The organism is Kineosporia mesophila (assembly GCF_021129235.1).
Lineage (GTDB): Bacteria > Actinomycetota > Actinomycetes > Actinomycetales > Kineosporiaceae > Kineosporia > Kineosporia mesophila.
Window position 1 is genome coordinate 1 of the sequence record NZ_JAJOMA010000015.1, and the last position, 55,773, is coordinate 55,773.

Consider the following 55,773-nt stretch of genomic DNA (forward strand, 5'->3'; position numbering starts at 1 on the left):
CGCGGGTGGTGATCGAGCCGGAGGCAGCCTCGCAGGCGTGGGAGGCGAGGGTCGTGCCCGCGTCGTCGACCGCGTCCACTTGTATGGCTTTTTCGCCCTCGCCGGTCCGGCTCACCAGGGCGCCCTCACCGAGCGGCGCGATCAGGCCGGCGTGGGGATCCACCGTCAGGCGCAGGGTCTCGGTGAGCTCTCCCTGTGAAAGGGCCTTGTTGTCGAGCAGAACCGCCTCACCGGAGGTGGGGAAGAAGACGCCGGTGCTGCCGGCGGTGGACAGCATGCCCGTCGAGATCGTGGCAACCCCGTCACCGTCGAGCCGGGGCAGGGCCCGCGGCTGGGAGCGGTAGTAGTGGAAGTGGTCGACGTGGTCCCAGGTCCACACGCCGCTGTCGATGATGCTGACCCCGGCGTCATCGGCCGCGAAGACGTAGCGGCCGTCGGTCGTGACCGTTTCCGGGGGAGTGATGGCGTCGAGGCCGGTTTCGGTGCCGTCGAGCAGATCGAGCATCGAGGATTGTCCTTTCGCATCGATCGCGACGAGATGCAGCTGCGGTTCGGCGACTTCGGCGGCACCTTCAATGGCGCCGTGGCCAGAGACCGGTTCGCCGGTGACCGAGGGGCCGCCCGCGCAGCCGGCCAGGGCGAGGAGGCCGATGGTGGCCAGGAGTTTTCGTGGGTACATCAAGGCTTGACCGATCAGGAATAGATGACGAGGGCGGGCGTGCGGCGCTGGGCGGCGGCCATACGGTGGTTCAGTTGGGCGACGAGGCCGGAGAGCGCGGCGAATGCGATGGCCGAGGCGGCGATGGACGCGCCGGCGGCGGTGCCCGCGTACCAGGAGCACAGCAGTCCGGTGGCCACGGCCAGAACCCCGAAAAGAGTGGCCAGGAGCATGCGGACGGGGATCGTCGTGGTCCACGGCCCGGCCGCGACCGCCGGGGCGAGCAGGAGCCCGACCACCAGCAGGCTGCCGACGGCCTGGAACGAGGAGACCACGGCGAGGGTGACCAGGGCGACCAGCGCCAGGTGCGCGAGATGCGGTCGCAGTCCCAGAGTCTGGGCGATTCGGGGGTCGAAGGCGGAGGCGACGAAGCTGTGGTGGAAGGCGGCCGCGACCGTGACGGCGAGGATCGTGACGACCATCAGGATCAGGAGGTCGCTGTTGTCGATGGCCAGGATGTCGCCGAACAGCATGGCCGTGGCGTCGGTGGCGAAGGTGCGTGAGTGCGACACGATGATGACGCCCAGCGAGAGCATGCCGACGAACAGCAGGCCGATACTGGTGTCGTACGACAGGCGACCCCGGCGTTGCAGCACACCGATCAGCGCGCTCATCGTCACCGCGCTGACCGCGCCGCCGAGCATCACCGGCGCCCCGATCACGGTCGCCAGAGCGACGCCGGGCAGCATGCCGTGGCCGATGGCCTCACCGAGGAAGGCCATTCCGCGGATCACCACCCAGGTGCCGACCACGCCGCAGATCGCTGCGACCAGGCCGCCACCGAGAAGGGCCCGCAGGACAAAGCCCACGCCGAAAGGTTCCGTCAACCACTGCACGGCCAGAACCTTACACACAAACGATAATCGTTCTCAATATCGAATAGGGTGACGCCATGCTCACCACGACCGCCGTCCGGGCCCGCGGCCTCCACTTCTCCTTCGACGACGTGCCCGTGCTGCACGGCGTCGACATGGACCTGGCCTGGGGAACCGTGACCGCGGTGGCCGGCCCCAACGGCGCGGGTAAGTCGACCCTGGTCGAGATCCTCGCCGGTGTCCGGACTCCGGGGTCGGGAACGGTCGAACGGGCCGAGGGGGTGGCCCTGGTGGTTCAGCGCCCGGCGGCGCCCGACACCCTGCCCCTGACCGTGCGCGACGTGGTGACCATGGGCACCTGGAACACGAAGACGCCCCGCGGGCAACGGCGCCGGGACGTCGAGGAGGCACTGGAACGGGTGCACCTCGCCGATCTGGCGACCCGGCCCTTCTCCGCCCTCTCCGGCGGCCAGAGGCAACGTGCCCTCCTGGCCCAGGGCATCGCCCGGCAGGCAAGGATTTTCCTGCTCGACGAACCGGCGGCCGGACTCGACGCCGACAGCCGGGCCCGCACCCGGGCCATGCTCGCCGCGGAGGCCGCCCGCGGCGCGGCGGTCGCCTGCGTCACGCACGACGACGAATCCATCGACGCCGCCGACGTCGTGGTCCGGCTCGAGGCCGGGCGGCGCGTCCGGTGAACGCCGCTCATCGCCGGTGTCCTGGGGCCGGCTGCTCTTTCGACCTGTTCAGCAAGAATACGGTGTCACCCGAGGCGTTCGGATCGGTCGAGGTGGGGGACAGCCAGGTCGAGGTCCGCGATGCGCGGCCCGACGCGGCGGAGTTCACCGAGGCGGACATCTACGGCGCCGACGGGGCCAGGAAGCTCCCGATTCCCGAGGGAGCCAGCTACGAGCACTACATGTCGAGCGACGTGACGAACGCCTCCGGCAGCCTTTACCACCGCTTCTGCTTCCGCGACGGGAAGCTGGTGGAGAAGGAGTCTGTCGTCGGGGCCTGACCTCTTCGTCAGCCCTGCAGGTACGCCAGGACGGCGAGCACCCGCCGATTGTCCTCCTCGGACTGCTCCAGCCCGAGCTTGATGAAAATGTTGTTGCTGTGCTTGCTCACGGCCCGCTCGGTGACGAACATCCGCGCGGCGATGGCCGAGTTGGAGCGACCTTCGGCCATCAGGGACAGCACCTCGCGTTCGCGCGGGGTGAGGGACTCCAGGGGGCCGTGCCCGGCGCGGTGGTTCAGGAGGGCGGCGACGACCTCGGGGTCCATGACGGTCCCTCCCGACGCGACCTGGCGGACGACGTCCACGAAGCGGTCGACGTCCGAGACCCGGTCTTTCAGGAGATAGCCGACTGCGCCGGCCCGGTCGGACATCAGCTCGCGGGCGTAGAGCTGCTCGACGTACTGCGAGAGGATGAGGACGGGCAGGCCGGGGATCTGGGCGCGGGCCTCGATCGCCGAGCGCAGGCCCTCGTCGGACTGGCCCGGCGGCAGCCGCACGTCGACGACGGCCACGTCCGGCCGGTGTTCGAGCAGGGCGCGGGTCAGGGACGGGCCGTCCTCGACCGCGGCCACGACCTCGAAACCGTACGTCTCGAGGATCCGCATGATGCCGATCCGCAGCAGGGCCAGATCCTCGGCGATCACGACGCGCACGGCAGCACCATCCTGATCTCCGTGGGGCCGCCGGCCGGGCTGTCCACGGTCAGGGTTCCGTCGAAAGCAGCCAGGCGCCGGGCAATTCCCCGCAGACCCGAGCCGCCAGAATCGGAAGCGCCGCCGCGTCCGTCATCTTTCACCGACAGGTTCAGGCGGCCACCGTCGGCATCCGTGTGGGTGATGCCGATCGCGATGTGGTGGGCCTGGGCGTGCTTGGTGGCGTTCGTCAGGCACTCGGCGACCGCGAAGTACGCGGCCGACTCGATCGGCGCCGGTAGCCGGCCGGGCAGGTGGAGGTCGAGCGTCGTGGGGGTCGGATTGACCAGGGCGAGAGCCTGCACGGCTCCTTCGAGCCCCCGGTCGGCCAGCACCGGGGGGTGGATGCCGCGCACCAGGTCGCGCAGCTCGGTCAGGGCACTGCTGGTGGAGGCCCGGGCCTCACTGAGCAGTTGCCGGGCGGCCTGCGGGTCGGCGTCGATCAGGTGCTCGGCCAGGCCCAGACTCATGCCGAGGGCGGCCAGGCGGGCCTGCGCGCCGTCGTGCAGGTCGCGCTCGATCCGGCGCAGTTCACCGGCCTGCGCGTCGACGGTGTCGGCGCGGCTGGCGGCCAGGGCGTCCACCCGCGCCTGCAACCGGGCCGGGCGGGTCGGGCCGAGAAGGGACCGGACGACCCGGGCGTTGAGCACGGCCAGTGGTGTCGCCAGAAGGTAACTGGCGCACAGGGTCAGCCCACCGACGGGAACCAGGGCGAAGGCCTCGGTGAGGCTGTTGATCGTCCAGGCCGAGCCGAAAGGGGTGCGGAAGGTGGACTCCGGGGTCAGCGCGACGACCAGCGGGTAGACCAGATACACCACACCGATCGCGAACAGCAGGAACGTCAGCCCGGCGGTGAACCACCCGGCGACCGCGTCGACGACGAGCCAGGAGCCGTCGCGCCAGGTCGCCGGCTCCTTCAGGAGCGACCGGCAACGGACGAGGTGGTTGCCGCTCGTGGGCGGCCGGTAGGGGCGCTCGACGGGCTCGGGCAGGTGCTGACCGGCCCAGGTCCGGTGCTGGTCGGTGAACCAGCGGACGATGCCGGTGAGCAGCAGCGTGAGCGGAATGCCCAGGCCCAGAGGCGTGAGGACGACGGCCACGCCCCAGAGCGTGGCCAGTACCAGCGCCCCGAGCGAGCCCAGCAGCAGCACCGCGGAGGCCCCGACCAGCTCGAGCCAGCGGAGAAGTCGGGGCACGGGGCGCTCAATTGTGAGGACGTCGGTCAGAGGCACGTGGTGATCCTGGGCCACCGGGGTGGCTGGGCACAGTGGAGTTTCCTACACCCTGAAAAGGGATTCCAGCACCCGTGTGGTGCAGGCCGTCGCCGGGAAGAGTTGTCGGCGTCAGCCCATCCGGAATTCACCGCAGGAGAAATACCGTGAACAAGAGTCGTCGTACCGTCACCGGCCTGGGCGTCACCCTCACCCTGGCCGGCCTGCTCACCGCCTGCGGGCAGCCCGGCTCCGCCGCGGCCCAGACCAGGCCGAGCAGCTCCACCCCGGCCGGCAGCTCGACCCCGGCGACCGGCATCCACATGATCACGAACAACGGCCATCGTCTCGCCTTCCACGTCACCGCCGGACGGAAGGCGACGATCGTCCTGGACGCCGGGGGAGGGGAGGACTCCTCGTACTGGGCGAAGATCGTGCCCCCGCTGTCCCGGGCCACCGGCGCGCAGATCATCACCTACGACCGCGCCGGGACGGGCGACAGCGACGAGGTGCCCGGCCCGTGGAAGGTACAGAACGCCGTCTCGGACCTGAAGGCCGGCCTCGACCAGCTCGGCGTCACCGGGAAGGTGCTGCTGGTGGCGCACTCCCAGGCCGGGGAGGTTGCCACCTACTTCGCCCGGCAGAACCCCCACCGGGTCGGTGGTGCGGTGCTGGTGGACGCGAGCCTGCCGGACTTCTACACCGACCCGCAGATCGCCCGGATCGTCGCGGTCACCACCCCGCAGATCGAGGCGCTCAAGGCCCAGGCCACCCTGACGAAACCCGAACGTCAGCTGATCGCGACCGCGGCCCTCTACACCCCGATGCACCACCGTTATCACCAGGTGACCTGGCCGAAGAGCATCCCGGCGGCCGTGATCGTCTCGACCGGGACACCGTTCGAGGGCTCGGCGCCGGACATGCAGCACTGGCGTGACGCCCAGGCCGACTTCGCCGCCCGCGCCGCCGACCGGGACCTCGTCGTGGCCGACAGCTCGCACGACATCCCGCTGGAGAAGCCCGATCTGGTGATCCAGCAGATCCGCACCAGGCTTCAGGCCCACTGAACCCCGGGCCCGGGAGCAGCGTCGCGGCCGGGCTGAGATGATGCCGGGATGGACGGCTTCTTCACCTGGCTTCGACGTGCTCCCGTGGGCGAACAGCTACGGGCCGCCCAGGGGCGGGAAGACCTGGCCGATGCCGCCGACCAGGCCGCCTTCGGGCGTCCCGTCGACGGTGAGCTGGCCGTCCTGGCCGCACTGCTGGAACCGGACGAGGTCGTCCAGCAACTCCTCGAAGGGTGCCGGGGCAAGGTGGCCGGTCTCATGGCCCTGACCACGCGCCGCATCCTCTTCACCGCCGAGGGCGCCGGCCCCCGCAGCGCGCTGATCATCGACCGGGCCGGCGTCGTGGCCGCCCGTGGCCAGACGCACCGGGGACTGAGCAGCCTCACCCTCACCACCGGGTCCGGGGATCTGGTCGTCGATCAGATCCTGGGCACCCAGGCCGAGACCTTCGCCGAGAACACGATGCGTACCCCCACCGAGGCCCCGGCCGTCGACCCGCTGGCGGCGCTGGCCGACCTACGGGCCCGGCACCGGGCCGGAGACATTGGCGACGCCGAGTTCGAGACCCGCAAACGTCAACTGTTCGAACAGATCTGACGTTGCCAGGACCGATGGGCCCGCGACCGTGACAGGGCGGGCCCATCGGTTCGGGCCCGGCTCAGGACTCGTTGGGGAACCGCACGCCCACCGTGTAGGTGCCGTAGCCGCTGGTCGCGACCACCCGGAGCCGGTACTGGGTGGAGTTCGCCGGCGAGTTCCAGGTCACGCGCTCGGTCGAGTCGGCGTTCCGGGACGCGGCGATCAGCTGGTAGCCGCCCGCGGCGGTGTTCCACTGCAGAACCTCGAGGTCGAAGTTGGCGTCCGCCGGACCGTCGAGGCAGGCGGTGTAGGTGCCTTCCTGCGGGACGAGGTAGTTGTAGGGCGTGGATTCCCGGGCCCAGCCCTCTCGGAACTCGCCCGCCAGCGCGTATGGGTAGTCGGTGCAGGAGTCGGCCGCCGCCGGGCCGGTCGCCGCCGAGGCCGGGGCGATCGCGCCGGCGAGGGCTGCCGGGGTGAGCAGTGCGGTCGAGGCCAGGATGGTGAGCTTGCGCTTGAACGGCATGAAGACATGAGCCTTTCGATGGAGTACGGAACGGCCCCATCCTCTTCGCGTAACGGACATAACGCCTTAATCCATTCATAATTGGAAGTAATCATGCAGGAGCCGCCGGGTCCGGATGCGTTTTCGCCGCGGCGCGGCAAGCTGAGCACGCTCATGGACGTGGGTTCTTCGGCCGCCGGTCGCGGGACGCCCGTCCAACCCTCGATCGGAAGGCCGGCCATGGCTGTGGTGTCCCGTACGTTCTCGGTCGAGCCGGCTCCCGATGTGGTGGTGGCGTACCTGGCCGACTTCGGCCATGCCGAAGAGTGGGACCCCGGTACCGTGCGCTGCGTCCGGGTGGACGCCGGCCCGGTGCAGGTGGGTTCGCAGTGGCACAACACCTCGAAGATCGCCGGTATCTCCACGGAACTGCGCTACACCCTGGAACAGCTCTCGCCCACCCGCGTGGTTCACGTCGGTCGCAACGACACCGCGACGTCCACCGAGACCGTCGATGTCGCACCCGACGGGACCGGATCGTCCGTCACCTACACGAACGAGGTCGTCTTCAACGGGATGGCCAAGGCCGCCTCGCCCCTGGCCAAGCTGATCTTCGAGAAACTGGCCGGTGACACCGTCGAGCAGCTGACCGGCGCGCTAAACAAGCTCTGAGCACCCGCTGGTTCAGGACCGCGTGCGCAGGCTCCGCCCGAGGCCGAGCGCCCGCTCGACAGCCAGAACGGCCAGCAGCGAGAACAGGATGAGTAGCACCGAAAGGGCCGCGACCTCCGGTCCGGCCTGGGTCTCGAGGTGATCGAGCAGGGTCACCGGTAGTGGCGTGATGTTGTAGCCGGCCAGGAACAGGGACACCACGGCCTCGTCGAAGGAGACCAGGAACGACAGCACCGCCCCGGCGATCACGCCCGGGCGGATCAGGGGCAGCGTGACCCGGCGGAAAGTGACCCAGGGGGAGGCACCCAGCACCCGGGCGGCGTCCTCCCCGGACACGTCGACGGTGGACAGGCTCACCGAGATGGTTCGGATGGCGTACGGCAGGCACAGCACCACGTGGGCGAGCACGAGCCCGGTGTAGGTGTCGTTCAGGGCCAGGGGTGAGAACAGCAGCAGCAGGGCCAGGCCCAGAACGATGTTGGGCACCAGCAGCGGTGAGGTGAGGAAGGCCTGCGCCGCACCGGATCCGCGGAAGCTCTGCCGGGTGAAGGCGAGCGAGGCGCAGATCGCCACGGCCAGCGTGATCACGGTGGTGAATGCCGCGATGATCAGCGAACTGACCAGGCCGGTCATGAATTCGGGAGTGCTGAAGACCGTGCGGTAGGGGTCGAGCGAGAAGCCCTGCGGCGGGAAGCGCAGGAAGGTCGAGGTGTCGATCGAGACCACGGCCACGACCAGGATCGGCAGCCACAGGAACACGTAGATCAGGGTGACCAGGGTGCGCTGCGACCAGCGGGCCGCGCGGTCGGCGAGGGTGTTCATCGGCCGCTCACCCACCGCTCCACGCGGCGTTGCAGGAGACCGAACACGGTGACCGCCACTCCGAAGACGACGACGAGGACGAGCGAGAGAGCCGCTGCCAGCGGCCAGTTCAGCTGGTTGGTGGCCTGGTCGTAGATCTCCGAGGCCAGCACGAAAACCCGTCCACCACCGATCAGGCGGGGCGTGACGTAGGCGCTGATGCTCAGCACGAAGACCAGCAGCAGGCCGGTGAGCACTCCGGGCAGGGTCAGTGGCAGGGTGACGCGCAGGAAGCGGGTGATCCGGCCCGCGCCGAGCGAGGCGGCGGCCTGTTCGAGGGTGTCGTCCAGGCGCCCGAAGCCGCTCGTCATCGCGAGAACGGCGTAGGGCAGGAAGATCTGGACCAGGGCGATGACGACGCCGGAGAACTGGTTGGCCAGCTGCACCGGGGTGTCGGTCAGTCCCAGGCCCTTCAGCACCGAGTTCAGCAGGCCCTGGTTGCCGAGCACCACCATCCAGCCGTAGGTGCGCGCGACCGAGGAGACCAGCATGGGGGCGATCGCGAGGATCGTCAGCAGGCCGCGGAACCGGGAGGTGGTGCGCACCAGGAACAACGACAGCGGATAGGCCACGATCACGGTGACCACCGAGACCAGCAGGCCGAGCTTCACCGTGGTCCAGGCCACCCGCAGGTAGTACGGGTCGGTGAAGACGTCGGCGAAAGAGTCGACGGTGAAGGTGATCTCGATGCCGCCTCCGCCGATGAAGCGGTTGAACGCCATCCGCAGCACCCAGAGCATGGGAGCGGCGTAGGCGAACAGCAGCACGGCCAGCCCGGGCACCAGCAGCCCCCAGGCCACCGGCGGGCGCCACGTGCGGGTCACGTCGCGTTCCTCGGCGGGAGAACCTTCACCGCAGCGGGTTCCCAGGCGATCCGGACCGCTGCGCCGCGGTCCAGCGGCGCGCCCGTCGCCACGGTGTCCACCTCGAACGTGTGCCCGGCCGCGTCGATGCGGTAGGTGATCTGGTCGCCGGTGTAGGACGCGGAGCGCACATTCCCCGCGAAACCCTGGCTTGAGGGCGAGTCGAGCAGCTGAACGGCCTGCGGACGCAGCAGGGCGGTCACCGGACCGGGCGGTCGGGACGTGGTCACCGGAAGGGTTCCCAGGCCGGGCACGTCCACCCCGGAGGTGCCGAGCACCCCGTCCAGCAGGTTCGCACGGCCGATGAAGGTCGCCACGAACACGTCGGCCGGGTTCTCGTAGATCTCCTGCGGGGTGCCGATCTGGGCCACCCGCCCGGCGTCCATGACGGCGACCCGGTCGGCCATCGACAGCGCCTCGTCCTGGTCGTGGGTCACGAACACCGCGGTGGTGCCGGAACTGAGCTGCATCTCGCGGATCTCGGTACGCAGTGACTCGCGCAGCTTGGCGTCCAGCGCCGACAGCGGCTCGTCGAGCAGCAGGACGCTGGGGTCGACCACGAGGGCGCGGGCCAGGGCCACGCGCTGCTGCTGGCCGCCCGACAGCTGCCCGATGCGCCGCTGCGCGAGATGACCCAGCTGCACCCGGTCGAGGATCTCGGCCACGCGGCGCTTCTTCTCGGCCGCCGGCAGCTTGCGCATGTCCAGGCCGAACGCCACGTTTCCGGCGACGCTCAGGTGCGGCAGCAGGGCGAAGGACTGGAACACCATGCCCATGCCGCGCCGGTGCACGGGCACCTGCGTGACGTCCCGCCCGGCCACGGTGATCGTGCCGGCGGTCGGCTCGACCAGCCCGGCGACCATGCGCAGCGTCGTGGTCTTGCCGCAGCCCGAAGGGCCCAGCAGGGCGAGCATCTCGCCCTGCCGGACCCTCAGGTCGACGCCGTCCACGGCGGGGGCCTGCGCGCCGGGGTACTCCTTGCGCATGCCCGCCACCTCGAGGTGGGGAGCGTCAGCCACCGATGACCTCACGCTGGATCCGCTGCACCCAGTCGGCGTAGTTCGGGGCGATCCAGGCCCAGTCGATCGGGGCGTCGTCGGCCAGGAGTCCGGTGGTGGACGCGGTGCGCGCGTCGATCGTGTCGCTCACCTTCACGGTGGAGTTGACCGAGCCGTAGAAGGCCTTCTCGGCCATCCGCTGCTGGGAGTCGGCGCTGATCGCGAACTCGACGAACTTCTGCGCGAGGTCCTTCTTGGTGGAGGTCTCGACCAGGTTGATCGTGCTGATCTGGGCCACGCCGAGACCCTGGGGCACCTGGACGATGAGTTCCTTCGGGCTCTCGTCGTGCAGGGCCTGGGCGCGGGCGTTCCAGCCCACGCCCGCCCCGACGCTGCCCGAGCGGATCGCGTCGTACAGGTTGGGCTGCGGGGCGAAGGTCTGGGCGTTGGCCGCGAGCTTCTTCATCTGCGCCAGCTGCTCGTCGATCGACTTCTTGTAGTCCAGGCCCAGTTCCTTGGACAGGCCCGCGATCAGCGCGATGCCGCGGGTGTCGGCGATCTGCAGGGCCAGCTGACCCTTGTAGGTGGAGCCGGCCAGGGCGCTCCAGGTGTCCGGCAGGGTGTCGAACACCGAGGGGTTGGCGATGAGCGCCAGGCTGTCGATGGTGATGGCCGGGCCGTAACCCTCGTCGATGACCGCGGCGTCGACCAGATCGCCGAGGCTGGTGACGATCGAGGAGTCGAGCTTCGAGAACAGGCCCTCGGAGTTGGCCGTCGTGGACACCGAGGAGTCCATGATGACCAGGTCGTAGGTGGCCTTGGAGGTGTTGGTCCGCAGCCCGGCCAGCAGCTCGGCGGAGTTCGTGGCGGGCGTGTAGGTGACCTTCGTGCCGGAGTTGGCCTCCTGGAACGGGCCGATCACCTCGGCCTGGAACTGGTCGGCGAAAGCACCCGAGAACCCGGTGATGGTCAGGGCGTTCGCATCGCCCGAGCCGCTGTCGGCGGTCTTGGACGACGAACCGGTCGCCGAGGAGCTGCAGGCGGCCAGACCGAACAGGGCGGCACCGCCGAGACCGCCGAGCAGGGCGGAGCGGCGGGTGAGAGCGTGGGACACAGTGTTCCTTTCGAAAAGACCGGAGGTCAGACGAGGCCGCGGAGCTGGCTGAGCCGAACTCCCAGCGGCAACGGTCGGCCGGGGGTGACGACGCCGTCACGGAGCACCCAGCGGGGTCGGCGCAGAACTTCGAAGCCTTCGGTGAGCAGGTCGCCCTCGGCGACCAGGAGGTCGGCGCGCAGGCCGGGCACGATCGTGCCGGTGAGGTCGGAGTGCCGGGCGACCTGGGCCGCGGTGCGGGTGGCGGAGGCCAGCACGTCGAGCCGGTCCGCGCCGGTGGCCTCGGCGATCAGCTCGAGTTCCTCGACGACCTCGCCGCTGGTGTCGGTACCGGTCACCACCGGGACACCGGCCTTCCAGGCCAGGGCGACGCTCTCCATGTGCCGGCCGACGATCTCGTTCTGGATCCGGCCGAACAGGTACTCGTTGCCGTAGAGGCGGTGCTGCCAGCCGATCCCGGCCACACTCGACAGGGTGGGCACGAAAGCGGTTCCGTGCTCGACCATCTCCGCGACCACGGCCGCGTCCATGAACGCGCCGTGCTCGATCGTGGAGGAACCGGCCCGCACGGCGTTACGGATCGCCTCGGTGGAGTAGGCGTGCGTGGCGGTGGGCCTGTGGAACTTGTGCGCCTCGGTGATCCCGGCGCGCAGCTCGGCCTCGGTGAACTCGGGGATCCCCGGCTCTTCCTCGGGGTAGGTGCCCAGGCCGCCGGACCCCATGAACTTGACCACGGCCGCGCCCCGGCCGATCTGGGTGCGCACCGCCCGCACCACGGCGTCCTCGCCGTCGGCCTCCATCGCGCCCCAGTTGCTGCTGTGGCCGCCGGTGATGCAGATCGGATCGCCGCCGGAGTACAGCCGCGGGCCGGGGATCACGCCCTCGCGCACGGCCCGCATCGCCTGGATGCCGCCGGCGCCGGGCAGGCCGAAGTCGCGGATCGTGGTGACGCCGGAGGCCAGCTGGGCGGCCAGGTTCGCCGCCGTGTGCAGGGCCAGGAACTCCGCGGGCTGCTGCATGAGCACGTCGCTCTGTGAGCGATAGCTGGTGGTGCGCTGAGAGATGCGCAGGCTCTTTCGGGCCACGTGGTCGTGCAGGTTGTGCAGTCCTGGGACGACGGTGCACCCGGTGGCGTCCAGCTCGGTGGCGCCGTCGGGGACCGGGCCGCGGTCGGGGCCGATCTCGGTGATCTCGCCGTCGACACTGACGATGCGCGCGTCGGGGACGACGGGCTCGGCGGTGGTGCCGGTCAGCACGGTGGCGTGGCGGATGACGATGGTGGACAAGGGATCTCCTCAGCCGCTCAGCGAACGACGGGTTCAGCGGCGGTCACGATCTGGTCGGCGATCGAGCAGGCCTGCACCAGGGTGCGGTCGGCCCGGTCGGGCTGGGGCAGGTTCGCGATGTTCCATTCCTGCGGCTGGACCGGCAGCCCGATCACGAACCGGCGCCCGCTCGCGTCACCGTCACGGTCGACGAGGCGGCAGGCCGTGGCACCGGGACCGGTCAGGGTGCCGGGCCGGGAGCGTACGGACACCAGGCCCCCGTCCCGGACGTGGGCGTAGCCCCCACGTACCAGCTCGCGGACGAACGGGTCGGTGGTGCTCCCGGCGTCGTCGGCGGGCAGGCGGGCGTGCACGAGTGCCTGCACGGTCACGGGTCCGGCCAGGTCCCGGCCCCGCACGACGAAGCCTTCCGGCCCGCTCGCCGTCACCCGGACCCCCGCGCCCAGCGCGCGCAGCAGCCCGGCCTCCAGCAGGGCGAGCGCCTGTTCCACACGCAGGGCCGGTGGCCCGGCGGCGACGAAGGCGCCGACGCTGCGGAACCAGCCCTGCAGGTCGCCCCGGACGGACTCGCGGGAAAAGCCACCCGCGGCCACCACCGTGCGCACCCGGTCCTTCAGCACGGCCAGGGCCTCACCGACCGCGGTCATTGGTCCCCGCGGAACGGCGAGCGCGGAGTCGAGGTCGGCGCGCAGCAGGTCTCGCAGCCGGGCGGTGAGATCGGCGCTCCCGGCCGGTCCGGACCCCGCGAACGGGTCCAGAAGGGCGTCCAGGTCCAAGGCCGTGTCCGCCCCGGCGGCGCGCCAGACCCGGGCCAGTTCGGCGCTCACCAGGGGCCAGACGTCGTCGGCGAACGAGAGGGTGCCGTCGGCGGCGCACCATTGCGCGACGCGATCGTCGGTGACGATCTCCAGGGTCACCGGTGCGGGGGTCACGGCCCGGGCCAGGTAGGGGACGCCGCGCCCGGAACCGATGTGGAGCACGGGTTCCTGGCCCGAGGGGCAGTAGGTGAGGCGGCCCTGGTGGCGTTCGAACTGCCCGCCGCGGCCCTGGGTGACCAGGGCCAGGAGGTCGTAGAAGTTCAGGCCGGTGCCCAGGACCGCCACGTCCGCGCCGGCGGGCAGGGCCCGCAGCGACGCGGCCGTCGCGGGGCCGGCGGGCACGTGGACGAGGTGGTGCTCGTGGGCGGAGCGGGCCAGGGCCTGCTCGGGCGCGGTGGGGGCGGCCGGCAGGTGCCCCAGGGCCAGCACGACCCGGTCGGCCGTCAGCTTCTCACCGGTGTTAAGGGTGAGTTCCTGGGTTCCGTCCGCGATCTCGCGCAGGGCGGTGACCCGGTGCGGGTGGACGTGGACGCCCTGCTGCGTGAGGCGCTCGAGTACCCAGCGCAGGTAGCGGCCGAAGAGGGAGCGGCTCGCGAAGTCATCGGGCCCCCGGCCCGCGGCCTCGGCGGCCGGACCCGGCGGGAGCGAGGAGCCGTACCGGGCGCACCACTGGGCGAAGGAAGGCCCGCGTGTGGCCGGGGCGGCGTCCACGGTGTCGTCGGCGAAGACCGTGGCCTGGCGGGTGCGCGAGTTCATCAGGAGCTCGGGGTCCTGTGCCGGGTCCCAGACGACCCCGCCGGGCCGGGGGTCGATCAGGTGCGTCTCGATGCCGGTGCAGGCGGTGAGCTGGACGGCGACGGCCAGGCCGCGGGGTCCGGCACCGACCACGGCGACGCGGCATCGAGGCGTGGACATGGGTTCCTTCTCGTGGTGTGAGTGAGGATCGGTCAGGAGCGGGGCTCGCTGAACCCCATAAGTTCAGACGATACCCCCGGTGGCCCGGGAAAACGCAAGTGCATCGATCTGGTGCGGAATCAGGAGCCCGTGTTCCCCGTCACGCCGGCCGCCCCGTCGATGGCCTCCCGCAGCGAAGCCGCCGCCCGGATCAGGGCCGCCGTGGTCACCGCCACGCCGGGGGAGCCGGCCAGGACCTGGGTCGTGACCGAGCTGACGACCCGGGCGGTCTCGGGGACCAGACGGCGCACGGCCAGCCCCGGGTCGGGCCGCGCCGCCGCCAGCATCAGATCCGGCACCAGGGCCACCCCGAGCCCGGCGGCGACCAGCGCCTGCAGGGCCACGTAGTCGTCGGTCTCGAAGGCGATGTCCGGCTCGAACCCGGCCGCGCGGCACAGCGCCAGCAGGTTGCCCCGGCACTGGGGGCAGCCCGCGATCCAGCGCTGGAGGCCGAGCTCGCTCACCTCGACCGCCTCCCGCGCCGCGGCCGGGTGACCGGCCGGCATCGCCACGTGCAGGTGCTCGGTGACCAGGGTCTGGGCCACCTCGTCGGCCTGCAGCACCGGCACCGGCACGCCCGTGCCCATCTCTTGATCGCTGTCGGGCACGTAGACGTACACGATCGCGAGGTCGACCTCCCCCCGGCGCAGCAGGTCCAGCGCCCGCGGCGGCTCGGCCTCGGTCAGCGTGAAGCGCAGCTGCGGGTGTTCGCGCGTGACCGAGCCCAGCGCCCGCGGCAGGATCGTCGCCGCCGCGCTCGGGAAACTGGCCACCCGCACCGTGCCGGCCCGCAGGTTCGCGACCGCCGCCACCTCGGCCTCGGCCTGCGCCATCGCCGCGAGGATCTGCTGCCCGTGCCGCACGAACACCGCGCCCGCCTCGGTCAGGCGGATCCCGGTGTGGGTGCGGACCAGCAGCGCGGTGCCGAGCTGGTCCTCCAGCAGCTTCACCGCCTGGGTCACCGCCGACTGCGACGTGCCGAGCCGCTTGGCGGCCTTCGACATGGAACCCTCGGTGGCCAGGGCCTGCAGCAGCCGTAGATGGCGAACCTCGATCACGGACCCATCCAACCAGTTGGGGTATCAGCTCGGCTAATGTCAGAGGTCCGAAGTTCCTGAGGACGGAGAGCGAGCTGTGCCCGAGACCATGCACACCCAGATCGACGAGCGCGCCTGGGTGCACCGGGCCGTGCGGGTGGTGGGGGCCGACGCGGTCCGCGGTGGCGACACGCCGCTGCGCGTCTTCCCGCTCCCGGTCACATGGGGCGTGCACCTCTACCTCAAGGACGAGTCGGTCCACCCGACCGGCTCGCTGAAGCACCGCACGGCGCGCTCGCTGATCCTCTTCCACCTGGCCAACGGCGACATCGGCCCGCGCACCACCCTGGTCGACGCCGGCGCCGGGGCCACCGTCGTCTCCCAGGCCTACTTCGCCCAGTTGCTGGGCCTGGACTTCGTCGCCGTCGTGGCCCGGGACACCCCGGCCACCGACCTGGACCTGATCCGCCGGCACGGCGGGCGCCTGCACCCGGTCGACGACGCCTCCGCCGCGCCCGGCACCGCGCAGGCCCTGGGCCACCGCGCGAACTGGACCTTCCTCGACCACCGCACCACGTCGTCCACCATGACCGACTGGCAGGCCGACGACGACCTGCCCGGCTCGATCTTCCGGCAGATGGCCCTGGAACCCCACCCCGAACCGGCGTGGATCGTCGTGGGCGCCCGCACCGGCAGCACCGTCGCCTCGGTCGGACGGCACTTCCGCCTGCGCCGCCACAGCACCCGCCTGGCCGTCGCCGCCCCGCAGGGCCCGGCCCTGGCCCGCGCCGACGAGCCGGTGAGTGGCACCCTGGTCGACGAGATCATCTCCGTGCCCGACGCCCAGTCCCTTGCTGCCACCCGGATCCTGTTCGAGCGCACCGGAATCCGCGCCGGATCGGCCACCGGCACCAACCTCACCGCCGCCCTGCGCCTGGTCGCGAGGATGCGCGCCGAACGGATCACCGGATCGGTCGTCACCATCGTCACCGACGACGGCCGCCGGGAGACGGGCACCGGCGAGAAGAACCCGTACGAAATGGATCTCGCCTCCGCCCGGGCCGATCTGGCCCCCCTCACCGGCGACGACCCGCTCTCCGCCCTCGCCACCGTGCGCGAGGACGTACGCGCCCCCACCCTCGCCCTCGACGACCTGGTGCTGCGCCCGGTCGAGGAACGCGGCCTGTCCCGCACCGACCGCCTGCGCATCGCCCTGCGGGTCGCCCAGGTCAACCAGCACACCGCCCTGACCTCCCGCTGGGCCACCGAACTGGGCTCCGACGCCGACCCGGTCGCCGACCCCGAACGCTGGAGCACCCTCGGCCCCCGCACCGCCGCGATCCTCGCCCACGCCGAGCAGATGGCCCTCGACCCCCGCGACCTGGGCCGCGACGACATGCGCAACCTCACCGACCTCGGGCTCGAAGCACCCCAGGTCGTGGCCGTGGCTCAGGTCGTCGCCTACGTCAGCTACCTGGTGCGGCTGCTGCAGGGACTGGAGGCCGTCGGCCACCGCCCCGCCCCCGCCGGGCCGCTGCCGCCGTTCACCGCCACCCTCACCCCCGACCAGCCGGAATTCCCGGTCTACCGTTGGGACCCCTGGGTACCGCCCGCCCGCGTGCCCGGCGTCGAACCCGGCGCCGATTCCCGCACCCCGGCCCAGTGGTCACCCTTCTACCTGACCCTGCTGCACGACCCGGCCGTCCTCGCCGAGCGCACCGCGCTGTACAACGCGATCATGACCGGCAGCCCGCACCAGGCCGGCACTCTCGACCGTGCCCACCGCGAACTGGCAGCCCTGGCCACCTCTCTGGTCACCGGCTGCGAGTACTGTGCCTCGGTGCACGGCCGCCGCCAGATCCAGCTCTCCGGCGACCAGGCCACCAGCGTGCGCCTGGCCCGGCAGGGCCCCTCCACCCTCACCGACCCGCTCCAGCAGGCCGTGATCGCGCTCGCCGCCCACACCGCGACCACCCCGCCCACCGTCGGGGCCGCGGACGTGCAGGCGCTGCGCGAGGCCGGTCTCGGTGACGACGCCGTGCGCGACGCCGTCGCCGTGGCCGCGATGTTCGCCTGGGCCAACCGGCTGATGATGACGCTGGGGGAGGCCATGCTGTGACGACCGTGCCGACCCGGGCGGGGGCGGTGCGCGGCCGCAGCGTCGACGGGATTCTCGAGTTCCTCGGAATCCCTTACGCCGCGCCGATCACACCGGAGCGCCGGTTCCTGGCCCCGCAGCCGCGGCAACCCTGGGGCGGCGTGCGGGAGGCCACGGCCCTGAGCGACGTCAGCCCCCAGATACCCACCTACGGGCCGGTCGGCACCCGGGCGGCCTCCGCCCTGCACACCGGGGAGGACTTCCTCACCGTCAACGTGCGCACACCCTCCACCGACGGCGCCGCGCCGGTGCTGTTCTGGATCCACGGCGGCGGCTACGCGGTCGGCTCGGCCAACGAAGGTGCGCTTCAGACAGGTGCTTTCGCGGCATCGGGCGTCGTCGAGGTGACGGCCAACCACCGGCTGGGCGCCCTGGGGTTCCTGCATCTGCCGGGAGCCCCGGACAACCGGGGCCTGCTCGACCTGGTTGCGGCCCTGGAATGGGTGCGCGACAACATCTCCGCGTTCGGCGGTGATCCCTCCCGTGTCACCCTGGCCGGTCGTTCCGCGGGCGGATTCGCGGTAGCCACCCTGATGGCCTTCCCACCCGCCCGGGGCCTGTTCTCCGCCGCCCTGCCCCAGTCGGGCGCCTCGGTCGCGGTGCTGCGCCCCGAACACGCCGCCCGCACGACCACCCGCTTCCTGAGGCGTCTGGGGACCGACCCGCGCACCGCGTCCGTCGATCGTCTCCTGCAGGCCCAGAAACTCGTCTGCGACGAGTCGTACACCCGCCACGACGCCGACCGCGACGGTGACGTGGCCATGCTGGGCGTGGCCTTCCAGCCCGTCGTCGACGGCGTCTCGCTGCCCACCCACCCCGAGCTGAGCCCCGATCTCGCGCCGGTGCCGACGATGATCGGCTGCACCACGGCCGAGTACCGCACGCACTCCACCGTTCACCCCGGCGACCTCACCCACACGGTCGCCGCCGCACTGCTGCACGAACGCGTCCGCCCGCTCGGCCTCACCGGCCCCGACCTCGTCGAGCGCTACCGCACCGCCCTGCCGCGGCACACCGGCCTGGGCATCTGGCGCGCGATCGGCGGGGACCTGGTCTTCCAGAACCCCGCCACCCGTTTCGCCGACCGGGTGCCCGCCCCGGTCTTCCGCTACCTGTACGGGCCGATGGAGGACGACGAACTCGGCGCTGCCCACGGGGCCGAGGTGGGGTCGGTGTGGTTCCGCGGCCCGGACCACCTGGCCGTCGTCCCCGAACGTCAGCGTCCCTCCGACCATGCGGCAGCCCGCGCCGTGCACGACATCTGGGTCTCGTTCGTGCGCGACCACGTGCCCAGCCACCGGGGCGTACCCTTCGTCACGCACGAACCCGGGTCGACTGCGACCCACCACATCATCGGCACCGAGGTCCGCCACACCGCGGACGCCTTCGCCGAGCGTGCCGCCTGGTGGGAGCCGGCCCACACCGGGTTCCTCGAGACCTTCGGCGCCGGAAGGCCTCCCGCCCCGGGTACCGGGCCCGGGTCAGCTCCCGACCGGTGAGACGATGCGGCGGGCGCACTCGATCAGGGCGGCCCGGTGCTTGCGCAGCACCCGGGTGCTGGTGACGTCGCCGACGATCATCTGAGAGATCTGCGGGGCCGCGGTGAACCAGCTCACCATGCCGATCAGGGCCAGGACGATGTTGCGGGCGTCGAGGTCCGTGCCGACCGTGCCGGCCTTCTGGGCGGTGCGCACCGCGGAGACCTTGTCGTCATAGTGCGCGGCGCGGCTCTCTCGCTGCAGGGCCTCTTCCGGTTCCAGGGCCAGGGCCTCCTGCTGGACCAGGCGGATCAGCTCGGGGTGGGAGAGCTGGTAGTCGAACAGCTCACCCACGTAGTCCGGCACCCGGTCCGGGTCGATCGCCACGGCCTCGGCCAGCCGGGTCAGGGTGCGCTGCAGCACGGCGGCGAAAAGGTCTTGCTTGTTGCCGAAATACGAGTAGATGGACGCCTTGTTGGCCGGGGCCCTCTCAGCGATGCGGTCGACCCGGGCGCCGGCGATGCCGTAGGTCGCGAACTCCTGGGTCGCGGCATCGAGGATCCGCTGCTTCGTCGCCGCACTGTCGTAGACCACGGTCGCAGCGTATCGCCACAATGAAAGTAACCAGATAGTTTTATTCGTGAGAGGGTGAACGCCTACCGAAGGAGTCCGACCATGACTATGCCTCTGGAGGGCCGCCTGGCCCTGGTGACCGGTGCCTCCGGTGGCATCGGCGGTGCGATCGCCCTCGGGCTCGCCCAGGCCGGTGCCGACGTCGTCCTCACTTATTCGGGTCACCGCGACGACGCCGAGAGCGGGGCTGCGAAGATCGCCGACCTCGGCCGGAAAGCCGTTGTCGTGCAGTCCGACCTGAGCGCTCCCGGTGCCGGGCGGGCGTTGATCACCCGGGTCGCCGAGGAGATCGGAACAGTGGACGTGCTGGTCGCCAACGCGGGGATCGGCGCGAAGACGTCGTGGGACGAGGTGGACGACGAGCTGTGGGACGAGACCTTCGCGGTCAATGTCACCTCGACCTGGCAGCTGACCCGCGGGGTGGTGCCGGCGATGATCGAGAAGGGCTTCGGCCGGGTTCTTTACGTGTCGTCGATCGCCGCGATCAGCGGTGGCATCATCGGGCCGCACTACTCCGCCAGCAAGGCCGCCCTGCACGGGCTCATGCACCACATGGCCGCCCGGGTGGCCGGTTCCGGCATCACGGTCAACACGATCGCGCCCGCGCTGATCGCCGGCACCCGGATCCTGCCGATGGCTGCCGGTGACCCGCCGCCGCTGCCGATCCCGGTCGGGCACCTGGGCCAGGTCGAGGACATCTCGTCCATGGCCCTGGCCATGCTCACCAACCCGTACCTCACCAACAAGGTCATCAGTGTCGATGGCGGGCTCTATCCGAACTGATCTGGAGAAACCTGATGACGGACGCTCTCACCCCCACCGAGCGCCTGCTGCACGGGGCCGACATGCCCCGCATCGGCGCGGGCACCTGGCCGCTGGACGACACCGACGCCGAACGGGTCGTCACCGATGCCCTTGCCGCGGGCTACCGCCTGATCGACACCGCGCAGGGCTACCGCAACGAACTCGGCGTCGGCCGGGGCCTGAAGGCATCCGGCCTGCGCCGCGAAGACATCTTCGTCACCAGCAAATTCGGCAAGCAGTCGCACGGTCGTGACCTGGCCGTGCGGGCCTGCGAGCGCAGCCTCGACACGCTCGGGCTGGACTATCTCGACCTGATGCTCATCCACTGGCCGAACCCGGGGCAGGACCGCTACGTCGAGGCGTGGGAAGGTCTGGTCCAGGTGCTGGAGTCGGGCCGGGTCAAGGCGATCGGCACGAGCAACTTCAAGCCGGCGCACCTGGAACGCATCATCCAGGCGACCGGAGTCGTTCCGGATGTCAACCAGATCGAGCTGAGCCCCGCGTCCGTTCGCCGCGAAGCCCGGGCGTTCCACGACGCGCACGGCATCGTCACCGAGTCCTGGTCGCCCATCGGTGGAAACGGCGCGAAGATGCTCGACCTGCCGGTCGTGCAGCAGGTCGCCGCACAGACCAGACGCACCGCGGCGCAGGTGGTGCTGCGCTGGCACGTGCAGCTGGGACTGGTCGTCGTGCCCAAGTCGTCGAACCCGGACCGGCTGCGCCAGAACCTGGACGTCTTCTCCTTCGAGCTGTCCGCCGATCAGATGGGGGCGCTGTCGGCCCTGGACCAGGGCGAGTCCGTGGTGGCGGACTCGGACCGGACCGGGCATTGAGGCCGGTGCAAGACCCCTCCCGGACAACCCATCTGGGTGCGCTGACGCTGACGGCCACCTGCGGGGTGGCGGTCAACACGATCTATCTGGCCCAGCGGTTGCCCGGGCCCTTGCCCCGGTCCAGGTAGGTCTGGGCCAGCAGCTGGGAATTCCCGGCCGCCGGGTTGCCCTCGTAATGGCCGCAGGACTGAGCACTCTGCGGGTGGGCGGTGTCGGACCGGGTCAACGGGCGGACAGCTGCAGGCGTCTGCTAAAAGCCGGTGGCGGTTCTCCGGCCCGTGGCGGCCGACCGGGAGATCGCGTCCAAGAGCCGGTGTCGCCGGACCGCGTGGGCGAAGTCCGGGGCGATGCCCGTGTGGTGGACGAGGTCGTCGCGGATGGCGGCATAGGCGTGGGCCAGGGTGTGGAGATGGGTTCCGGCCAGGCCGGGATGGGCGTCGTAGCTGCTGGGCGGCACCAGCTCGGTCGACCGGCCGCGCCCCTGGGCGCCGCGTACCGTGACCGGGCCGAGGTGCGGGAACTCGGCGCCGGTGACCTCGAGCCGGCCGTGCGTGCCGTCGATGACCATCGAGAAGCCCGCGCCCGAGACCGCGCCGCCGCGGTGGTGGGCCGACACGATCGCCCCGTCCACCGTCGTACCCGAGATCGCGATCTGGTCCTCGGCGGTCATCGGGACGAGCTGCCCGGTGGTGGCGAGCGGGACCTGGCGACGACGGGTCGCGGTGGTGGCGACGACGTCGCGCAGTTCACCGACGACCATCGACACCAGGTCGATCGCGGGTGCGAACGCGATGGTCAGCATCGTGGCCCCGAGGGTGCGGTCGAGGGTGTAGACGCCGCGGGGCGCGACCGGGGTGCCCCACTCGGTCGAGGAGGCCACGACGGTGGCGGAGAGCACCTCGCCCACATACCCCTCCGAGACCAGATCGGCCAGCCACCGGAAGGTGGGGGACGATCGTCCCTGAAGCCCGATGAAGGTCGGTGTCGCCCCGGCGGCACCGGCCAGCTCCTCGGCCTCGGGCAGGTCGACGGCCAGGGGCCACTCCGAGAGAACCGGAACGCCCGCCTTCAGCGCGGGCAGCACGAGTTTGCGGTGGTGGGGCACTTTGACGGCGACCACGACCAGGTCGACGTTCTCGTCGGCGGCGATCTGCTCGACCGAGGAGTACGCGGGGACGCCGTACACGGCTGCGGCGGCTCGGGCGGAGGACGGTGAGCTGGTCGCCAGGGCACGCAGTTCGATGCCCTCGACCGCGGTCAGGGCGGGCAGGTGGCCCGCAGCCGCCCAGCCTCCGTGGGCGCTCAGGCCGACGATGCCGACCCCGATCGGCCTGCGCGGACTGGACATGATGAATCCTCGTGCTCAGAGGGGGTGATGCGAGCTGACGGAACTATGGTGCCGTGCCGAGGAGGTACGATCCATAACGTGGAGTCCGGGATAGCTTACGAATCGTACAGGGTGACGTCTCCGCTGGGTCCCACCGACCCGATCGCCGGCGCCATCGGCCTGCTGCGTCCGCGGACGGTCATTGATCCGGGCCTGCACGCCGCCGGTGACTGGGCCCTGCGGTTCGACGCCTTCGCCCATGTGAAGATCGGCGGCGTCGTGTTCGGCGAGTGCTGGCTGGTCCTCGACGGGCACGATCCCGTGCTGCTGCGCGAGGGAGACATCTACCTGCTGGTCAATCCGCCCGCTTATCTGCTGGCCAGCCACCTCGACGCGAAAGTGACGACCGCGCAGTCGTTGTGGGAATCGGCCACAGACGGGGTGGCCCGCATCGGGCCCGAGGGCAAGGAAGACATCTATCTGTGCGGCGGGTACTTCTCGTTCGACGAACCCAACGCCCCGATCCTGGTCGACATCCTGCCGCACCTGGTGCACGTCCGGGCCGACCATCCGGGCAACCGCCTGCTGTCCTACCTGACCGAACTGCTGGGCGCCGAGGTGAAGAAGAACGCCGTCGGACAGTCTCTGGTGCTGGATCATCTCGTGCAGATCCTGTTCGTCCACGTGCTGCGCGCCCACGCCGAGCGGGCAGACCGGCCCACCGGCTGGCTGGGCGCACTCAGCGACAACGGTATTGGTGCGGCCCTGCGCGCGATGCACGCCGACGTGGCCCGCCGGTGGACGCTCCAGGAACTGGCCGGCATCAGCAGCATGTCCCGCTCGGCGTTCGCCTCCTCCTTCAAGAACCAGGTCGGGACCACGCCGCTGGAGTACCTGATCCAGTGGCGGATGAGCCTGGCCCGCGATGCCCTGCGCCGCGACTCGCACTCCATCTCCGAACTCGCCGCGGCCACCGGCTACGAATCCGAAAGTGCTTTCAGCACGGCCTTCCGGCGGGTGGTCGGGGCGTCGCCCAAGCAGTTCCGCGACGCTACCCACCGGGCCCGGGCCGATGTGGACGTTCCGGTCCGTGTCTGAGGCGCGGTGGCCGTCGGTTCAGGCCGGCGCGGGAAAGCGGCCCAGCCCGGTGGCCAGCGGCTCGGTGTCCCCCGCGAAGCAGATCCGCACCCAGCCCTCGCCCTGCGTGCCGAACGCGCTGCCGGGGGCCACCGCGACCCGCTCGGACAGCAGGAACTTCTCGGCCCAGGTGGAAACATCGCCCTCGGAGACGTGGGAGACGTCGATCCACAGGTAGAAGGCCCCGGCCGGTCGCTGGTAGCGCAGGCCCCGGGCCTCCAGCACCGAACAGGCGACCTCCAGATTGGCCCGGTAGTGCTCACGCGCCCGCGCGACGTCCTGCTGATCGCCGGTCACGGCCGCCAGGGCCGCGTACTGGGCGGGGGTGTTGACGCAGCTGACGATCGACTCCTGCACGGCCCGGAACCGTTCCGACAGGCCAGGCGGCGTGACCAGGTAACCCACCCGGGCCCCGGTCAGCGCATACGTCTTGGACAGCGAGTAGACGCCGAAGACCCGATCGCCCGCGTTCTCCAGCGATGACAGGCTGATGAAGGGCGTGTCGAACGTCAGGTACTCGTAGACCTCGTCACTGATCACCCAGAGGTCGTGCCGGACCGCCAGATCCAGCAGCATCTGCGCGGTGCGGCGGCTGAACACCACACCCAGCGGGTTGGACGGGCTGTTCACCAGCAGCACCCGGGTACGCGGCGTGATCAGTGACTCCAGCACGGCCAGGTCCGGCGCGAAACCCTGGGCGGCATCCAGCGGGTAGGGCACCGGCACCGCGCCGATGAGCCGCGAGGCCATGGTGAAGGTCGTGTACCCCGGATCGGGAACCAGGACCTCGTCGCCGGGGGAGAGGGTGAAGGTCAGCGCCGTGTGCAGGGCCTGGGCGCCCCCGGCGGTGACGTGCACCTGGTCGGCATCCACCCGGTAACCGTTGTCCCGTAGCAGCTTCGAGGCCAGGGCCGAGCGCAGCGCGCTGATCCCGCTGTTGGGTGTGTAGCGGGTCAGATCCTGCTGCCACGCCTGCGCGCCCGCCTCCAGGATCGGCCGGGCCACCGGCAACTCGGGCTCTCCGACGCTCAGCTGGACCACGTCGTCCATACCGGCCGCGAGCTCGAAGATACGGCGGATGCCGGAGGCGGGCACGGTCTGCACGACCGGGGAGATCTGGGGCATGGGGCTCATTCTCTCCCGTCGCCGAGCCTTCGGCTGTCAGCTCTTGCGCAGCTCCTGGGCCAGCATCACGATGATGCCGCTGGGGCCACGTAGATACGTGAGCTTGTAGACGTCTTCATAGGTGGCCACCCCGCGCAGCGGATGACAGCCGTGCCGGGCAGCCGTCTCCAGGGCCTGGTCGATGTCGTCGACGGAGAAGGCGACCCGATGCATGCCGATCTCCTGAGGACGCGTGGGTTCCGACTCGATCGCCTCCGGGTGGATGTACTCGAACAGTTCCAGACGACCGTGCCCGTCCGGTGTCTGGAGCATGGCGATCCGGGCGTGGTTGCCGTCCAGACCGACCGCTGTGTCGGCCCATTCGCCGCTGACCGTGTCCCGGCCGAGCACGGTGAGACCGAGATCGGTGAAAAAGGCGATGGCCGCCTCGAGGTCACGAACGGCGATACCGACATTCTCCAGCTTGATGGCCATGCGCGGCAGCCTATCGAGCACAGGGGGTCGACACCTCGGGTGAACTGCGAGGATGAGGTGGTGGCCGAGGAACTGGACGGCGCCGACCTCCTCAGCGCCGAGGCCCATGCTGGCGTAGGCCCCGGAGATCGACCACAGCAGAACGATGCCCGTCCGGGAGACGGTGGCGGCGGCTTCCTAGGGGCGGGCGGCTTCCTGGGCAGCTCGGAGCCGGAACCGGCCGGGGGTCAGTTCTCCCTCGGCGCGGGCCTTCTCGAGAACGGACGTCCACCAGAGCAGATCCTCGAGCGTGATGGTGAGGCTCGCGGTGGTCAGGGGGTCGACCGGCTGCCCCTGCTCGTCGAACGCGTCGTTGGCGAAGGGGATGATCGTGGCGTTACGCAGGGGAACGGCCTCGGCCTCCACGAACATCTGGGCCAGGTGCTCGACGGAGCGGATGCCCCCGCCGATGCCGGCGCTGTAACCGAGCGCGGCGACGGGCTTGTTCCGGAACCCGAACGACAGCCAGACGCTGTCGATGGCGTTCTTCAGCACGGCCGGGATGCTGTGGTTGTACTCCGGCGTGACCACGAGGAACGCGTCGGCCCCCTTCACCTTCTGGTTCCAGGCCCGCACGAGGGGCTCGGAGTAGGTCGGGTCGGCCGGATCGCCGACGGTTCCGAAGTGCTCGGCGAAGAACGGCAGCGGCCAGTCGCACAGGTCGCAGCGCTCCATGACCTCACTCCCGTGCAGGCCCGGCTCCTGTCCCTGCTGCTGGACGGGCCCAGGGGCATGGCGGATCTGACCCAGGCCCTGCGGGTGGAGAAGGCCGCGCTCACCGGCCTGATGGACCGGGTCGAGCGTCGTGACCTCGCCCGCCGCACGGCCGTGCCCGGCAACCGTCGCTCGCTCCAGGTCACGCTGACCGACCTCGGTCGCGGCACCGCGCTGGCTTTCCATATTGAGGTCACCGACGAAATGTCTGGTCTCACCGCATTTCTCGATGCAGACGAGGAAGGCCGGTTCCTGTCCACCCTGACCGGGATCCTCGAACGGAACCGGACAGCGCCCGATCGCCCGTCGTCCAGCGACTGCTGAGGGTGCGGCTCCTCAGGACCGGGATGCGTCCATCTCGTCCATGAGCGCGAGCAGTGCCAGGGCCGGGGCCGGAAGGTGGTCGGAGCGGTAGGCGAGGGCCAGGTCGACCGTCGGGGTGGGGCCGGTGAAGCGCCGCAGCCGCACGCCGGGCATGGGCAGGGCCCGCGCCCGGCCGGCGGGGAGAACAGCTATCACGCCACCGCCGGCGACCGCGCGCAGCAGCTGCTCGTCGTCGGGTTCGTACCGGGCGTGGTGGAAACCGCCGTCGGGCCAGACCTGCTGGACGGTGCGGTCGTACATGCCGGGACCGTTCTCGCGCGGCCACATGACCACCGGCTCGTCGACGAGGTGCCGGCGGGGAACCTTTCTCGGGAACCGGGTCAGGAGGGGATGCCCGTCCGGCAGGGCGAGCAGGAGATCCTCCGGGGCCATCAAGCGGCAGACGATGCCGGCCTCTTCGATCGGTGGGCGCACGAAGGCCAGGTCGAGTCGGCCCTCCATCAGCCCGGCAATGTTCAGTGCGGTCCAGCCGGTCTCGGCGACGACCTCGACGCGCGGAAACCGGGCCCGGTAACCGGCCACCAGGGCATCGACGGTGCCGCCCCGGGCGGAGCGGGTGTAGGCCAGCCGGATCTTTCCGCTCTGGCCCTGCACCGCCGCCCGGATGCGGGTGTCCGCGGCGTCGACGCGGGAGATCAGGTCCCGCGCCTCAGCCTGCACCAGCTCGCCGAACCCGGTGAGCACACAGCCGGTGGGCCGGCGCAGGATCAGCTCGGCCCCGACTTCCTTCTCCAGCAGCTGGATCTGCTGGGTCAGGGCGGGCTGGGCGATGTGCAGGCGGGCAGCGGCCCGGGTGAAGCTGAGTTCCTCGGCCAGCACCACGAAGTACCGCAGCCGCCGCAGCTCCAGGACCATCGCATAAGTATTGCTTATTACCGCATCGGAAGCCGGTATTGGACGGTCCGGGGTTCCGTCCGGTGAGCTGGGGGCGTCCATCGACGAAACGTCCCGGGGGGAAACAATGTCTGATGTCACGGTCGTAGGGGCCGGAGTGATCGGCTTGTCCTGCGCAGTGCGCCTGCTGGAGGCCGGCCTGGCAGTCACGGTGCGGTGCGCCGATGCCACCGAGGACACGGTGTCGGCCACCGCGGCGGCGGTCTGGTACCCCAGTGGCTTCCCGGCCGGCGATGCCCGGTCCCTGATCTGGGCTCGCGCCGGGTTCGACCAACTGGCCCGGGACGCGGTCCACGGCGCACCGGGTGTCACGATGCGCCGCACCCGCATGCTGCTGCGACGACCGGCCCCCGCGCCCTGGTGGGTGCCGGCCGTGCCCGACTTCCGGCTCGTCGAGCACACCGGACAGCAGCCGGGCGTCGCCCAGGAATGGCAGTTCACCGTGCCGACCGTGGAGATGCGGCCCTACCTGCGCTGGCTGGTTCAGCGCGTGAGCAGCGGCGGCGGTGTGCTGGAGCGCCGTCCGGTAAACACCCTCGACGACCTGGACACGCCGGTCGTGGTCAACGCCTCCGGCCTGGGCGCCCGGACCCTGGCCGCCGACGACGCCGTCCACCCGATCCGCGGTCAGATCGTGCTGGTGTCCAACCCCGGGATCGAGACCTCGGTCCGCGACGAGAACCACCCGGCCGGGCCCGCTTACGTCCACCCGCGGAGCACCGACATCGTTCTCGGCGGCACCGTCGAACCTCACCGCTACGACACGACACCCGACCCGGGGGTGACCGCGGCGATCCTGGAACGCTGCCGCGCCCTGGTTCCCGAACTGGCCCACGCCCGGGTCCTGGGTCAGGCTGCCGGCCTGCGCCCGGGCCGCGCCGGAGGGATACGCCTCGAGGTGGCCCCCGGTACCCGCCCCGGAACCCACGTGGTGCACAACTACGGGCACGGCGGTGCCGGGGTCACCCTGGCCTGGGGCTGCGCCGACGAGACTGCGCGCATCGTCGAAAGCCTCTGAGCCGTGAGCCACCGGCCCGCCCCGGACGGGGAGTCCCTGCTCTCCCTGCGCACCACCGTGATCCTCATCGTCGGCGTGTTCGGGGGCGTCCTCGTCGGCGTCCTCACGATCGCCGCGGGAAGTGCCCCGGCTGCCGCCGTTCTGGCGGCTCTTCCCGCGGCCGGCGGAACCGTCCTGGGCCTTCACCGGCTCGTCGAGAAGTCGCACCCACCGGGCTGAGATCGGGGGAGGGCGTTCATGGTCAATGGTGGACGCGGTCCCGCGCGGCTCTCGCGGTGGTCGTCCCTCCAAGGCCCCGACACCGTCAGCGATCCCGCAGCACCACCTCCATGCGCTGGGTGATCTCGTCCAGCACCGCGGAACTCGTGGCGAAATCCGCAACTGCGCCAACGATCGCTGCACTCGCCTGTACGTCGACACCTCGCGCGCCGGCAACCGGCGGTGGTGCGGGATGGCAGAGTGCGGTAATGCCGTCAGGGCGTAAGCTCGGGGCCGCTCGCCGAGCGGGGCAGGCCCATGCTCCGGTACAGCAGCGTGTCCATCACCCGGGTGGGCAGAAGGCGCGACGTGACGACCATCGCGCGGGCCCCGACGAGGTAGCGGGTGCGGGGCCGGGCGGTCGTCAGAGCCCGTTCGACCACGGCAGCAACCCTTTCCGGATCGCCGGCCGAGGTCTCGACCGTGCGGTTGAGCTGGAGCAGGGCGTCCATCGCCGCGCCGTACCGCTGCTGCGCCAGCTCGTCCGCCGTCGTGCGGTCGGCGGTGGCCGCCGCCTCCGTGCCGGCCCGGTTATGAGACCGGAAGGTGCCGGGCTCGATCACGACGACCGGGATGCCCCACGGCCGCAGTTCCTGGCGCAACGCGTCCCCGATCGCCTCCACCGCGAATTTCGAGGCACTGTAGGCCCCGTGCAGGGGAACGGTGACCCGGCCGGCCACCGAACTCATGATGACGATGCGTCCTTTCCCGGCGCGGATCGACGGCAGGAAGGCCTGCGTCGTGGCGAGAAGCCCCACCACGTTGACGTCGAGCTGATGACGGAGCCGCTCCAGCGGAAGGTGTTCCATCGGGCCGACGTACGTGATCCCGGCGTTGTTCACCAGGCCCTGGAGGGGCCCGATCTCCTTCGCTGCGGCCGCCAGCTGGTCGGTGTCGGTGACATCCAGGAGCAGAGGACGAATACGGGCGTGGGTGGGTGCGTCCTGGAGTCTGCGCATCCCGGCGACCACGTCGTGGCCGTGCCCGGCCAGCCGGAGGGCGCTCACCCGGCCGATGCCGCTGGAAGTTCCTGTCACGAGGTACGTCACTGCCGTGGCTCCTTGTCCGAGAAGGAACCACGATGGAGTCGCCCGGTGCGTGAGCGCGATCAAGTGAGAAGGCCCGGCGCGAGGCTGGCGCACTTGTTCCGTAAGCTCGCCGGATGCGGGTGGACGCGCAGGAGAATCGCGACCGGATCCTGGTGGCGGCCCGGGAGGTCTTCGCCGAGGCCGGTGAACAGGCCGCGATCACCCGGATCGCCCGCCGGGCCCAGGTTTCCGTCGCGACGCTGTACCGGCGTTTTCCCACCCGCGACGACCTGGTCGCGGGTGCGCGCACCCTGATGTGGGACGAATCCGTGAAGACCCACCAGGAGCTTCTGCGTTCTGCTGATCCGGCCCAGGCGCTGCACGACATGATGCTCCGGCTCGGCGCGTGCCAGCTGGACGACCGCGGCTACGCCCAGGCCTACGTCGAGGCGGTGGTGTCGGGCCGGGGGCTCGACCGTGAGCGGCAGGCGACCGAGAAGGTCATGGCCGTCCTGCTGGCCCGGGCCCAGGCGATGGGTGGGCTGCGCGCCGACCTCACCGTCGCCGACTACCGGTTGCTGATCGCCGCCCATCAGGGGGTGGTCGTGGCCGAGAGCCTGGACCCGGCCCGCGCCTCCCGCCGCTTCCTCACGACGATGCTGCGCTCGTATCAGGCTCCGGCGCGTTGACGACGGCCATGACGGTCGAGACGAGTCGCTCGGTGTCGACGGCGGGATCCATCGGCCGGCCGAACTGAGCCCAGAGGTACGCCGGGGCGATCACGATCTCGACCAGGCGCAGAGCATCAATGCAGGTGATGTCCGCTGCGGTGAGCATCGTTTGGAACTGTGCGAGGCGCGGGGCGATGAACAGGCCGACGTCGGCCAGCCCGTCCGGACCGTTCGCGGTCGCGAGCATCGCCCGCAGTAACGCCAGGTTGCCTGGTTGACGTAGGTCTTCCAGGAGCGTGCGGACGTAGGTGTCGAGGTCAGCCCGGAAGATGCCGGTGGCCGGAACCGGGGAGGAGAGGGTGACGTCTTCGACCGCCAGGTCGAGCAGCAGCGCTTCGACGGTCCGCCACCGGCGGTACAGGGTGGTGGCGTGCACGCCTGATCGTTCTGCGACGGCCGGAATGGTGAGTTCGGCGCCGGGCTCGGCCAGCAGCGCGCGGACGGCGTCATGGACCGTCTGCCGGGTCTGGGCAGTACGTCCCCCCGGACGCGTGGTTCCGCTGATCTGGGCCATGGCTTCAGGCTATCGCAGTCGAACTTGCATTAGGAGAACGCATGGCGCACTGTTAACGCAGTTATCGCTGCAATAGGAAGGTTGGCCATGTCTCGTGTCCTCATCGTCGGCGCCGGTATCGCCGGAGACTGCCTCGCCGTGTTCCTGGGACGGGCCGGGTGGGACGTCACTGTCGTCGAGATCGCCCCCGGCCTGCGGACCGGTGGTCAGACGGTCGACCTTCGGGGCGGATCCCGTGAGGTCCTGGCCGAACTGGGCCTTCTCGACGAGGTACTCACGGCGCTCGTGCCGCAGCGGGGCATCGCCTGGATCGACGACCGCGAACGTCGACTGGCCGCGATGCCGGTCGAGGCCTTCGATGGACGGGGGTTCGTCTCGAGCGAGGAACTGCTGCGCACCGATCTGGCCCGGATCCTGCACGACGCCGCCGCCCCGCTCGTGCAGTACCGCTTCGCCGACACCGTGGAGAGGCTGACCTCCACCGCCGACGGTGTCCGAGTCCACTTCCGGTCCGGCGATGCCGAGGAGTTCGACCTCGTCGTCGGTGCCGACGGCGCCCATTCGCGGACCCGGGGGCTGACCTTCGGCCCCGAGAAGAATTTCCGCCGCCCACTGGGACTGGCCCACGCCTGGTTCTCCCTCACCGAGAAACAGGACACGCCGACCCTGGACGGGTGGTACCTGGTGCACAACGTGCCCGGCTGCCGGTCCGTGGAGGCCCGGCCCGGGCACCGGGGCGAGCAGGAGATCGGCTTCACGTTCGCCGCCACCGATCTACCGGCCCGCGCCGGACGGGACGCCGCCATCGAGCTCCTGGAGCGGGAGTTCGCCGATGTGGGCTGGCGCACGGCGGAATTCCTCGCCGCCGCCCGCGCCGCTCCCGACTTCGCCATCGACACCTACGACCAGGTGCACCTGGAACGGTGGTCGGCCGGGCGGGTGGTCCTGCTCGGCGACAGCGCCTGGTGCGCCAGTCCGCTCAGCGGCCTCGGTACCGCCCTGGCCCTGCACGGGGCCGCCGAACTGGCCCAGGCCCTCGCGAGCGCCGGGGTTCGTCGCCACCCCGACGCCCTCGGGAACGCGCTCGCCGCTTACGAGAGCGCTCTGCGCCCGCGCGTGACCGCAGCCCAGAAACTCCTGCCCGGCCGGGTCCGGATGGTCGCACCGCGCACGGCTCTCGGCATCCGCGGGACCGCGCTACTCATGCGGGCCGGGCAGGCTCGATTGCTGAAGCCGGTGCTCGAACGGCTCGCCGAGGGCCGTGGGCATGACTGACGACTGAGGGCGGCCCTGGAGAAGGTCGCGGAGGTCACCTCAGTGCCCGAGGGAGAACTCGCTCTGCTCTCCGGCGGGGACCGGCCGGGTCGGTGGCGCGTCCAGTTGGGGCTGGGACGTGACGAGCTGCCAGCGCATGGCGTGACGGTCGTGCCGGACCGTTCCCTCCCGCGTCAGCTGGTGCAGCGAGCGGCTGACCTGGTCGCCGACGACCAGCACCTGCCACGTGGACCGGACGTCGGCCGGGATGTGGTCCCACAGCCGCTCACGGATCTCGCGCAGGGTCAGGCCGCCGCGGCCGGTGGCGAGGCAGGCCAGGACCCAGGTGTCGGTGGCGGCGCTGAGCTGTCGGCTGTCCATTCCGGACATCACATCACACCCGCCGCCCCCGACGGGGACACCCGTCCTATCCGACCGGCGCGTACACGACGGTGAGCCCCTTGGCGGTCTTGGTGTTCCAGTCCTTCGTGCGGCCCGCCTGACGTCCGTGGGCCTCCAGGTACCCGCGGAACGCCTGGATGTCCCACTTCTTGCCGCGCTTCTCGAAGTGGAACACGTCGCGCCCGATGATGAGCTCGCCGGGCTTCTCGACCTCTTCGCAGGATTCCTCGCTGATCTGCCCGGCGCTGTTCATGGAGAGGCAGTCGGCGTTCCCGCCCTCGGAGTCCCGCGTGGTGACGATCTGATAATTGCTGTCCTTCGCGGGGCCGACCGGGTTCAGGCCCATCCAGACCTCGCCGCCGGACAGGAGGCTGTACTTCTTGTCGCTCTTCTTACGGGCGAAGTCGACGATGAACGTCTTGTGGTGCACGGTCAGGATGCGCCGGGCGCCGCTCTTGGTGTTCGGGGCCAGGATCATGATCGAGCGGTCGGTGCGGAGCGTGGTCTTCGCCGCCGAGGTCGCCACTGGCGCCGTGAACGGCGCGGGCTGGGCCGCCGCGCCGTTCGCCATCCACAGGCCGGCGGCCATGATCGGCGTGCCGACCAGGGCCGTGACGGTCACGGTGCGGCGGGTGACGGGGGCAAAAGACATGACGTCTCCTTGTCGAGATCTACCGGCTATCCCTTCGCAGTGATCACGACGGGGGACCGACACTACCGCCGTTATCGTCCAAAATATTGTTTTTTGGTGTGAGTAGGGTCGTTCGCCCGCATACCGGTATGCTCCGCATCGGCCGGTCCGATTCCTCTCCGAGGATCCGCGGCGAAGGAGGGTGGGTCCATGCTCCTCCCCAAAGACATGTGGAGGTTGTCGAATATCCCGGCGCCCCCACCCTCCTCACGGCCGCAGTGGCAATCGCCGGGTCCAGTCCGGTGAACACGACCGAGTGCGGCCGGATGCCGAACCAGGTCGGTGTGTCCAGGAAGGTCATGGCGGCCGGGGTGGCCGCGAACCCGAGGCCCGGCCGGAACTTTCAGCGGTGCCTCTCTGAACCAGAAGATCGCGGTGCGCACGGATCCCGGGAGCAGACCTGGGTACGAGAAGGGCGAACGACTGCCCTGCCCCGATTGTGCGGCAGGGCAGTGTCTTACCGCGTGGATCCGCACGTCGGGCTGGTCGTTCCCCCGGACGCCATCCGGGATTCCGGGCCCTTCCGGTGAGCTGCCCGATGAGGCGACCACGTCGTCCTTCATCGGGCAGCTCACCGGTCTCGGTTCAGACGGCCACGTCGTCCTGGGGGAAGAGCGCGTCGAAGATCCGCTCGCGGTCGAAGGCCAGGGCGAAATCCCGCGAGCGCTGCGCCATCGCCTCGCGGTCGGAGGGGGCCAGGTCGAGCACGGCCTGGTCCATCGCCTCGGTCAGGGCGTTCACGTTGCCGGCCTCGACCACGATCGCGGTGTCGCCGATCGCCTCACCGGTGCCACCCGTGATCGTGGTGATCACCGGGCCGCCGCCGGAGAGCATCTTCTCCACCAGGGCGATGCCGAAGGTCTCGACGAAGTCGGGCTCGGGCTTGGTCGGCAGGGTGTAGGCGGCGCAGCCGTTCATCAGCAGCGGCTTCTCGTCGTCGTCGACGTCGGTGAGGAAGACGACCTGCTCGTCTTCCAGCGCCATGGCCTGGATGTGCTCCAGCGCAGGCCCGTTGCCCGCGATCACCAGCTTCACCTGGTCCCGGCAGCGGGACTGGGCGAAGGCGGTGACCAGGTCGTAGACGCCCTTGGCCCGGGCGACCCGGGACAGGAAGAGGATGTAGCCGTCACGCTCCAGGCCCCGCCGGGCCAGGGCGGCGTCGACCGCGGCCGGATCCGGGTCCAGGTACGCGGAGGTGTCGATCGGGGGATACCCGATGATCACGCGCTCGCGGCACTGGTCGGCGAAGGAGGTGCCCGCGATGTGGTCGACCTCCTCGGCGCAGGCGACGATCTCGTCGCGGGTGTACTCGGAGACCGCGATCAGCTCGTCATTGGCCAGGAACGTGGTGAACAGCGCGATGGCGGCGCCGAAATGCTCTTCCCGCAGGGCATTCCTGATCACGTTGGTGACGTCCGAGCCGACCGCCTTGGCCATCGTCCGCACCTGGGGGCGCAGCCCGGCGGCCCGGGCCGCCGTGACCGCGTTGACCACCACGTCGGTGTGGGGCGACAGGTACATCGACAGGCAGACGGTCGGCACCGGCTCGCTGAGCAGCTCGATCAGCCGGCCGGTCAGGCCGGCCATGTAGCGGCCGTCGGGCACCCGGTAGTCCCCGACCGGGTCCGGCCGCTCGACCGTGATCCCCGGGCTGTAGGGCAGCAGCCCGTCCACCGGCTTGAGCGGCAGCCCGGCGGCCTCGAGGACCTCCATCGGCCAGGTGAGCAGGCGCACGTCGTTGAAGCCGCGGGTCAGGGCGACCTCGGCCAGGTTGCGTGCCTCGCCGGAATGGCCGCAGATCACCGGGTCGGCCCGGACGGCGATGACGAGACGGCGGCGCGGAAGACTCATCGAGACCTATCTTTTCGAAAGCTAGTCGGAGAGTGACGGGGGTCGTACGTTCTGTCCCCAGGAGGTGGGTTCCGGGCCGAGCCGGAGGTGGAGCCGTCCGCCACGATGCAGGACATGAGCCGGGACATGGGGCCCGCTCAGGGGTTTCCCGTCCAGCGTGGCGGACTGAACGTACTGTACGGGCGGCTCCTCGTCGAGACCGTCGCTGGAGATGGGGGTCTCGACGTGCCCGCTGGTCTCGACGGTGAGTTCTCCCTGGCTGAACTGCATGACGCTGCGGGAGAAGGCGGGCGGGTGGATGAGGAACAGGTTCTGGCCCGCGACCGGGAACAGCCCGAGCGAGGCCCAGACGTACCAGGAGCTCAGGCCGCCGGAGTCGTCGTTGCCCGGCAGGCCCCCCGGTCCGGTGCCGAACTGCCAGGTCAGAGCCGAATGGACGACCTCCGCGGTGCGGTCGGGACGGCCCGCCCAGTGATAGGCCCAGGGCACTTCCATGTCGGGTTCGTTGTTCAGGCCCTCGAACCGGTTCAGGGCGTAGCCGGCGGCCATCTCCTCGGGGGAGGGGGCCAGGCCGGGCTGGCGCACCGGCGCGGCCCCCCGGCCGAAGAAGGAGTCGAGCATGGCGATGAACGCGGCGTCACCCCCGGCCAGGCCGATCCGGGCGGCCATGTCGTGCATGAGCCGGAAGGAGTAGTTCCACTTGCCGCCCTCGTAGAAGGTCGAGTCGTGGAGCAGACCGGAGTCCTTCTCGAACGCGTTGACCCAGTTCCCGCTGCGCTCGGCCAGACTCCGGCCCAGGTCGTCGTCGGCCAGCGCCCGGGCGATCCGGGCGGTGCAGTGGTGCGCGAAGGCCAGGTCCAGGGTGTGCGTGATCGGGTGCACCATGCCCTTGTCGAGGAAGTCCTCGCCGTACTGCCGCCGTAGGTCGTCGTCCATGTGCACCAGCGCCCAGGCCCAGTCCAGGTCGCCGATGCCGAGGGCGTGGATGTCGGCCAGCGCGGTGTGGACCAGGGCGGACCCCTGCCGGAAGAACCGGTCGGCCCCGCGCGCCATCCGGTACCCGATGGGGAAGTTGCCCTCCTCCTCACAGACCCGGATCAGCGACTCCATCAGATCCACCGCCCGGTCCGGTGCGATCGCCTCCAGCAGCGGCAACTGGGTCTTGTAGATGTCCCACATCGTGCAGATGTCGTAGGCGAACGGCCCGCCGTAGGGCCAGAACGGGCTCTCGTCGTCGGCGATGCAGGGCTTGATCAGCGAGTGGTAGAGCGCGGTGCTGAACACCGTGCGCCGGGCCGGGGTGCCGCCCTCGACCTGGATCCGGCCCAGGTGGTCGGCCCAGCGCTCGGAGGTCGCGATGTGGACCCGGTCGAAGGCCGGCCGGCCCAGGTCGCACTCGCGCTCCAGGTTGGCCCGGGCCTGCTCCTGGCCGCGCAGGGAGAAGCCGATGCGCACCTCGACGCTCTGCCCGGCGGTGGCCGGGCCGAGGAAGACCAGGCCGAAGGCCCGCAGGGTGGTGTGCCGGATGCTGTCCAGGTCCAGGCGGGTGCCGCCGTCGACCAGACGCCGGTCGTGCCAGAGCATCTGCCGCCAGCCGGGACTGTCCACCTCCAGGTAGAACGACAGCGGCACGCCCTCGACGACCACGGTGCCCTGGGCCTGGCCGCGGCCGGTGATCTCCACCTGGGCCCGCAGCGGCACGGTGCGGCTGCGGTCGATGGCCAGGCCGCCACAGGTCAGGTCGACCACGACGCGCGCGCTGCGGCTCTCGGGGAAGGTGTACCGGTGCACGGCGACCTTCTCGCCGACGGTGATCTCGCAACGGATGCCGGTGTCGAGACTGGCCGCGTAGTAGCCCGGGTGGGCCTCCTCCTGCGTCAGTGCCCAGGACTGGCCCAGGTCGTCCAGCGGCTGGATCATCGGGGTGACGCGCACGTAGTTGTAGTACTTGCGGATCATGCCGGTGCCGCTCTGCTGGAAGTGCGTGAAGCCGCTGGCCTCCAGCCGGTCGAAGATCTGCTCCGGCACACCCTGGGTGTTCTTCCCGTACCGTCCGTACCCGGTCGGGTAGGCCCCGGAGTAGGCACAGGCCGACACCATGCCCAGCGGCGAGGTGGCCCCCGGATGCGTGTTGCCCACCTGGGGCTTGGGCCACCACCAGGTCGCCGCCAGGCCGCGCGGGGCCGGCAGGTCGGTGGACTCCGTCCCGATGAAGGGATCGACATCCTCGAGCGAGGGGTGCCGGACACTGGTCTGCGCCTGCGTCGAGATCGCCATGGCGCGAATATGTCACCTCGCGCCGCCGAGCGGCGGGTCTGGCGCCCGGTGCGGTGCGAATCACGGGCGGTCGCCGCCGCTGCGTGTCCGGCCCGGCCGGGCCCGGTCTCCCGCTCCCGACGACGGGCCCGGCTGACCCGTACCGGTCAGAGGCCGTCGGCCTCCCGGCGCAGGATCCTGACCAGCGGATCGTTCTGGTCCAGGACGATCGCGTAGCCGTCGGTATTGCTCGTGTTCGCCTGCCAGATGAGGTATCCCGAGGCGCCCGCGGCCAGGGCGGCGTCCATCTTGGCCTGCATCAGACCGGCCCTGCGCACCCGATCCGTGTCGTTCTGCGCCTGGATCCCGGCCTCCCCGACCACCAGGGGCTTCCCGAGTTGCCGGGCCAGGGCGAAGGAACAGGCGATCTTCGCCGTGAGAGCGGCGCAGTCGGGGGAATCCGGGGCCGGCAGCTCGCCGTTCACGCTGCCGGGCATGGCCTCCTCGTCGGAGCCGTACCGGGCCCAGTCGTGCACCTCGGCGAAATCCAGGACCGACTGCGCATAGATGGTGGTGAAGTCCCGGCCGCTGGTCCCGGGTGCCCCGTTGCTCTGCGTGCCCAGTGTCACCAGGTGGTTCGGGTCATTGGTCTTGATCAGGGTTCCGATGTCGAGGGCGAAGTCGGCCAGGGCGGTGCGGTCGCCCTCGTTACGGGTGGATGTCTCGGCCTCGTTCACCATCATCCAGGCCATGATCGTCGGTTCGTCCCGGTAGTGACGGGTGATGGCGGCGGCGTAGTCACGGTAGGACAGGGCAGCATCGCCGTAGGGGGACTTGTACCCCTGGGTGTACCAGGTGTCGTTCTGCCAGAGCGTTTTCGACTCGCCGGAGGTGCCGGTGGTGCAGTCTCCCGGACCGTCCTCCAGGACCGGGATCACTCGTAGCCCTTCGGCGCGAGCGGCGTCGATGACGCGATCGACGCCGGAGAAGTCCTGCCCTGAGTCGGTGTAGGTCTGGTAGGCCCAGAACCTCACGACGCTGGCGCCGGCGCGGTCGTGCAGGTAGGCCAGGGCCTTGCGGAGCTCACCGTCGCTGAGGCGGGTCTGCGGTGAGCAGGAGTACAGATCGGTGGCGGCGGCGTCGTAGAGGTTGGCGCCCACGAACCGGAAAGGTTTGCCGTCCAGGGTGAACTGCGTACCCGAACGAGTGACGAACTCGTCCGCCGAGCCGGTTCCGCACCCGGTCAGGCCGGCCAGCAGCGTCAGGATCGCCATCGTGATCACACAGAGCCGCCTCATGAGCGGACCAGCGGATCGAGGATCGGGGCCATCCGGTCGACCACGTGGTCCCAGGTGTAGTGGGCCCCCACGTGCTGACGGCCGGTGGCCCCCAGCAGCCTGGCCTGCAGGGGGTTCGACAGGAGCCCCAGCAGCGAGTCGGCGACGGCCACGGGGTCGCCGGCGGGGACCAGCCGACCCGCGTGCCCGTCCCTGATCATGTCCGGGACACCACAGCTGGCGGTGGTGACGACGGGCAGGCTGTGTGCCATGGCTTCCAGCAGGACGAGAGGGAACGGATCGAAGAACGAGGGAAGGCAGAAGACGTTCGCCGATCGGTACAACCGGGCGATCGTCGCCCGGTCGTGGATGCGGCCGAGAATGTCCACCCCCGGTTCGGGGGCGATGCCGGGATCGGTGCCGACCAGTTGCAGACGGGCCGACGGCATCCGCTCCCGGACCCGGCGGAATGCCTCCAGCAGCGTCGGCCCGCCCTTGCGGGCGAAGTCGTTGCCGATGAACAGCACGGTCGGTGTCCCGGTGGCCGGCGCCGGCAGCAGGGGGCGCACCGGAGGGAGCGACCGGAGGTTGACGCCGGCGCCCACCACGCTGACTCGCGCCGGGTGGACGCCGTAGTCGTGCAGCAGCGAGTCCCGGGTACGCCAGGAGAAGGCGAAGATGTGGACGGCACTGCGGTAGGCCTGCGTCTCCCGTTGGTACCAGCGATCAAGGCTCTTGCCCCGCAAGGGATTCCAGGCCGGCCACTGGGCGGCGGACTGGGCGTGGGTGCAGTCGATGTACAGCACGCCGGGGGCGCCGGTCACCTCGAACAGGGCGTGCACCTGGAACACGGGACGTCCGTCGGCAGCCAGTTCGGCGAGCTGGCGGGTCGCGTTGGCGGTGCGCAGCCGGTACCCGTGGTGACTCTTGTAGAACTGCTCGACCCATCGGGTCCGGGAGGGCCGGAAGCTGGCCGCGGCGACGGCAAGGCGTTGCGGCGGTGTCAGTTCCGGATCGAGCCGGCCCCGGACAGGGTAGCGCCGGGCGAGAGCGTCGAACAGATGGGGGACGAGGGCGTCGGCCCGGGCGGCCAGGACCAGGCCGGGTGCGGGGGCGGAGGAGAACCGGTCGGTGTTCGGGCTGGCGGTCTCAGTCATGATTCCTCACCAGCCGTCGGTAGACCTCGTCGACGCCGGCGGCGGCCTGTTCGACGCTGTAGCGCTTGAGGAGTTCCGGAGGGACCGGACGGCGGCGCACGCTCCCGGTCAGGGCCGCGTCCAGGGCTCTGGACAGTGAACCCCGCGCCGGGAAAGCCGCGGCCGGGAGATCGGAAAGATCTTCCAGAGCTGGGCATTCGGCGAACACCACGGGCAGGCCATTGCCGAGAGCCTCGATCACGGCCATCCCGAAGGTCTCGTCCCGGGACGCACTCACCATGACATCCATCGCGCTCAGCAGACGTGGTACATCGGCCCGGGCGCCGGCCCAGTACACGCTGTCGGTGACGCTGAGCCCTTCGGCCAGCCGTTGCAGCCCGGCCTGCTCATCACCGGTCCCGGCGATCAGCAGGGCGTGCCCGCCCGCTCGAAGGCGAGGTGCCGCGGCGCGGATCACCTCATCCATCCGTTTCACCGGATCGAGCCGCCCGACCGCACCGATCACGATCGCGGAGCCCGGGATGGAGAACTCCTCACGGACGGCCTGCCGGTCGGTCTCGGAGTAGGCGAGGGCGGCGAAATCGATGCCGTTGTCCACGACGGTGACCCGCTGCGGTGCGACCTGCCAGTCGGCCAGACGCTGGGCCGTCCGCGTGGAGACGGCGATCGTGTGGTGAGTGAGCCGTTCCAGGATCCGGTACAGACGCCGTAGGGAGCCCGAGCGGGGACGTCCTTCCACGGTGTCGTCCATCAGCGAGTGCTCGGTGGAGACGATGACGGGCACCCGGGCCAGCCGGGCGGCGGGGATGCCCCACAGCTGGGCGGCCAGCAGATGGACGTGCACCACGTCCGGGCGGTAGCGCCGCAACTGCCGGGCCAGACGCAGCCAGGCCAGGGGCCTGCGCCACCCGTGCATGCCCAGCACCTGCACCGAATGGCCTCCCGCGCGGATGCTCTCGGCGACCGGACCACCGCGGTAGAGCGCGATCACGGCAGCCTGGCTCGTGGTGCGCGACAGCAGCAGCTCGAGCTGCCGTTCGGCACCGCCGGTGGTGAGCGTGGTGATGATGTGGACCACGCGCAGACGATCGGTCATGCGTGCACCTGCCTGTCTGTCTGCAGCACGTCCCGATAGATCCGGGCCAGACCCTCGGCGCTGCTCTCCCAGGTCGGCAGGACGACGTCCACCGGTTCGTGCCGTCGCCGGCCACGGTTCTCGACCTCGGCGAGGGCACGTTCCAGCGACTGAGCGATGTGCTCGGAGCTCGCGGTGGCGGGAATTCCGGTGACCAGACCGTCCTCGACCAGATCGCCGATCCCCGCGATGTCGAAACCGACGACCGGCAGGCCCAGGGTCACGGCCTCCATCACCGCGACCGGGTGCGCCTCGTAGCTGGACATCGCGGCCATCACGCCGGCCTGGGCCAGTTCCTGCGCCATCGCACCGCGCTGACCGGGCGGCAGCGAGCGCCATTGGACCGCGTCCGCGACCCCCAGGTCGCGGGCCAGCGCCCGCAGGTGTGCCTCGTAGGGGCCGGACCCCAGGACGACCAGGTGCGCGTCCGGGCGGAACCGGCGGATCAGCGGTAGCGCCTCGATCACCCGGTGGTGCCCCTTGTAGCGCTCGAGTCGTCCGCTGGAGATGATCCGGCCCGGTACCGGCCGCAGGTCGGCCGGGAACGGTGGCAGGGCACCGCCGTTGGGCAGGACGGTGAACTTCGAGGTGTCGATGCCGGTGGCGGCGGCGAAGTGGGAGCACTCGAACCGGCTGACCGCGATCAGCCGGGACGCCCGGCGCAGCAGTGGTGTCAGGACCTTCCACTGCCGGCTCCGTCCCGCCGACCGCAGCTCCGAGGAGTGACCACCGCTGTGGAACGACAGGACGTAGGGCACCTGGGCGAGGTTCGCGGCGAGCATGCCCACCGGTGGTACCAGCGTGTGGACGCCCTGGAAGTGGACCAGGTCCCAGCCTCCGGTGGCGATCACCCGGGCCAGCCCGGGGCTGAAGTAGTAGTCCCGTTCACGCGGCCAGGAACGGCGCCGGATGATCTCGTAGCCGTCCATCGGCTGTTGCCGGGGCAGCCGGCCACTGCGGTCGGTGGCCAGCACGGTCAGATCGATGTCGCCGCGGGCCGCCAGGCGGCGCGCGACCTCGGCCACATGCGTCTCGGTGCCGCCCAGCTCGGGGAAGAAGCGTTGGACGACCTGAAGGACGCGGGGACGGTCAGGAGTGTCGGAAGAATTGTCAGTGGGCATGATTCACCGGTCCAGGATCAGGGATCGCAAGGGTTTGCTCTGATCGGGGTTGTTGAGCGTGATGACGAAACGTCCTTGGCTGGGGAGTACGACGGAGGTGCTCACGGGCCGCCCCGGCCCGACGCTGAACAGGGGGTAGCTCAGCGAGGTGCCGTCCGGGGCCTGGGTGCGCAGTTCGAGTTGCCCGGAGGTCTCGTCGCTGGAGACCAGGATCTGGGCGCTGCCGTTCCGGACGCTGCCGAACGTCATCTGCAGCGGTGAGACCTCGGCATCGTTCGTGGCCCGGACCGAGATGGTCAGTGCCACGACGGCAACGGCCACCACGGCGACGGCCCAGGGGAGGTCGCGCAGGCGAGGGGCCCAGCGTTCGTTCTCGCGCGGCTCGTCCGGTGTCAGGACGCTCCGGGGGTCGTGGTCGCGGGCCCGGCCGGAGCCGGCCGGGTCACCAGAATGATCAGGGCCGGCGCGGTCACCGGAATCACCAGGGACACTGGAGCTGCCGAACTCACCGGGACTGCCGAAGGTGCTGAAGCCGGCGGACGAGCGAAACCCCACGCGGCCGGGCGAACCGGTGGAGCCGCCGACATCATCGGAACGGCCGGGGCCGTCAGCGGCCGGGGTGCTCACAGCACCGCGAGGGTCATCGGAACCGTCGAGGGGGCCGCCGTTCTGCGCCGAGGGGCGAGCGTCGCCGGGACGGCGAGAGCCGGGGCCCTCGACCTCACCAGGCTCGTACCGGGCGGAGGCGTCGCGGTGCACGTTCGCGCCGAGGAACTCCCCGGCGCTCAGGCCGGCCAGTCCCACCCCGGTCAGGGCGAGCGCCCAGGAATGCGGATGCAGCCCGGCCCCGGTGATCCCCAGGAGGAACCCGAGCAGCACCATGGTCACCAGCAGGCCACCGCAGGCCAGGAGAACCATGTCGACCGGTCCCCGGCCCCTGACGGCAGCCAGCCGGCCTGCCACCACCGCCAGGGTCAGCAGCGACAACGGCGCGGTGAGGAGCGTCGGGGCATCGGCGAACACCGCGGTACCGGCCGCCAGCACCAGAAGGGCGGCAGCCGCGGACACGAGACGATCGGATGGCCTAGTCATCGAGCGCTCCCAGGTCGTAGATGGCGATGGCTCCGTTGTCGTAGATCCGGTCGACCCCGCGCACGGCGTCGAACTTGCTCAGGGCCTGGGCCGGCACCGGGGCGGTGCGGCCCAGCTCGCCGAACTCGCCGCTCTCGATGTAGACCCCCTGGTTGGGCAGACCGAAGGCGTCGCGCCGGTCGGCGATCAGGTAACGAATCCCGGCCTGCCGGATGAGCGTTCGGTCGGCGGTCGTGAATTCCGGGTCCAGCAGCAGCCGGGACGCGTCGATGTTCGTGCTGATGTGCCGCACGACGTACAGACCACCGTCGGCCGCGGCGAGCAGGCCGCTGTCCCGGTCGGCGTAGGCCCGGCTGCCGGCCGGAAGGTTCGCGGAGATCCACGCTGCCGCGGAGAGATTCGCCGGATCCATACTCCGGGCGTCGGCCGCGATCTCGAACGGGCCGGGCAACTGCTGGGACGTCGGGCCCGCGCCCAGAACGACTCCACCCACGAACGTCACGCTCGCTGCGACGCTGAAGGCCGCCGCGTGCCAGACCTTGATCCGGCGTCGGCACAGCCACCAGGCCACGACGAAACCGACACCGAGGAAAACGAATCCGGCCGCGCGGTCGCCCACCTCGGCCGTGGTGCGGGTGAGGTGGCCACCGGGGATGACCGGGTAGATCAGGGCGACGAGACAGAACAGCACGGCGGCGGTGTAGCGCGCCCGCACCCAGGCCCGGGCCCGGATGATCGCCGGGATCAGCGCCAGCAGGGTGATGGCCAGCGAGGCGATCACTGCCACCTGCTCCCAGGCGGCGGTGCCGACACCGGCGGAGTTCTGGAAGAGCTGCTTGGACTGCTTGCCCTCCACGAACGAGGTCAGCGCGGTGCCGGAACTCTCGACGATCGCGCCCAGGTAGCTGCCGAGGGTGTTGCCCGGGTTCAGGACCGTGGCTGCCAGCAGGGCCGCACCGGACCCGGCCAGGACGGCCAGCGCGGTGGCCTCGTTCTCGTGCTTGCGCCGCAGGACGAGCTCCAGCGACCACCAGATCACGAAGCTGATCATCAGCAGGCCGGCGGTCACGTGATGGGTGACACTGACCGCGGCCATGGTCATCAGGGGCAGGATCAGCGACAGCCGGGTTCCCCGGCGCCGGGAGATCACCAGGTACACGGTGAGCACGGCCAGGGGCAGAGCCAGCGTCTGGTAGGAGAACTGGGAGTTGAAGAAGAGCAGCTGCGGGTTGCAGGCGTACACGACCCCGGCCACGGCGCCGACGCGGGTCGACCCGGTGACGCGCTCGACGATGGCCAGGACGGACAGTGCCATCACGATCCGGGTCACGACCAGGACGACGGCCGCGCTGGTGTGTGCCGACAGGCCGGTCAGGTCGTGCAGGCCGTCGGTGGCGATCTCCAGGCCGGGGTAGTAACTGGTGATCGGCAGCAGCGGGTTGGGGGTGAACAGCCGCCCGGTGCTGCTGATCTCCCGGAGAAGGTTGGCGTGCAGCAACTCGTCGTGGAACATGAACCGGGTCGGGTACAGCACCACGCGGCTCAGCTGGAGCAGGACCGGCATGGCCACGGCCAGGACGACGCGGTGGAAACGGCTGAGTCCCGGCACCAGTACCCCGAACGCCGCCGGTGCGAAGATCGTGACCAGACCCGCGACGTACCAGGCCTGGGCCGCGGTGGCGTGCTCGGTGGAGCCACGGGCCAGCGAGACGGCATGGGCGATGCTCAGCAGCCCGAGCGACATCAGCAGCAGAACCGGACCGATGCCGACCCGGTCGGCGAAAACCGCCGGACGGCCTTTTCTGGCGGAAATGTCGGCGGCAGGGGCGCTCGTTACGGATGGGTCCATGAGCTCTGGGGGCTCTCCTTGCGACACGGTTGAGGACACGGTCCGGCTTCGGGCGTGCCGGGCTCTCAGGCGGGGAACGCTACGGCGGGGGTCTGACAGTCCTGGCCCCGCAGATCCACCGGGATCCGACATCGCCCGGCGTGCGCGGAACAGGGGTACCGCCAGGACGAGCGCCTCGATCATCAGGGCACTCACCCAGAAGGCGCACAGGCCAACGGTTCCGCCCACCTGGGCCCCGATCCGGGCGGCCACCAGCTCGACCACCGTGAAACCCAGCAGGGCGGCGGTCGCGCCCGCGGTCCGCCCCTGTACGCGGCGCAGCGCCACGTAGTGGTCCTTGACGACGAAGGGCAGACCGGCCAGCACCAGGATACGCAGGACGGTGGTGCCCTGCTCGGCGTACGTCGCGCCGAAGACGGCCAGAACCAGCGGGGCGAGCGGGAACAGGGCCAGGTTGGCCAGCAGGGCGGCACCCAGCCCGAACGGAACGGTGAATCGCATCCGGGCCAGCACCTGGCGCTGGTCCCCCTCCGCCGCGGCGAACAGGCCCACGGCCACCGCGTACGGCAGGGCGAAGACGAAACCACTCACCTGGAGAGCGGTGTTGAACACGCCGTTGGCGGCCGGCGAGACCGAGACGGTGACGATCAACGGCAGGAGCATGAGGGTGGACATCAGGGTGGTGTTCAGCGCGTGGTGTCCGGCCGCCGCCCGGCCCAGGCCACGTAACGACGACAGGTCGACCAGACGGTTCCGGTTCTCCAGGGCCCGCCCGCCGCGGGTGCGCCAGGCCACCGCCGGGAACGAGACCAGGGTGCCCAGCAGCCAGGCGATGAAGATCGTCATCCCGTCCGTCTGCCCGCCGGCGCTCAGGGCCAGCAGGGCCAGTAGCTTCGCCGAACTCGCGATCACGTTGCGCTCGAGCTGGAGCGCCCCGGTGCCGATCACGAGCACGGCCTGATCGAGCACGATCGCCACCGCCGTCAGGGCCGTGCCGATCGAGAAGATCACGGCCCGCTCCGGGGAACCGGCCACGGCGGTCAGGTTCGACAGGCCGAACAGGTGGATGGCGACCCAGGGCGCCGCCAGGGCCAGTACGGCCGTGGCGCCGGCGGCCACGGTCAGGGCGGTGCGCACCAGGACACGCCGGGAGCCCTGATCGGTGTGGGGCAACCGGGCGATCAGTAACGTACCCAGACCCAGAGATCCCAGGGTGCCCAGCAGCGTCATCAATGACACCGCAGCCCCGCCCACACCCACGGCGGCGACGCTGAACTGACGGGCGGCCAGGCTCCAGAACGCCAGCCCGAGCACGCTCGTCGCGGCCTGGGTGCTGACCAGGGACGCGCTGATGGCAGCGATGCGCCGCAGCCCGCCCGCGGGCGTCTGCCCGTCGGTGACCGGTCCGTCCCGGGTGATACTCGTCGTCATCAATCAGCGTCCTGCGGTTCGGGAGTCGCTGGGGGAGGCGGACGTCAGGCCCAGTTCGGCGAACAGGCCGAGGTAGGAACGCACCGATGCGTCCCAGCTGTGCGGGTCCGGGTGGCGCCGACCTCGCCGGCCCGGCAACGCCCCCAGTGCGGTCGTCAACCGGGCCGGATCCTTCGGTGGAACGAAAACAGCTCCCTCGTAGTCACTCGCGGCCTCGATCAGCCCGCCGACGGCTGTGACGATCAACGGCAGACCCGTGCTCATGGCGATGTGCAACGGACCGGACGAGGAGGAGCGCCGGTACGGCAGCACGACGGCGTCGGCCTCGTTGAAGTACTGCTGGACCTCGGCGTCGCTGACATATCGGTTGACCACGGTGATCCGGTCACGGACCGGGCTGCTCGCCACCGCCTCCAGGGGAGCGGTCCACCCTTCCCAGGTCTCGCCGACGATGGTCAGGCGCATGTCCCGGACGGTCTCGGCCGGCAGCGCGGAGAATGCCTGAACCAGGTCCTCCAAGCCCTTGTACGGCCTGATCACACCGAAATACAGCACGTTCAGCGGTGATTCGGGGTCGGTTGCGCGGGTCGGGCCCACCACGTGGTCGTAGGGGCCGTGGGGGATGACGGTGACCGTCGAGGGGTCCAGGTCGAAAGCGGCCTTCAGCAGATCGAGGTCGTACTCCGAGTGAACGACGTGGGCATCGACATGACGCAGGAGACGCCGCATGGCGATCTGCACGTACCGCACGACACCGGGAATCCGGGCCTCGCCGGTGTCCTGGACCTCGTGCCACTCCATCACGACGCGGGTACCGCGCCGGCGGGCCAGCAGGGCCAGGAGCAGGTAACTGTGCAGCACGGCGCCGGTCCACCACTGCAGCACCATCACGTCCGGGGCGTCCCGCTTCAGGAAACGCCAGGCCCGGGTCATGGTTGTGCCCCAGAACCAGTCGATCCCGTCGAAGACCGCCACTCGTGAGTCGTACGCCAGATCGTTCACGACGGTGCCGACCCGGGCCCGGCCTGGATACAGCGCGGCCGGGACGAGGCGGCGCATCAGGATCGCCCGGGTCGGCACCACGCCGGCCAGCGCATTGGTCAGCCGGCAGGTGTAGTAACTGATGCCGGAGGTGAAGCGCCAGCCGGAGCCGACCACGAGCACCCGGGGGCCTTCCGGTGCGGGGCTCACGCCGAGTCCTCGTGCCGCATCTCGAAGGTGTGGATGCCGGTGCGCAGGTCGATGACGTTCGGGACGACCGGGCCGCCGGTGTCCGGCCGCACCCGGTGAGTGAGGGTCTCCTCACGCTGCTCGATCGTGGTGCGTCCCATGCCGTCGGCGGCGGGCACCGCGACCGGGGCCCGGTGCCGGCGTAGCCGCTCGAGCACGATCGTGCGCAGGACCCGCGCACCGTCGCGAAAGGTGTTGAGATTGCTGGCGCCGAAGACCCGGGGCAGCTCGATGCTGGGAACCTCGTGAATCTGCAGGCCGGCCGAGGCGATCCGGCAGTTGATCAGCGTCTCGATCTCGAAGCCATCACCCCACTGGGCCGTTTCGTGGGCAGAATGGGGGATGGACAGATGCGGCAGGATGTCTCGCCAGAAGGCGTTGTATCCGTAGCAGAGGTCGGTGTAGCTGGTACGGAACAGCGTGTTGGTGATCCGGGTCAGCATGCGGTTGCCCAGATCGCGCACGGGCGTGATGTCTTCACTGCCTCCGGCGGCCAGGACCCGGCTGCCCTTGGCGAAGTCGGCCCCGGACATCAACGCCGCGACATAGGCGTCGATCTCCCGCGGGTCGGCGGAGCCGTCGGCGTCGAACATCACGATGATGTCTCCGCTGGCCGCCTCGAACCCGCAGGCCAGGGCGTTGCCCTTGCCCTTGCGGGTCTGCTGCACGAAAAGGGCCGAGGGCAGGTGCCGGCGCACGACGGTCTCGGTGTCGTCGCTGGAATGTCCGTCGATGACGATGACTTCGTGGACGGAGGGCAGTTGGGGCAGCACCAGTTCCAGGTTCCGCGCCTCATTGCGCGCCGGGACGATGATGGTGACCTTAGGGGCTTGTGAGGGCCGATGGTCCGTGGGTCTCATGAAGAGTCGCCTCCCGGCGCGATGTGCTGCGGAGATGGGGCCGACCGGGATCAGGACAGAAAGATCGTCCGGCAGGTCGTCTGCCTGTTCAGTGGATACCGGCACGCATCGGTCCCTTCGGGTTCGTCGAAACCGTTGGACGTGGCGGCCGGTAGCGGCTTGCGGACTGAGTTCGCGTCGCCGGGCGCGGCGGATTGGTTTCAATTGGCCCGGTCCCGACGGCGGCGTCTGCTGCCTCCTGATTGCCCCTATGCTCACCCGTAGGGACGGCGACGTCCCGCGTGGTGGGTACGGGACGAAGAACGGGGTGGGTCGTGACCAGGAGCGACACTTGTGTCTGCGGGCATGGGAAAGACGCTCACCAGCACTTTCGTCCGGGTTCGGACTGTGGCGCGTGTGGCGCGGCCACCTGTGCGCGATATCGCCCGGCCAGAACGTTCGGCACCGCGTTCACGGGAATTCTGAAAAGGTTGCGCGACCGGAAATAATAACGTTGCGTATATCGAAGAATACATAGGGTAGTAGTTCGGAAAACTGGCAATCCGTCGGCGGATTCGCGGCGAACAAGTTCCAGCCAGCCGTCCGATCTACGGAGGACCCCATGCTTCACCGACCGCCCCGATCACCGTCGTCCCGGCGCGGACTACGGGTCTTCCTGGCCCTGACCCTCTTGTCGATGGCGAGCATCGCGGGAGCGTCCGCCAGTGGCGCCAGCACCGGCGACGCCGTCCGGTCGCAGCAGAAAGCACCGGTAGGCAAGGCCTGGGTCCGCGTGGCGCACCTGGTCCCCGGACTGGGTGCGGCCCGGCTCGACCTCCAGCCGACCGGTGGGGCGGAGGGTTCATCGATCGAGATGTCGCCCAGCGCCACGTACGGGGACGTCACCCAGTACCAGCAGTTCGCCCCCGGCACCTACACCGTCAACGTCAGTGACTCCAGCTCCCCGGCCTCGGGGGCGCCCATGCTCTCGCGCTCGCTGACTGTAGCCGGTGACCAGGCCTACACGCTGGCCGTTCTCGGAACCTCGAAAGCGCCTCGTCTGGCCACACTCTCGGATGATCTGACGCCGCCGGCGGCCGGTCAGGCCCGGGTCCGGGTACTGCCTGCCGCCTCACAGGCGCCGCAGGCGACCATCAAGGCCCAGGGCGGCCCGACCATCGTCGACAACGCCGTCCTCGGGCAGGCCAGTGCCTACGCCTCCGTTCCGGCCGGAACCTGGCGTCTGACCGCCGGTACCTCCACCGGTATGCAGGTCGACGACACGATCAAGGTGGCCGGCGGAAGCGTCTACACCCTGGTACTGCTGGACGGAACTTCGGGAACACCCCGCCTGTCATTGATCACCGATGCGGCCGGAACGACGACAGCCCCGAAGGGTGGGGCCGCGACCGGTGAGGGCGGAACGGCTCCCGGCCTGGCCGGCGGCGGGCCGCAGGTCGGCGCCGGGTTGGCGGTGGGCCTCGGGGCGCTCCTGGTGCTCTTCCTGGTGAGCTCGGCCGGGCTCGCCCGTCGCCGCGTCGTCCGCGGGTGAACCGGCTCAGCCGGGCGCTCCTGGGTGGGCTGCTCGCCGCAGCGCTCGTATCCGGATGCGCCGCATCCGGATCCACGCAGAGCGCCGGTCGCTCGCCCGCCCAGACCTCGGCGCCTGCCTCAGCGTCGCAGACTCCAGTAGCCGACGACGACGATCCGGGTGGGGGCGGTGGTGCCCCGGTGCCGTCGCTGGCCTCACCGGCTCCGGTCCCGGCGGCCGATCGCCCGACCCGAATCGCGATCCCCAGCATCGGGGTCGACTCGTCCCTCCTGGATCTGGGCCTCCAGAAGGACGGCACCCTCGAGGTGCCCGGCGACCCCCAGCGGGCGGGATGGTTCGACCGCAGTGCGGCCCCGGGGCGGCAGGGGCCGGCGATCATTGCCGGGCACATCGACAGCAAGAGTGGCCCGGCGGTCTTCTACCGCCTGGCCGCCCTGAAGGCGGGAGCCCGGATCACGGTGACCACCGCCGGTGGGAAGAAGGTGACCTTCACCGTCGACGGCGTGCAGCAGTACCGGAAGGCCGAGTTCCCCACCGCCGCCGTCTACGGTCCGGTCCCCGGTCCGGTCCTGCGCCTCATCACCTGCGGCGGCCCGTTCGACCGCGACGGCGGGCACTACCGGGACAACGTCGTGGTCTACGCCTCGTAGGCGGGGCTCGGAGAGTTCGTACCCGGTGGTGGGACGACCGGGAACCTCGGGGCTCGGCGGGTGATCACGACGACGGCCCGGCGGCCGGTTCGACGGATGTCACCGGCGGGCGAATCCGGCCGGTGTGAACTTCCCCTTCTGCAGGTGGTCCTCGATCTCCTCAAGGCTGCGTCCGGTCATCTCGGGCATGGTGCGGTGGAGGAAGACGAAGGCGGCGATGTTGAAGAACGCGTACATCCACAGGGTCTGCCCGGTACCGAAGGTCCGCATGATGCTCAGCAGGGACAGGGTGATGAGGACATTGGTGCCCCACAGCGCCGCTGACTGGGCCGCCGCCCCGGCGGCGCGGGTGGCCAGGGGGTAGATCTCGGACCCGGTGAGCCAGCCCATCAGCTGGATGCCGCCGGCGGTGAAGGCCATGAAGGCGATCAGGGTGGCCACGATCCACGGGATCATCGACTTGCCGTCGTTGCCGGTGACGAAGAACGAGCCCAGCACCACCAGGGCCACGGCGGCGCCGGGCAGGGTCACCAGGGTCAGACGGCGGCGGCCGACCCGGTCGATGACGGCCAGCCCGATCAGCTGGGCGATCAGGTAGGTCAGGCCCAGGGCGACGGAGACGCGCAGGGCCGTGGAGTCGGAAAAACCGTTGTCGGTCAGGATGGTCGGGGAGTAGTAGACGATCATCTCGATCCCGGACAGCTGGGTGAAGATCGCCAGCCCGCACCCGACGACCAGCGCCGGGCGGGTCCAGGCGGCCCGCAGACCGGACCAGCCGCGGGTGCCTGCCTGGCGTTCGGCCTCGACGTTGTCGCGGATCTCGCCGAACTCCCGGTCCAGGTCGCTGTCCGGGTGCCGGACGCTCGCCAGGGCCGCGCGGGCCCCGTCGCTGTCGCCGCCGCGCAGCAGCCAGCGCGGGCTCTCCGGCAGGCGCAGCATGAGCAGGAACATCAGCGTGGCCGGTACCGCGGCGACACCGATCGCCAGCCGCCACGAAACGGCTTCGCTGGCACCGACGACGGTGGCGATGACGATGCCCACGCCGATGGCGATCTGGAAGAACAGCACCAGGCGCCCGCGGTAGGCGGTCGGGGCCAGCTCGGCGACGTAGACGGGTGCGGTCTGGGTGGCGCCGCCGACGGCGAATCCCAGCACCAGGCGGCTGAGTGACAGCAGCACCGGGGTCGGGGCCAGCGAGGCGGCCACCGCCCCGACGACGAAGATGATCCCGACCAGCAGCAGCGTGCCGCGGCGGCCCCGCCGCTCGGCCAGCCGGCTGCAGGTCAGGGCCCCGATCACGGCGCCGACCAGGATCGAGGCGGTGATCACCTGTTCCCACCCGGAGCCGATGTCGAAGTCGTCGCCGATCTGCAGCAGGGCGCCGGAGATGATGCCGGTGTCGTAGCCGTACAGCAGGCCGGAGATGGCCGAGACCAGCGCGACGACGATGACGGATCTGGTCAGCCGGTCGGCAGTTCCTTCGGCAGAGTCGTTTTCGGGGTGATGGGCCGGGCTCGTCATTGCGCCTCCGGTTGGTCGGTGCCCGTGCGGGCACCCGGAACTCATCCGTGGGGGCAATGCTCACAAACCGGTGGCATTCGGCAAGGTGACCCGACCGCGTCCTTGATCAGGTAGCCGATGAAGGACGAGGCTGCTCGAGTTGGGCGGTCAGGGCGGCACCGTCGGTGCCGCGCAGCCACGGCACCGGGCTCGGCGCGTTCAGGGCCTGGCTCCGGTTCGGGGGCGGCAGGGGAGAACCGTGGGTGAGTACCTGTTCCACCGCCGAGAGCTGCCGGATCAGGACCATCCGCAGGGACTGCGGCACCTCGTCGGCGAGGCCCTCGTACAACTGCGGGTCGTGCTGTCCGTCGTCGCCGACCAGGACCCAGCGCAGCTGGGGAAGATCGCCGACCAGGCGGCGCAGTTCCCGGTGCTTGTGATCGCGGCCGGAGCGGAACCAGCCCTCGTTCGTCGGGCCCCAGTCGGTCATCAGCAGCGGGCCGCGCGGGTAGTCGTTGCGCTCGAGGAACCGCGAGATCGCCCGGGCGACGTTCCAGGCGCCGGTGGAGAGGTAGACGACCAGGGCGTCCGGTTCCTGCTCGCGCAGCCGGCCGTACAGCGCCGCCATCCCCGGTACCGGGCGGCGGCTGGTCTCCTTCACCACGAAGGTGTTCCAGAACGCCAGCAGCGGTCGCGGCAGGGCCGTGATCATCACCGTGTCGTCGATGTCGCTGATCAGTCCCAGCCGCTCGCCGGGCCCGACCACCCGAAGGTCTGCCACCGCCGTCGGCCGGCCCTCCACCCGCACCGCGACCTCGTGCCAGCCGGGAGCCAGGTCACTGGCCAGCACCGCGTCGATGTAGCCCCCACGCCCGCTGCTGACCTCGTGCGCGCGGCCGCCCACCTGCACCGTCACCGGCACGTCGCCCAGCCCGACGGTGAAGAACTTCCGCCACCAGCGGCCGCCCTCGTCATCCTCGGAGCTCTCGTCCTGAGGGTCGATGCGCGGCGGGCGGAGTTTCACCCGCAGCAGCACCCGCACCCAGCCCTGGCCGTCGGCGGGGGCGGATCCGTACCCGGTGTACGGCACGGCCAGCGGTTGCCATCCGAAGCGGCGCAGCAGACCGGCGATCCGGCCCATTACGGCGTTCTCGATACGAGCACCCACGTGCGGCTGGGTCGGCACTGTCATCCGCGCATCGTAGACGTTGCGCTCCTGGCCGGGCGGTCGAGCCGTACCCGGCCCTCGGTGGGAGGCTGCCTTAATCAGGAGAGGCCCAGGAGCATTTCGCTTCTCTTCACGCCTTCCTGCGGTGAAGGGGTGAAGAACATCATTCCCGGCCGGGTCGAGATCTCCCGGGTGGTCGAGTGGCAGGGCGCCTTCGCCACCACCGGCGTCCTGCTCCCCTCGGTGCCCGCCGGCCCGTGGCGGCAGAACGAATCCTGGCCGGCGCCGGACTTGCTGAACGCGGAAACGGGCGAGTGGCAGGCGAACGTCCAGACCGGGGTGCTGCGCAGCGTGGGCCGCACCGATCCGGACGCCCCTGAACCCACCGCCGGGGGGAATTGCCCCGGGGGTGCGAGGAGTTCGTGGCCACGTACGCGACGGGCTGGTGCCTGAACGCGAAAGCGACTGTGGCGGTAGGTGATCCGGAGCGCGTGACTTCTGGCTGGGCATCTGGTCAGTGCGGCCCGAGTTGCTGGGACAGGGCGTCGAAGTGGCGTTCCAGGTGATCGGCGAGAGGGGCCACGGAGGGGTCGGTGCGCCAGTCGTCCAGGGCCAGGCGGAGCGTGCCGATGGCCATCATTGCCGCCAGGCGCAGTTCCGTGCGGCGTTCGGGGTCGGGCCACAGCGTCGACATGGCGTCGGTCAGATGGCGTTCCATCCCGATCTCGGTGGTGTCCTTGCGGGCAGCCAGGACCGGCGAGGAACGCATCAGCGTGTCCATGGCCCGGGACTCGTCGGTCTCGTACTGCGAGGCCAGGGCGAGCAGGCAGCGCCGGGCGGCTCGCAGAGGTGCCTGTTGTGGTGACTGCTCGAGCATGGCTGCCGGTAGTGCCGAGGAGAGGGCGCCGGCGCCGTGCCAGGCGAGCAGCACGTCGTCCTTGGACCTGAAGTAGTAGAAGAAGGTGCGCCGGGAGATCCCGGCCGCTGCCGCGATGTCGTCGAGGGTGGTCGTCCCGTAGCCGCGCTCCAGGAAGAGACGCAGGCCGGCCTCGGCGATCCGGGCGCGGGTCGCCTCCTTCTTGCTCTCACGTACGCCGGGCACGGCACTCCTGGTTACTCCGATCCCGCGACCGGACTACGCAGGAAATCGCACTGAGTGTAACATTCCAAGAGTTCGCACTCAGTGTAAAAATCTGGAGGTCGTCATGGCGGAGAAGATCTGGTTCGTCACCGGGGCATCGAGCGGGTTCGGGCGGATCTGGACGGAGGCCGCCCTGGAACGGGGCGACAAGGTCGTCGCCACCGCCCGCCATATCGGGCCGCTGAAGGAGCTCACCGCCCGGTTCGGCGACGCCGTGCTGGTGCGCACCCTCGACGTGACCGACCGGGAGGCGGTGTTCGCGGTCGTCCGGGAGTCGGCGGCGCACTTCGGCCGGCTCGACGTGGTGGTCAGCAACGCCGGCTACAGCTACACCGGGGCGGTCGAGGAGCTCGACCACGACGAGGCCCGGGCCAACTTCGACACCAACGTCTTCGGCACGCTGTCGGTCGTGCAGGCGGTCCTGCCGTTGCTGAGGCGCCAGGGCGGTGGGCACATCCTGACCGTCTCCAGCATTGGCGGCGTGGCCGGCTTCCCCACCGGAGGGGCCTACGGCGCCAGTAAGTTCGCGGTCGAGGCGATGAGCGAGGCTCTCGCGGGTGAGGTCAGCGGGTTGGGCATCAAGGTCACGATCATCGAACCAGGTAGCTACGTCACGGGTTTTCGCACCGCGACGAGGGTGGCGACGGCCATGCCCGAGTACGACGACGTCCGCACCGCGATCCGGGCCTCGTTCGATCCCTCGACCACGGGGGACGCGACCGCCACCGCCCCGGCCGTTCTGGCCGTGGTCGACGCCGAGCGACCGCCTCTGCGTCTGCTGCTGGGCGACTGGGTGCTGGATCGGGTCAAGTCCGTCTACGCGGAACGGGTCTCGACGTGGGAGCAGTGGGCCCCGGTGTCCCGGGCTGCGCAACGAGTCTGACGGAAAGGACAGCCGGGGGCGAAAGCGGGCATCTCGGGTAGCCGTCGGTCGCGGCTTCTTGAATCATCGGGGCGTGTCCTCCAACGTCCCGCAAACGTCCTCGCCGTCGTCCCCACCGTCGTCGCCGCAGCCTTCGCCCGCCGCCGGGTGGCCCGGAGGGCGGGTGGTGGCCGTGGTCGCCATCGCCGTCCTGGCCGTGCTGCTGGTGGTCCACTACACCGATGAACGGCGAGGGGGCGATCGGTCCGGGGCCGGCCACGTGGATCACACGCCGACCCTGGCCGCTGCGGGCCAGGACGAGGCGCGGCTGGTGGTCACCGGCGGCATGGACCGGCTGACGGTGACCGCGGACGATCTCGGCGGCGACCTGGTGCGGGCGCGCACACCGGAGGGGCAGCGCGCCGTGCCGGTGCTGCAGGCTCCGGAGTCGGGGGTGGTGCGGCTGTCGACCGAGGGGTCGGACGACACCGGGGGCGGCGGGGTCGACCTGGCCGTCCGGCTCTCGCGCGACGTGCGCTGGGACATCGAGATCGACGGCGG

Annotated in this window: 57 protein-coding genes and 1 pseudogene (1 of these 58 only partly in view); 22 read left to right on the forward strand and 36 right to left on the reverse strand. The window is 70.5% G+C overall.

Going from position 1 to position 55,773, the window contains the following annotated elements:
- Nucleotides 1-505, reverse strand: a pseudogene (locus tag LR393_RS20895) (ABC transporter); the annotation flags it as partial.
- A gap of 6 nt (nucleotides 506-511) precedes the next feature.
- Between LR393_RS20895 and LR393_RS20900 the strand changes: the two are divergent.
- Nucleotides 512-703 carry a hypothetical protein gene (locus LR393_RS20900; RefSeq protein WP_231485774.1) on the forward strand — a complete coding sequence of 64 codons (192 nt, stop codon included), beginning with the start codon at nucleotides 512-514 and terminating at the stop codon, nucleotides 701-703.
- On the opposite strand, the gene aztB is transcribed toward LR393_RS20900, so the two are convergent.
- A complete protein-coding gene (gene aztB / locus LR393_RS20905) occupies nucleotides 694-1,554 on the reverse strand; it encodes a zinc ABC transporter permease AztB (protein WP_231485775.1) in 861 nt (286 codons plus the stop codon). The two genes, LR393_RS20900 and aztB, sit on opposite strands and share 10 nt — an antisense overlap.
- A gap of 56 nt (nucleotides 1,555-1,610) precedes the next feature.
- On the opposite strand from aztB, the gene aztA reads away from it, so the two are divergent.
- Both aztA and LR393_RS20915 read left to right on the forward strand, forming a co-directional pair.
- Nucleotides 1,611-2,231 (forward strand): zinc ABC transporter ATP-binding protein AztA, encoded by a 621-nt coding sequence (aztA, locus tag LR393_RS20910; RefSeq protein WP_231485778.1) that lies wholly within the window; start codon nucleotides 1,611-1,613, stop codon nucleotides 2,229-2,231.
- Nucleotides 2,232-2,293: 62 nt separating this feature from the next.
- Nucleotides 2,294-2,551 carry a hypothetical protein gene (locus LR393_RS20915; RefSeq protein ID WP_231485780.1) on the forward strand — a complete coding sequence of 86 codons (258 nt, stop codon included), beginning with the start codon at nucleotides 2,294-2,296 and terminating at the stop codon, nucleotides 2,549-2,551.
- 8 nt (nucleotides 2,552-2,559) lie between these two features.
- Here LR393_RS20915 and LR393_RS20920 read toward each other — a convergent pair whose 3' ends face one another.
- Both LR393_RS20920 and LR393_RS20925 read right to left on the reverse strand, forming a co-directional pair.
- Entirely contained in the window at nucleotides 2,560-3,204 is a 645-nt protein-coding gene (locus LR393_RS20920; protein ID WP_231485781.1) for a LuxR C-terminal-related transcriptional regulator, read from the reverse strand.
- Complete coding sequence (locus LR393_RS20925) at nucleotides 3,192-4,439, reverse strand: sensor histidine kinase (RefSeq protein WP_231485783.1); 1,248 nt, start codon at nucleotides 4,437-4,439, stop codon at nucleotides 3,192-3,194. The genes LR393_RS20920 and LR393_RS20925 overlap by 13 nt, the downstream gene beginning before the upstream one ends.
- 182 nt (nucleotides 4,440-4,621) lie before the next feature.
- Here LR393_RS20925 and LR393_RS20930 point away from each other — a divergent pair, with 182 nt between their 5' ends.
- Both LR393_RS20930 and LR393_RS20935 read left to right on the forward strand, forming a co-directional pair.
- Complete coding sequence (locus LR393_RS20930; RefSeq protein ID WP_231485785.1) at nucleotides 4,622-5,521, forward strand: alpha/beta fold hydrolase; 900 nt, start codon at nucleotides 4,622-4,624, stop codon at nucleotides 5,519-5,521.
- Between the two features lie 48 nt (nucleotides 5,522-5,569).
- Nucleotides 5,570-6,118, forward strand: coding sequence for an SHOCT domain-containing protein (locus LR393_RS20935; protein WP_231485786.1), 549 nt, complete (start codon nucleotides 5,570-5,572; stop codon nucleotides 6,116-6,118).
- Between the two features lie 61 nt (nucleotides 6,119-6,179).
- On the opposite strand, the gene LR393_RS20940 is transcribed toward LR393_RS20935, so the two are convergent.
- Complete coding sequence (locus LR393_RS20940) at nucleotides 6,180-6,623, reverse strand: hypothetical protein (protein WP_231485787.1); 444 nt, start codon at nucleotides 6,621-6,623, stop codon at nucleotides 6,180-6,182.
- A gap of 219 nt (nucleotides 6,624-6,842) precedes the next feature.
- Here LR393_RS20940 and LR393_RS20945 point away from each other — a divergent pair, with 219 nt between their 5' ends.
- Nucleotides 6,843-7,274, forward strand: coding sequence for an SRPBCC family protein (locus tag LR393_RS20945; RefSeq protein ID WP_231485788.1), 432 nt, complete (start codon nucleotides 6,843-6,845; stop codon nucleotides 7,272-7,274).
- 12 nt (nucleotides 7,275-7,286) lie between these two features.
- On the opposite strand, the gene LR393_RS20950 is transcribed toward LR393_RS20945, so the two are convergent.
- From LR393_RS20950 to LR393_RS20980, 7 genes are all read right to left on the reverse strand, one after another.
- Complete coding sequence (locus LR393_RS20950; protein WP_231485790.1) at nucleotides 7,287-8,096, reverse strand: ABC transporter permease; 810 nt, start codon at nucleotides 8,094-8,096, stop codon at nucleotides 7,287-7,289.
- Nucleotides 8,093-8,959 carry an ABC transporter permease gene (locus LR393_RS20955; RefSeq protein WP_231485792.1) on the reverse strand — a complete coding sequence of 289 codons (867 nt, stop codon included), beginning with the start codon at nucleotides 8,957-8,959 and terminating at the stop codon, nucleotides 8,093-8,095. Before LR393_RS20955 ends, LR393_RS20950 begins: the two co-directional genes overlap by 4 nt.
- Nucleotides 8,956-10,017 (reverse strand): ABC transporter ATP-binding protein, encoded by a 1,062-nt coding sequence (locus tag LR393_RS20960; RefSeq protein WP_231485794.1) that lies wholly within the window; start codon nucleotides 10,015-10,017, stop codon nucleotides 8,956-8,958. Before LR393_RS20960 ends, LR393_RS20955 begins: the two co-directional genes overlap by 4 nt.
- Nucleotides 10,010-11,110 carry an extracellular solute-binding protein gene (locus tag LR393_RS20965; RefSeq protein ID WP_231485795.1) on the reverse strand — a complete coding sequence of 367 codons (1,101 nt, stop codon included), beginning with the start codon at nucleotides 11,108-11,110 and terminating at the stop codon, nucleotides 10,010-10,012. Before LR393_RS20965 ends, LR393_RS20960 begins: the two co-directional genes overlap by 8 nt.
- Before the next feature lie 26 nt (nucleotides 11,111-11,136).
- Complete coding sequence (locus LR393_RS20970; RefSeq protein ID WP_231485797.1) at nucleotides 11,137-12,396, reverse strand: metal-dependent hydrolase family protein; 1,260 nt, start codon at nucleotides 12,394-12,396, stop codon at nucleotides 11,137-11,139.
- A 17-nt stretch (nucleotides 12,397-12,413) separates the two neighbouring features.
- The gene (locus LR393_RS20975) at nucleotides 12,414-14,129 is read right to left on the reverse strand and encodes an FAD/NAD(P)-binding protein (RefSeq protein WP_231485798.1); all 1,716 of its coding nucleotides are present in this window, start codon (nucleotides 14,127-14,129) and stop codon (nucleotides 12,414-12,416) included.
- Between the two features lie 119 nt (nucleotides 14,130-14,248).
- A complete protein-coding gene (locus LR393_RS20980) occupies nucleotides 14,249-15,226 on the reverse strand; it encodes a LysR family transcriptional regulator (protein WP_231485799.1) in 978 nt (325 codons plus the stop codon).
- 76 nt (nucleotides 15,227-15,302) lie between these two features.
- On the opposite strand from LR393_RS20980, the gene LR393_RS20985 reads away from it, so the two are divergent.
- A complete protein-coding gene (locus tag LR393_RS20985) occupies nucleotides 15,303-17,324 on the forward strand; it encodes a peroxidase-related enzyme (RefSeq protein ID WP_231485801.1) in 2,022 nt (673 codons plus the stop codon).
- Nucleotides 17,321-18,862 (forward strand): carboxylesterase/lipase family protein, encoded by a 1,542-nt coding sequence (locus LR393_RS20990; RefSeq protein ID WP_231485802.1) that lies wholly within the window; start codon nucleotides 17,321-17,323, stop codon nucleotides 18,860-18,862. The genes LR393_RS20985 and LR393_RS20990 overlap by 4 nt, the downstream gene beginning before the upstream one ends.
- On the opposite strand, the gene LR393_RS20995 is transcribed toward LR393_RS20990, so the two are convergent.
- Nucleotides 18,845-19,435 (reverse strand): TetR family transcriptional regulator, encoded by a 591-nt coding sequence (locus tag LR393_RS20995; RefSeq protein WP_231485804.1) that lies wholly within the window; start codon nucleotides 19,433-19,435, stop codon nucleotides 18,845-18,847. The two genes, LR393_RS20990 and LR393_RS20995, sit on opposite strands and share 18 nt — an antisense overlap.
- Nucleotides 19,436-19,516: 81 nt before the next feature.
- Here LR393_RS20995 and LR393_RS21000 point away from each other — a divergent pair, with 81 nt between their 5' ends.
- Nucleotides 19,517-20,257, forward strand: coding sequence for an SDR family NAD(P)-dependent oxidoreductase (locus LR393_RS21000; RefSeq protein WP_231485808.1), 741 nt, complete (start codon nucleotides 19,517-19,519; stop codon nucleotides 20,255-20,257).
- A gap of 14 nt (nucleotides 20,258-20,271) precedes the next feature.
- On the forward strand, nucleotides 20,272-21,111 hold the full coding sequence (locus LR393_RS21005; protein WP_231485810.1) for an aldo/keto reductase: 840 nt from the start codon (nucleotides 20,272-20,274) through the stop codon (nucleotides 21,109-21,111).
- Between the two features lie 82 nt (nucleotides 21,112-21,193).
- Here LR393_RS21005 and LR393_RS21010 read toward each other — a convergent pair whose 3' ends face one another.
- Nucleotides 21,194-21,337, reverse strand: coding sequence for a hypothetical protein (locus LR393_RS21010; RefSeq protein WP_231485812.1), 144 nt, complete (start codon nucleotides 21,335-21,337; stop codon nucleotides 21,194-21,196).
- 24 nt (nucleotides 21,338-21,361) lie between these two features.
- Complete coding sequence (locus tag LR393_RS21015) at nucleotides 21,362-22,459, reverse strand: Gfo/Idh/MocA family protein (protein ID WP_231485814.1); 1,098 nt, start codon at nucleotides 22,457-22,459, stop codon at nucleotides 21,362-21,364.
- 111 nt (nucleotides 22,460-22,570) lie between these two features.
- Between LR393_RS21015 and LR393_RS21020 the strand changes: the two genes are divergently transcribed.
- A complete protein-coding gene (locus tag LR393_RS21020; RefSeq protein WP_231485815.1) occupies nucleotides 22,571-23,536 on the forward strand; it encodes an AraC family transcriptional regulator in 966 nt (321 codons plus the stop codon).
- 18 nt (nucleotides 23,537-23,554) lie between these two features.
- Here LR393_RS21020 and LR393_RS21025 read toward each other — a convergent pair whose 3' ends face one another.
- From LR393_RS21025 to LR393_RS21035, 3 genes are all read right to left on the reverse strand, one after another.
- A complete protein-coding gene (locus LR393_RS21025; protein WP_231485816.1) occupies nucleotides 23,555-24,700 on the reverse strand; it encodes a pyridoxal phosphate-dependent aminotransferase in 1,146 nt (381 codons plus the stop codon).
- Between the two features lie 36 nt (nucleotides 24,701-24,736).
- Nucleotides 24,737-25,174 (reverse strand): VOC family protein, encoded by a 438-nt coding sequence (locus tag LR393_RS21030; RefSeq protein WP_231485817.1) that lies wholly within the window; start codon nucleotides 25,172-25,174, stop codon nucleotides 24,737-24,739.
- 177 nt (nucleotides 25,175-25,351) lie between these two features.
- The gene (locus LR393_RS21035; RefSeq protein WP_231485818.1) at nucleotides 25,352-25,888 is read right to left on the reverse strand and encodes an NADPH-dependent FMN reductase; all 537 of its coding nucleotides are present in this window, start codon (nucleotides 25,886-25,888) and stop codon (nucleotides 25,352-25,354) included.
- Nucleotides 25,889-25,900: 12 nt separating this feature from the next.
- Between LR393_RS21035 and LR393_RS21040 the strand changes: the two genes are divergently transcribed.
- Nucleotides 25,901-26,251: a MarR family winged helix-turn-helix transcriptional regulator gene (locus tag LR393_RS21040; RefSeq protein WP_231485822.1), complete on the forward strand. Its 351-nt coding sequence runs from the start codon at nucleotides 25,901-25,903 to the stop codon at nucleotides 26,249-26,251.
- Between the two features lie 12 nt (nucleotides 26,252-26,263).
- Here LR393_RS21040 and LR393_RS21045 read toward each other — a convergent pair whose 3' ends face one another.
- Nucleotides 26,264-27,166 carry a LysR family transcriptional regulator gene (locus LR393_RS21045; protein WP_231485824.1) on the reverse strand — a complete coding sequence of 301 codons (903 nt, stop codon included), beginning with the start codon at nucleotides 27,164-27,166 and terminating at the stop codon, nucleotides 26,264-26,266.
- Between the two features lie 106 nt (nucleotides 27,167-27,272).
- Between LR393_RS21045 and LR393_RS21050 the strand changes: the two genes are divergently transcribed.
- From LR393_RS21050 to LR393_RS37110, 3 genes are read left to right on the forward strand one after another with little or no spacing between them, the layout of a single operon-like run.
- The gene (locus tag LR393_RS21050; protein ID WP_231485825.1) at nucleotides 27,273-28,223 is read left to right on the forward strand and encodes an FAD-dependent oxidoreductase; all 951 of its coding nucleotides are present in this window, start codon (nucleotides 27,273-27,275) and stop codon (nucleotides 28,221-28,223) included.
- A 3-nt stretch (nucleotides 28,224-28,226) separates the two neighbouring features.
- Nucleotides 28,227-28,442 (forward strand): hypothetical protein, encoded by a 216-nt coding sequence (locus LR393_RS21055; RefSeq protein WP_231485828.1) that lies wholly within the window; start codon nucleotides 28,227-28,229, stop codon nucleotides 28,440-28,442.
- 25 nt (nucleotides 28,443-28,467) lie between these two features.
- On the forward strand, nucleotides 28,468-28,707 hold the full coding sequence (locus LR393_RS37110) for a CGNR zinc finger domain-containing protein (protein WP_345718596.1): 240 nt from the start codon (nucleotides 28,468-28,470) through the stop codon (nucleotides 28,705-28,707).
- On the opposite strand, the gene LR393_RS21060 is transcribed toward LR393_RS37110, so the two are convergent.
- Nucleotides 28,697-29,530, reverse strand: a complete 834-nt coding sequence (locus LR393_RS21060) for an SDR family oxidoreductase (protein ID WP_231485829.1) — start codon at nucleotides 29,528-29,530, stop codon at nucleotides 28,697-28,699. The genes LR393_RS37110 and LR393_RS21060 overlap by 11 nt on opposite strands.
- Before the next feature lie 113 nt (nucleotides 29,531-29,643).
- Between LR393_RS21060 and LR393_RS21065 the strand changes: the two genes are divergently transcribed.
- The gene (locus tag LR393_RS21065; protein ID WP_231485831.1) at nucleotides 29,644-30,198 is read left to right on the forward strand and encodes a TetR/AcrR family transcriptional regulator; all 555 of its coding nucleotides are present in this window, start codon (nucleotides 29,644-29,646) and stop codon (nucleotides 30,196-30,198) included.
- On the opposite strand, the gene LR393_RS21070 is transcribed toward LR393_RS21065, so the two are convergent.
- Nucleotides 30,158-30,754 (reverse strand): TetR/AcrR family transcriptional regulator, encoded by a 597-nt coding sequence (locus LR393_RS21070; protein WP_231485833.1) that lies wholly within the window; start codon nucleotides 30,752-30,754, stop codon nucleotides 30,158-30,160. The two genes, LR393_RS21065 and LR393_RS21070, sit on opposite strands and share 41 nt — an antisense overlap.
- Before the next feature lie 87 nt (nucleotides 30,755-30,841).
- On the opposite strand from LR393_RS21070, the gene LR393_RS21075 reads away from it, so the two are divergent.
- Nucleotides 30,842-32,029 (forward strand): FAD-dependent monooxygenase, encoded by a 1,188-nt coding sequence (locus LR393_RS21075; RefSeq protein WP_231485835.1) that lies wholly within the window; start codon nucleotides 30,842-30,844, stop codon nucleotides 32,027-32,029.
- Nucleotides 32,030-32,068: 39 nt separating this feature from the next.
- On the opposite strand, the gene LR393_RS21080 is transcribed toward LR393_RS21075, so the two are convergent.
- The 12 genes from LR393_RS21080 to LR393_RS21135 form a co-directional block, all read right to left on the reverse strand.
- Nucleotides 32,069-32,389 carry a hypothetical protein gene (locus tag LR393_RS21080; RefSeq protein WP_231485837.1) on the reverse strand — a complete coding sequence of 107 codons (321 nt, stop codon included), beginning with the start codon at nucleotides 32,387-32,389 and terminating at the stop codon, nucleotides 32,069-32,071.
- 46 nt (nucleotides 32,390-32,435) lie between these two features.
- Entirely contained in the window at nucleotides 32,436-33,062 is a 627-nt protein-coding gene (locus LR393_RS21085) for a hypothetical protein (protein ID WP_231485838.1), read from the reverse strand.
- 624 nt (nucleotides 33,063-33,686) lie between these two features.
- Entirely contained in the window at nucleotides 33,687-34,952 is a 1,266-nt protein-coding gene (locus tag LR393_RS21090) for a glycosyltransferase (RefSeq protein ID WP_231485840.1), read from the reverse strand.
- Nucleotides 34,953-34,973: 21 nt separating this feature from the next.
- Entirely contained in the window at nucleotides 34,974-37,229 is a 2,256-nt protein-coding gene (locus LR393_RS21095) for a glycoside hydrolase domain-containing protein (protein ID WP_231485842.1), read from the reverse strand.
- A gap of 146 nt (nucleotides 37,230-37,375) precedes the next feature.
- Nucleotides 37,376-38,506: a cellulase family glycosylhydrolase gene (locus LR393_RS21100; protein ID WP_231485843.1), complete on the reverse strand. Its 1,131-nt coding sequence runs from the start codon at nucleotides 38,504-38,506 to the stop codon at nucleotides 37,376-37,378.
- Nucleotides 38,503-39,642 (reverse strand): glycosyltransferase family 4 protein, encoded by a 1,140-nt coding sequence (locus LR393_RS21105; RefSeq protein ID WP_231485845.1) that lies wholly within the window; start codon nucleotides 39,640-39,642, stop codon nucleotides 38,503-38,505. The genes LR393_RS21100 and LR393_RS21105 overlap by 4 nt, the downstream gene beginning before the upstream one ends.
- Entirely contained in the window at nucleotides 39,635-40,738 is a 1,104-nt protein-coding gene (locus tag LR393_RS21110) for a glycosyltransferase (protein WP_231485846.1), read from the reverse strand. Before LR393_RS21110 ends, LR393_RS21105 begins: the two co-directional genes overlap by 8 nt.
- On the reverse strand, nucleotides 40,735-41,898 hold the full coding sequence (locus LR393_RS21115; RefSeq protein WP_231485847.1) for a glycosyltransferase family 4 protein: 1,164 nt from the start codon (nucleotides 41,896-41,898) through the stop codon (nucleotides 40,735-40,737). The genes LR393_RS21110 and LR393_RS21115 overlap by 4 nt, the downstream gene beginning before the upstream one ends.
- A gap of 3 nt (nucleotides 41,899-41,901) precedes the next feature.
- Entirely contained in the window at nucleotides 41,902-42,966 is a 1,065-nt protein-coding gene (locus LR393_RS21120; protein WP_231485848.1) for a hypothetical protein, read from the reverse strand.
- Between the two features lie 16 nt (nucleotides 42,967-42,982).
- A complete protein-coding gene (locus LR393_RS21125) occupies nucleotides 42,983-46,270 on the reverse strand; it encodes a hypothetical protein (protein ID WP_231485849.1) in 3,288 nt (1,095 codons plus the stop codon).
- A gap of 3 nt (nucleotides 46,271-46,273) precedes the next feature.
- Entirely contained in the window at nucleotides 46,274-47,461 is a 1,188-nt protein-coding gene (locus tag LR393_RS21130; protein ID WP_231485850.1) for a glycosyltransferase, read from the reverse strand.
- Nucleotides 47,458-48,360, reverse strand: coding sequence for a glycosyltransferase family 2 protein (locus LR393_RS21135; RefSeq protein WP_231485852.1), 903 nt, complete (start codon nucleotides 48,358-48,360; stop codon nucleotides 47,458-47,460). The genes LR393_RS21130 and LR393_RS21135 overlap by 4 nt, the downstream gene beginning before the upstream one ends.
- Before the next feature lie 601 nt (nucleotides 48,361-48,961).
- Between LR393_RS21135 and LR393_RS21140 the strand changes: the two genes are divergently transcribed.
- Entirely contained in the window at nucleotides 48,962-49,891 is a 930-nt protein-coding gene (locus LR393_RS21140; protein ID WP_231485854.1) for a DUF4397 domain-containing protein, read from the forward strand.
- A complete protein-coding gene (locus LR393_RS21145; RefSeq protein WP_231485855.1) occupies nucleotides 49,888-50,541 on the forward strand; it encodes a class F sortase in 654 nt (217 codons plus the stop codon). Before LR393_RS21140 ends, LR393_RS21145 begins: the two co-directional genes overlap by 4 nt.
- Before the next feature lie 99 nt (nucleotides 50,542-50,640).
- Here LR393_RS21145 and LR393_RS21150 read toward each other — a convergent pair whose 3' ends face one another.
- Both LR393_RS21150 and LR393_RS21155 read right to left on the reverse strand, forming a co-directional pair.
- Nucleotides 50,641-52,062 carry a sugar porter family MFS transporter gene (locus LR393_RS21150; protein WP_231485857.1) on the reverse strand — a complete coding sequence of 474 codons (1,422 nt, stop codon included), beginning with the start codon at nucleotides 52,060-52,062 and terminating at the stop codon, nucleotides 50,641-50,643.
- 106 nt (nucleotides 52,063-52,168) lie between these two features.
- On the reverse strand, nucleotides 52,169-53,233 hold the full coding sequence (locus tag LR393_RS21155; protein WP_231485858.1) for an App1 family protein: 1,065 nt from the start codon (nucleotides 53,231-53,233) through the stop codon (nucleotides 52,169-52,171).
- A gap of 129 nt (nucleotides 53,234-53,362) precedes the next feature.
- Here LR393_RS21155 and LR393_RS21160 point away from each other — a divergent pair, with 129 nt between their 5' ends.
- Entirely contained in the window at nucleotides 53,363-53,662 is a 300-nt protein-coding gene (locus LR393_RS21160; RefSeq protein WP_231485859.1) for a hypothetical protein, read from the forward strand.
- A 61-nt stretch (nucleotides 53,663-53,723) separates the two neighbouring features.
- Here LR393_RS21160 and LR393_RS21165 read toward each other — a convergent pair whose 3' ends face one another.
- Nucleotides 53,724-54,311, reverse strand: a complete 588-nt coding sequence (locus LR393_RS21165; RefSeq protein ID WP_231485860.1) for a TetR/AcrR family transcriptional regulator — start codon at nucleotides 54,309-54,311, stop codon at nucleotides 53,724-53,726.
- Between the two features lie 103 nt (nucleotides 54,312-54,414).
- Here LR393_RS21165 and LR393_RS21170 point away from each other — a divergent pair, with 103 nt between their 5' ends.
- The gene (locus tag LR393_RS21170; RefSeq protein ID WP_231485865.1) at nucleotides 54,415-55,233 is read left to right on the forward strand and encodes an SDR family NAD(P)-dependent oxidoreductase; all 819 of its coding nucleotides are present in this window, start codon (nucleotides 54,415-54,417) and stop codon (nucleotides 55,231-55,233) included.
- 73 nt (nucleotides 55,234-55,306) lie between these two features.
- On the forward strand, nucleotides 55,307-55,773 hold the 5' portion of the coding sequence (locus LR393_RS21175; protein ID WP_231485866.1) for a cell wall-active antibiotics response protein. The gene runs 343 nt beyond the window's last position; the window shows 467 of its 810 coding nt (coding positions 1-467); the start codon lies at nucleotides 55,307-55,309; its stop codon lies off the right edge, out of view.

Excerpts from the sequence above, each read along its gene's own strand:
- LR393_RS21075 (WP_231485835.1), top strand. The coding sequence starts at position 30,842 with ATGTCTCGTGTCCTCATCGTCGGCGCCGGTATCGCCGGAGACTGCCTC.
- LR393_RS21140 (WP_231485854.1), top strand. The coding sequence starts at position 48,962 with ATGCTTCACCGACCGCCCCGATCACCGTCGTCCCGGCGCGGACTACGG.
- LR393_RS21085 (WP_231485838.1), bottom strand. The coding sequence starts at position 33,062 with ATGTCTTTTGCCCCCGTCACCCGCCGCACCGTGACCGTCACGGCCCTG.
- LR393_RS21015 (WP_231485814.1), bottom strand. The coding sequence starts at position 22,459 with ATGTCCAGTCCGCGCAGGCCGATCGGGGTCGGCATCGTCGGCCTGAGC.
- LR393_RS21090 (WP_231485840.1), bottom strand. The coding sequence starts at position 34,952 with ATGAGTCTTCCGCGCCGCCGTCTCGTCATCGCCGTCCGGGCCGACCCG.
- LR393_RS37110 (WP_345718596.1), top strand. The coding sequence starts at position 28,468 with ATGGTGGACGCGGTCCCGCGCGGCTCTCGCGGTGGTCGTCCCTCCAAG.
- LR393_RS20975 (WP_231485798.1), bottom strand. The coding sequence starts at position 14,129 with ATGTCCACGCCTCGATGCCGCGTCGCCGTGGTCGGTGCCGGACCCCGC.
- LR393_RS21065 (WP_231485831.1), top strand. The coding sequence starts at position 29,644 with ATGCGGGTGGACGCGCAGGAGAATCGCGACCGGATCCTGGTGGCGGCC.
- LR393_RS21110 (WP_231485846.1), bottom strand. The coding sequence starts at position 40,738 with ATGACCGATCGTCTGCGCGTGGTCCACATCATCACCACGCTCACCACC.
- LR393_RS21035 (WP_231485818.1), bottom strand. The coding sequence starts at position 25,888 with ATGGAGCGCTGCGACCTGTGCGACTGGCCGCTGCCGTTCTTCGCCGAG.
- LR393_RS21135 (WP_231485852.1), bottom strand. The coding sequence starts at position 48,360 with ATGAGACCCACGGACCATCGGCCCTCACAAGCCCCTAAGGTCACCATC.
- LR393_RS21095 (WP_231485842.1), bottom strand. The coding sequence starts at position 37,229 with ATGGCGATCTCGACGCAGGCGCAGACCAGTGTCCGGCACCCCTCGCTC.
- LR393_RS21155 (WP_231485858.1), bottom strand. The coding sequence starts at position 53,233 with ATGACAGTGCCGACCCAGCCGCACGTGGGTGCTCGTATCGAGAACGCC.
- LR393_RS21070 (WP_231485833.1), bottom strand. The coding sequence starts at position 30,754 with ATGGCCCAGATCAGCGGAACCACGCGTCCGGGGGGACGTACTGCCCAG.
- LR393_RS21005 (WP_231485810.1), top strand. The coding sequence starts at position 20,272 with ATGACGGACGCTCTCACCCCCACCGAGCGCCTGCTGCACGGGGCCGAC.
- LR393_RS21150 (WP_231485857.1), bottom strand. The coding sequence starts at position 52,062 with ATGACGAGCCCGGCCCATCACCCCGAAAACGACTCTGCCGAAGGAACT.
- LR393_RS21080 (WP_231485837.1), bottom strand. The coding sequence starts at position 32,389 with ATGGACAGCCGACAGCTCAGCGCCGCCACCGACACCTGGGTCCTGGCC.
- LR393_RS21105 (WP_231485845.1), bottom strand. The coding sequence starts at position 39,642 with ATGACTGAGACCGCCAGCCCGAACACCGACCGGTTCTCCTCCGCCCCC.
- aztA (WP_231485778.1), top strand. The coding sequence starts at position 1,611 with ATGCTCACCACGACCGCCGTCCGGGCCCGCGGCCTCCACTTCTCCTTC.
- LR393_RS21170 (WP_231485865.1), top strand. The coding sequence starts at position 54,415 with ATGGCGGAGAAGATCTGGTTCGTCACCGGGGCATCGAGCGGGTTCGGG.
- LR393_RS21115 (WP_231485847.1), bottom strand. The coding sequence starts at position 41,898 with ATGCCCACTGACAATTCTTCCGACACTCCTGACCGTCCCCGCGTCCTT.
- LR393_RS21000 (WP_231485808.1), top strand. The coding sequence starts at position 19,517 with ATGACTATGCCTCTGGAGGGCCGCCTGGCCCTGGTGACCGGTGCCTCC.
- LR393_RS20945 (WP_231485788.1), top strand. The coding sequence starts at position 6,843 with ATGGCTGTGGTGTCCCGTACGTTCTCGGTCGAGCCGGCTCCCGATGTG.
- LR393_RS20935 (WP_231485786.1), top strand. The coding sequence starts at position 5,570 with ATGGACGGCTTCTTCACCTGGCTTCGACGTGCTCCCGTGGGCGAACAG.
- LR393_RS21025 (WP_231485816.1), bottom strand. The coding sequence starts at position 24,700 with ATGCCCCAGATCTCCCCGGTCGTGCAGACCGTGCCCGCCTCCGGCATC.
- LR393_RS21030 (WP_231485817.1), bottom strand. The coding sequence starts at position 25,174 with ATGGCCATCAAGCTGGAGAATGTCGGTATCGCCGTTCGTGACCTCGAG.
- LR393_RS21100 (WP_231485843.1), bottom strand. The coding sequence starts at position 38,506 with ATGAGGCGGCTCTGTGTGATCACGATGGCGATCCTGACGCTGCTGGCC.
- LR393_RS21125 (WP_231485849.1), bottom strand. The coding sequence starts at position 46,270 with ATGACGACGAGTATCACCCGGGACGGACCGGTCACCGACGGGCAGACG.
- LR393_RS20940 (WP_231485787.1), bottom strand. The coding sequence starts at position 6,623 with ATGCCGTTCAAGCGCAAGCTCACCATCCTGGCCTCGACCGCACTGCTC.
- LR393_RS21045 (WP_231485824.1), bottom strand. The coding sequence starts at position 27,166 with ATGGTCCTGGAGCTGCGGCGGCTGCGGTACTTCGTGGTGCTGGCCGAG.
- LR393_RS21050 (WP_231485825.1), top strand. The coding sequence starts at position 27,273 with ATGTCTGATGTCACGGTCGTAGGGGCCGGAGTGATCGGCTTGTCCTGC.
- LR393_RS20950 (WP_231485790.1), bottom strand. The coding sequence starts at position 8,096 with ATGAACACCCTCGCCGACCGCGCGGCCCGCTGGTCGCAGCGCACCCTG.